This window comes from Pseudoflavonifractor phocaeensis (genome assembly GCF_021531375.1).
Classification (GTDB): Bacteria; Bacillota; Clostridia; order Oscillospirales; family Oscillospiraceae; genus Lawsonibacter; species Lawsonibacter phocaeensis_B.
Map to the genome: position 1 here is coordinate 229426 of NZ_JADYTU010000001.1, position 48725 is coordinate 278150.

Consider the following 48725-nt stretch of genomic DNA (forward strand, 5'->3'; position numbering starts at 1 on the left):
TTCCATCTTGACCAAAAATTGAGTCAGGCTTTGGAAGCGCTCACCCTCTCGGCGGTACGGGTTGAAAAACCGGCCGGCCAGAACGCCATTTGTGTAGGAGTCAACACAGACGATCGTGGTCCGATATTCGTTGCCCCGTATTCTGTTTTCCATGCGAGGGTCGCCCCCTTTCGTTCTTTTACGATAATAGAAGTATATCATACGAAAGTTACAAAACCGGTTACATATCACAAAATCACATTCAGAACTCTGAAAAAATATGCCCAAAATGTAGGAGTAAAATTTAGGTAAAATTTACAATGGAGAGCGGGGGCGGCAATGTGTACTCCCTGTGATGCTGTGCGAAACATATAAAAGGCCGGAAGTTTCCATCCATATAAGGAGGAACACTTCCGGCTGAGTGGTTCAAGACAGGTCAGCGCAGCCCAAGGCGGCGGCGCAGCTGCTCCGGGTGGTCCGCGTGGTCCAGAGCCGTTTCCAGGGTGATCTGGCCGCCCCGGTAAAGGGATAGAATGGACTGATCCATGGTCAGCATATCCTCGCCCCCACCGGCGGAGATGGCGTTGTCGATCTGATAGGTTTTGCTGTCCCGGATCATGCTGCGGATGGCGCTGTTCATGTGCATGATCTCGTAGGCGGGGACCAGACAGCCGTGCAGGTCGGGGATCAGCTGCTGGGATACCACAGTATGGAGGACTGTGCTCAGCTGGATCCGAATCTGGTTCTGCTGGGCGGGAGGGAAGGTGTCGATGATACGGTCGATGGTGTTGACGGCGCCTCTTGTGTGGAGGGTGGCGATGATCAGGTGGCCGGTCTCAGCGGCGGTCATGGCCGTGCGGATGGTCTCGTGGTCCCGCATTTCCCCAAGCAGGATGACGTCGGGGGCCTGCCGCAGGCAGGCCCGGAGACCGGACAGGTAGTCGGCCGTGTCGATGGCGATCTCCCGCTGGCTGATAATACTTTTCTGGTCCCGGTGCAGAAACTCGATGGGGTCCTCCAGGGTGATGATGTGGCAGTTGCGGGTCTTGTTGATCTGGTCGATGATACAGGCCTGGGTGGTGGATTTGCCGCTTCCGGCGGTTCCGGTGACCAGCACCAGACCGTGGGCCACGCCGGCCAGACGAATGACCTGCTCCGGGATATGAAGGGCGTGCCAGTCGGGGATATCAAAGGACACCACCCGGACTACGGCGGCCAGAGAGCCGCGCTGGCGGTAAGCGTTCACCCGGAAACGGGCCAGACCGGGCACGGCAAAGGAGAAGTCGTCGTCTCCCCGGCGGCGGTAGTCCTCCATAGGCCGGTCAGCCAGGGCGTAGAGATCGGAGATCAGCTGGCTGGTCTGAGGGGGGAGGACCTTTTCCGGGCTGATGGGACAGATGCGGCCGTCCAGCTTTTCGCTGACCGGACCGCCCGCCACGATAAAGAGGTCGGACGCGCCGTCCGTCACCGCGCGCTTCAGATAATCCATCAATGCTGCCATGAAAGCGCCTCCTTTTTCAGGTGTAGCGGAACTCAACCGCCGTCCCACAGGTTCAAGCTGTCGTCGGGATGCCAGGGAGCGGTGGATACCGCCTGCCAGCGCAGGACGGTATAGGCATCGCCGTCCAGCCGAACCTCCACCAAAAGGGTCTGGGTGTCGGAGATGGGACAGGAGTAGGCAAAGACGTCGCCCTGGCGGGCCACGCCGGGGGGCTGCCGGCCCTGGCGCAGCTGGGCCAGAATGGCCTCGGCCTGACAGTCCGCTTGGTAGTAGTCGTACACGGCCTGGGCGGCGGCGGAGCTCAGCCGGTCGTTCGCTAAGGCGGTGGACAGGGACAGCAGGGCGAAGACGGTCAGAGCGAGCACGGCGAAGATGACCAGCAGCGAGGTTCCGCCCACCACAGGGGGAGAAAAGCGTTCTCTGTCAGCCATGGCCGTCCGCCTCCCCCTGCCACGCCACGGTCAGCTCCGCCAGAGCGGAGGCCTCCGGATCACGCTCCGGCATGACCCGGACACGGGCATGACACAGTCCTGTTACCTCCGAGGGCTCCCCCTGGGCCTCCAGCCGGTAGACGGCCCGTTCCTGGTCCGTCACGGACCAGGTTTCATCGTAGAATATATACCACAGGCCCTGGGAGACCTGACCGCCCAGCCTCCGGGCGGCTTCCTCCTGGGCGTGGGCCGTGTCTCCTCCGGCGTGTTTCAGGGTCTCGGCGGCGTTCTGGACCTCCAGCAGGGCCCGGTCCCGGGCCTCGTTTTGCCGGGAGAGCTGGTCAGACCAGACGAAGGCACGCAGACACAGGGCGGCGGCCAGGGCAAAGACCAGCACCATGACAGCCTGCTCCATGAGGGCCAGGGGAGCCTTGCTTCTCATGGAGCCGCCCCCTCTCCGCTCCGAAGGGCCAGCGTCAAGCGGACAGGGTCCTCGCCCGGGATCAGAAGCTCGCAGGACAGCAGACCGTCCTCCAGTTTCAAAGACATGCCCCGGCTGGGAAGCAGCTTCTCGCCGACGTCCGGGGAGAACGCCTCGCCTGCGGCGGAAAACAGCTCCCGGAGCCAGCCGTCATAACAGTAGATCCAGGTCACATAGTCCTCTCCTCCGATGTGTTCCGTGAGCACGAGGGCGTCCCCTGCCTGACGGGAGAAGGTCAGACAGACGGCTCCGCCCCCCTCGGCCTGGCGGACCTTGGCCGCCAGATACTGGGCGCAGGTGCGCCGGTCATAGGCGGCTTGGTCCCGCTCCGTGACCCGGCGGTAGGCGTCGGCGCCGAAGAGCAGGACAAACAGCACGCAGACCGCGAAAAGGCTGAACAGGAGCAGAACGCTCAGACCGCCGATGATATGGTTGTCTTTTCCATCATGGTTCATTGGCACGCTCCAAAACCGTGATGTCGGGCATCAGGTTTGATCCGAAGATGTTGTAAAATACCGTGTAGTGTTCCCGGTCGATTTGGAGACCGTAGCGCACCTCCAGATAGGCCAGATCGGGGGGGTAGATCCCCTCGGCGGTGTAGCAGGCCACGGCGGCCCGGCGGATGGAGTCTTCCAGCCGCTGCCGCTCCTCCCCGCTCCGGTTGTTGTCCAGATCGGCCAGGCCGGCCAGGAAGCAGAACAGGACCAGGAGAACGGCGGCGGGAAACAGAAGGGACCGGAGGACGGCGGCGGGAAACAGAAGGGACCGGAGGACGGCGGTCCCGCGGCGCGAATGCTGTCCCATAGGCGTCACCCAATGGAAGACATGATGTGCATGAGGGGCAGCATCACAGACAGAAGGATCACACCCACCAGGGCGGAGGTGATGATGACCAGCGTGGGCTCGATTCGGCCCACGGCCTCCTCCAGGGAGGCCTCGCTCTCCTCGGACAGCCGACGGGCAATCTGGGACATGGCGGAGTCACCGGAGCCGCTCCGCAGGCCCAGTTCCAACAGGCGGCATTCCCCTTTGGGCAGCAGGTCCGCGTCCGTCATGGCCTGGGTCAGCGGGGCCCCCTGTTCCAGCCGGGCCAGGCAGTGGGCGCAGCGCTGCCGGGCGGCGGGCACATCGTCCAGCAGGGCGGCGGACAGGGAGATCGCTTCCTCCAGGGGCAGGCCGCTGCTCAGCCCCATAGACAGAGATCGGGCGAAGCGGGCGGTGTTCAGCTTCCGGGAGACACCCCGGTCCCCCCGTCCCTTCCGCCACCAGCCCAGAGCGCGCTGACGGAAGGCAGGGGAGGCGGCAAAGAGGACCAGCAGGCCCAAAACCAGAGCCAGCAGAACGAACAGCGCAGGCATGGCCCGGTCCAGCACCCGGCCCAGCGCCAGCAGCCCTCCGGCCAGACCGGAGAGCCGGCTGCCCAGATTGGCATAGACATCGTTGAAAACGGGGAGCACCCGGGTCAGCAGCACCACCAGCACTGCCAGCATGATGAGCAGGAGGACGGCGGGATACAGGAGAATGGAGCGCAGCCGGCGGTCCAGACGGGCACGGTTTTCATAGTACGCCGCCAGAGAGGAAAGGGCCTCTTCGGTGCGGCCGGAGCGCTCTCCTACGGTGAGCAGGCCGCAGACATAGTCCGGGAAACATCCGGCGTCCCGGACGGCCTCCGCCAGGGAGCTGCCCTGGTCGGTCTGCCGGGCCATGCCGTCCAGTATGGCGCGGAGGGAGGAGGGGACGTCCTCGTCCGACAACAGGGACAGGCCGTCTCCCAGGGGGATGCCTGCGTGAAGCAGGAGGGACAGGGCCTGGCACAGGCCGCTGAGTTGGTCGTTGGACAAGCTGTGTGTTTTCATAAAACCCCCACATAATGGTATGTTACCACGGAATGGTATGAAGAGGAGCGGGAGAAGGGGGACAGCGGAAATACAAGCTCCGCGCGAGGGGCGCTCAATAAAAGTATTTTGGAGCGTAGTTGGACCCGTCTCCAATGTAAGCCATAATGGATTGGCTCTGTTTTCCAGAGGAGGCAAAGGTGGGATCCATCCGTTTCCAGGAGGCGCCGTCGAAATAGATCACGCCGTCCACCCAGCCGGTCTCCTGGGACCAGACGCTGATCCAGGCGTGATAGGTGGAACCGGCGTAGCCGACCACCAGCTTACAGGGCACGCCCTGGCTGCGGAGCATCCCGGTCATCAGCGCGGCGTAGTCAAAGCAGATCCCGGACTTTTTGTCCAGTACCGTGTCCAGAACGGGGAGGTAGCCGCTTTGGACAGTGGCGGCCAGCTGCTTGTCATAGGTCAGGCTGTTCACCACAAAGTTGTACACAGCCTCTACCTTTTTCAGTGGCTCGGTGATGTCCCTGGTCAACTCTTCGGCCTTGGCCACGGTGTTGACGGCGGGGGCGTAGTCCACATACTGGTTGGGGCGGAGGAAGGGAGCGAACTCGTCGGTCAGAGTGACCGTATGGGACTGGGACAGGACGCAGGCGTACTTGGTGCCTTCGATGTTCTCATAGACAACGAACTGATAGGTCCCGTTTCCGTCGGAGAGGGGGAAAGTGGCCCACTGTCCCACCGTGAGATTGTAGGTATAGGTGGTGGTGGGGCCCTTGACCTGGGCCTTCAGCCGCTTGTCGGTGGAGGCGGTGTACTGGACCATCACATAGCCGTCCTGGGTGTTGGAGTAGTCGATGACAGCTTTGTTGTTCCGCTTTTCCAGCGTGCCGGGAGCGGAGGAGGTCAACATAGTGGGAAGAGCGGCGGGGGCGTCGGACAGGGCTATCATCTCATCCTCCAGATCCGCCTGTTCAATCGTGACGGTGTCTATATAGGAGACGTCGGTGGAGGAGGGGCCCTCTGTCTGGTAGGAGGGAGCGGGACCGCACCCGGCCAAAAGAAGGAAGGCCAGAATAAAAGCAGCGCTCCGTAAGATCAGTCGCAGCATATCGATACACCTCATTTGGAAGAAAAGCTAAAAACTAAAATGATGTTTCATCATCAGTATAACATATCACGGGAGAAAAAGAAAAGATTTTTTAATGTAACGCAAAAATAGATAATATTTGTAACTTTTGAAAAGGTGTAATTGCAATTTTAGAAAATTTGTGCTATTATCATATAAGCACAACTATAATTCTCTGCCTGAACGCCGGGACGACCCGGGAGAGAAAGGAAGAGGTGTGTATTATGGAGGAGAAACGGCTGCGTGTGCGTATGCTGGGCAGTTTTTCCATCGAACTGGATGACGCCAAAATGGACGACAGCGGAAACCGCTCCCGTAAAGTGTGGCTGCTGTTGGCCTATATGATCTATTACCGCAGCCGTGCGGTTTCCCAGGAGGAGCTGACCGACCTGCTCTGGGGAGACGAGGAGAACAGCTCCAATCCGCTGAATGCCCTGAAGACCATGTTCCACCGGGCCAGGACGATGCTGAACCAGCTGGGCAGCAACGCGGGGCACGAGCTGATCGTCCGCCGGGACGGCAGCTATGCCTGGAATACGGAGATCCCCATCTGGTTTGATGTGGAGACCTTTGACCAGCTGTGCCAGGCGGGAGCGGCGGCCCAGGATGAGGACCAGCGGCTGGAGCAGTATCTCCAGGCCATCGAATTGTACGGCGGAGACTTTCTGAACAAGCTGTCCTCTGAGCCTTGGGTGGTGCCCATCGCCGCCTATTTCCATAATTTGTACATCCAGGCGACCCAGGAGAGCCTGATCCTGCTGGAGAATCGGGAACGCAGGGAGGAGGCCATTGGCATCTGCCGCCGGGCGCTGGAGGTCGAACCTTATAACGAGGATCTGTACCGCCATCTGATCCGGGACCTGCTGGATACGGGGGAGCAGCGGGAGGCTATCGCCGCCTACGAAGAGATGAGCGAGCTACTGTTCTCCAACTTCGGCGTCATGCCCTCAGAGGAGATCCGGGCCATGTACCGGGAGGCAGTGCGTACCGTCAATGACCGGGCGGTGCCCATCGGCGTGGTCCGGGAGCAGCTGCGGGAGCAGGAACCCCCCGCCGGCGCGCTGGTCTGTGACTATGATTTCTTTAAGGTGCTCTACCATGCGGAGGCGCGGATGATCGCCCGGAGCGGGGACGCGGTCCATATCGGGCTGCTTTCCGTTCTGGGGGAGGGTGGAAAGGAGTTGCCCAAGCGCAGCCTGGACCGGGCGATGGAGAATTTGCAGGAGCAGATCCGGCTCAATCTGCGCCGGGGCGACATTGCCTCCCGGTGCAGCGTGTCCCAGTTTATCCTGATGCTGCCCCAGGCCAACTACGAAAACAGCTGCATGGTCTGTGAGCGGGTCATCAAGGCCTTTTACCGCCAGTACCCCCACTCCCCGGCGGAGCTGCACTATTCCGTTCAGCCCCTGGAGCCCAATACATGACCGTGACATATAACAAGGCCGGCGAAAAAGTTTTTTCGCCGGCCTTTTTGTGTACTTGACCTTTGCACTTAGTCCATAAGCCACAGAGCCCCCTCGTGGGCGCCGCCCACGCCGTCCCGGTAGGCTTTCAGAATACCGGGGGCGGGGTGGTCCGGGCGGCGGATGTGACGCTTGCGTTCCTCCAACTCCTGGTCGGACAGTTCTACCTGGAGCAGCTTGTGCTCCAGATCAATGGTGATGATGTCTCCGTCCCGGAGGCAGGCGATGGGCCCGCCCTCCCAGGCCTCAGGGGCGATATGTCCCACGCAGGGCCCCCGGGAGGCACCGGAGAACCGGCCGTCGGTGATCATGGCCACCGAGGTGTGCAGTCCCATGCCCATGAGCATGGCGGCAGGAATGGACATCTCCCGCATTCCGGGACCGCCCTTGGGGCCCTCGTAACGGATGACCAGGACGCAGCCGGGCTCCACCTTGGAGTGGAGGAGGTGGTCCATCAGGTCCTCTTCCGAGTCAAAGACCACCGCCGGTCCACGGTGATAGAACATTTTGGGGTCCACGCCGCTTTTCTTGACCACGGCGCCCTGGGGAGCCAGATTGCCGTACAGGATGGTGAAACAGCCGTCGGGATGGAGGGGGTCCTCCTCGGAGTGGATGACCGCCGGGTCCACCGGCCGGGAGACGGAATCCAGCAGTTGCCCCAGAGTGCCGCCGAAGGCCATGGGCACGTCCAGATTCAGATGCCGCCGGATGGCGTTCAGCGTGCCGGGAACTCCGCCGGCCCGGTGGTAGTCGGTGAGATTATAGGGGGAGGAGGGCTTGAATTTCGCAATGACGGGCGTCTGCTCCTGAATGGCGTCAAATTCCTTCAGATCCATGGGGACGCCGGCTGCCCGGGCGATAGCCATGACGTGCATGACAAAGTTGGTGGACCCGCCGGTGGCGGAGACGTGGAGGATTCCGTTGCGGAGGGAGTCCCGGGTCAGGAAGGTCCGGGCGGTGATCCCCGCCCGGGTCAGCGCGACGATCCGTTCTCCCACGTCACGGGCCTGGCGTACCTTGGCGGAGGAGCAGGAGAGCATGGTGGTGGACCCCATGGGGCACAGGCCCAGCACCTCGGCAAAGACGCCCATGGTGTTGGCGGTACCGTACATGGAGCAGGTGCCGCAGGAGAAGCAGATGTTCTCCTTATAGTCGGCAAAGGCCTCATCGGTGATCTTCCCCGCGTTCCGGGCGCCGATGGACTCCTTCAGGTCCGGGGTGACCAGTGCCCGGTCTCCGGCGTCGTAGGGGACCATGGAGCCGGCGGTCAGGAACAGGGAGGGAACGTTGATGGAAGCCGCCGCCATGAGCATGGCGGGGACGATCTTGTCGCAGGAGCACAGAAAGACCAGCCCGTCGAAGGCGTGGGCCTTGGCCATGGCCTCCACCGAGGCGGCGATCAGGTCCCGCTGGGGCAGAATGTACTGCATCCCGATGAGCTGAGCCATGCCGTCGCAGGGGGCGGGGACGGTGAACTCCGCCGGTGCGCCTCCCGCGGCCCATACCCCTTCCTTCACATGATTGACCAGTTCCTTAAAGGGCTTGTGGCCGGGGTTGACGTCATTCCAGGAGTTGACGATGCCGATGACCGGCTTTTTCAGATCCTTGTCCCGGTAGCCGGCGGCCCCCATCAGCCCCACATAGTAGGCGTCGGCCATGCTGTCCCGTTTCTCTTTCATATTGCCTCACTCCAAATTCAGTGGTTGGCCAGCCGGTAGATGGTCAGGATGTCCTCGTAGCCCAGTACCCGGAAGGAGCCGATGGTCCGGGTCCCGAAGAAGGTGCAGCGGTGGGCCAGCTCCCGGAGCTTCTCCTCCGGCAGTATGCCGCAGCCTAGCTCAGAGAAGCAGGTGGGCATATTTAAGGAGCGGAAGTAGGCGGCTGTGGTCTCGATGGCCTCCAGGGCCAGGGCCTCGTCGTCCTTCCCGGCGGGGTCCAGACCCCACACCTGAACGCCGAACTGGGCAAACCGGGCGGGATTGGTCTGATAGCAGAACCGGGCCCAGCTGTCCCATACGGTGGCCAAAGTGGCGCCGTGGGCAGCGTCAAACATGGCGCTGAGCTCGTGGCCCAGCTGGTGGGGAGCGAAGTCCTGGATACCGCCCAGTCCAGTGAGGCCGTTGTGGGACAGAGAGCCGGCCCACATCAGCTCGCTCATGGCCTGGTAGTCGCCGGGATGGTCCAAAGCACGCCGGCCGTTCCGAATGACGCAGCGCAGCAGGCCCTGGGCGATCTCGTCGGTGAGTTCGTTGGAGGTCACCGGGTTGAAGTAGCGGTCCATGGTGTGCATCATGATGTCCACCACGCCGCAGGAGATCTGGTAGGGAGGGAGCGTGAAGGTGAGTTCCGGGTTCAGGATGGCGAAGCGGGGACGGTGGGGTTCAAAGGTCAGGCCGCGCTTGACGTGGTTCTCCTCGTTGGTGAGCACGGCGGAGCTGCTGCTCTCGCTGCCGGCGGCGGGAATGGTGAGAACAACGCCGATGGGGAGGTTTTGGGTCACTGTCACCTTGCGGGTCCAGATGTCCCAGAGGTCGTACTCGACGTTGGCGGCGCCCAGGGAGATGGCTTTGGCGGCGTCGATCACGCTGCCGCCGCCCACGGCCAGCAGAAAGTCGGCGCCAAAGGCCACCGCCTTCTCCACGCCGGCCCGGGCGAAGCCCAGGCGGGGATTGGGCGTGACGCCGCCCAGAGTCTCATAGGTCAGTCCGGCCTCCTCCAGCGACGCTTTGATCCGGTCCAGCAGACCGCTTTTGACGGCGCTCTGTCCGCCGTAGACCACCAGTACGCGGGAGCCGCCGTACTCCGCGACCCGCCGGCCGGTCTGGTCCTCGGTCCCGGTGCCGAAAATGATCTTGGTGGGGGAGTGGAATTCAAATGCCTGCATATGAGCAAACCTCCTCTGACGTGGTATGGTTATCATCATGGTAACACACGGGGACGGAGAGCGTCAACGAGGGGATGGGAAAACGGAGCGTCCCGGGTCAGAACGCCTCGTTCTGCACGGCTCGAAAGCAGGTGTGTGCAGACGGAACTTCCGGCTCCGGAAGGGACTGCGGCCAGCTTGACAAACCGTCGATTTGAGGGCGGCTATCGTTCAGAAAAAAACAACAATGGATGAAAGCCGGGTGTCCGTAAAACAGTTTCAGTCCCGGCAGTAATGTCTGCCGGGACTGTTCTTGCATATATTGTAGCCGTATGATATGATTAAACAGACTGATAAACTGGAATTTGTGGAGTAGGAGAAGAAAATATGATAAATAAGATTCCTGAATTGAAAAGATTAGAATTGAATAAAGAAAATGTGATGAAAGTGTTGTTTGACTGCAAGGTAACTGAGAATTCAAAAAGAACTACACACCCTATTTCATTTTACTCTGATGAATCATCTCGCAAAGCACCAAAAATGAGTTTTGATGCAGAAAAATTAATTAATAATCTTTGGATTATACAATATTTATTAGGTCAATTACAAGGTGTTCATAAAAGAAAAGATCCACTAACTCCTGGAGAAGGAATTATAAACTACAAGGGTGAAAAATGGACAGATGATTTTAGAGCATTATATGCACTATATTATTTAGGATGTGCATCAGCGTCATTTCCAGATTTCGTAGATGGAAAAAATAGTGCAGAAACAGATAATATTTCAGCGTTTTATGCACTAATGTTAAAACCAACATATGCACCATCAGATCCAAACTTTAAACTAGAAGATGCTAAATGGGCATTAGAAGATTTAGGTGTAAAATTACCAGATGATTTATCACAGTTCGACTGATTTGGAATATAGAAAATTCCAATTTATAGGGCTGTCGAAAAACCCTTTAGGAACTAAAGGGCGCACTTCTATACACCTTTCGGTGTACTGTGCGATCTGCGATTTTGCGCAGCACCAAAGCCTCCCTTTACACAAGGTAGCCCTGGGCGCTGCCGCGCCAGTGCATAACATAAAAACCGACCTATGATCGTAACCATAGGTCGGTTTAACTGTTTTACGAACCCCGCCCAAAGGAACGGGAGTTGTTTGATTTGCCGCTTGACAACCTTTTCGCAAATGCTATAATACAGAAACTACCCGATAGGGCGAAACAATGATTCATACCGGATTGCATATCTACGGTGAGGAAGTAAGGTGTGTTGAAATGGAATCGTATACTTATCTGCTGCTGCTGGCTCTGATCCTGTTGTCCACCAAGGTCCTTGGCCTGGCTACGGAGAAGATCCACATGCCCCAGGTGGTGGGCGCCCTGCTGGCGGGTATCATCCTGGGACCCAGCTGCTTCGGCGTGCTGCAAAGCACCGATTTCTTGGTGAAGACGGCGGAGATCGGTGTTATCATGCTCATGTTTACCGCCGGTATCGACACCGACATGAAGGAACTGAAGAAAACCGGACCCCAGGCCTTCGTCATCGCGGTCATGGGCGTGTCGGTGCCCCTGCTGCTGTGTGGCGGACTGTACTTTGTCTTCTTTGGCGGTGAGTTCACCCTGATGAACGTGCTGAAGGCGGCCTTCGTGGGCTCCGTTTTCTCCGCCACCTCGGTGTCCATTACGGTTGAGACCCTGAACGAGATGGGCAAGCTGAAGACCCGGACGGGGACCACCCTGCTCAGCGCCGCTCTGATTGACGACATTCTGGGCATCGTCGTCCTGTCCGTCCTCAGCGGCCTCAGCTCCGGCGGCTCCAATCCTATCGTGGTGCTGTGCCGGATCGCCCTGTTTTTCCTGTTCACCCTGGTGGTGGGACTGGTGGTGCGCCGGGTCTTCGGTTGGATCTCCGAGGAGCACTGGCACAGCCGCCGGGTGGCTATCTGGGCGCTGGCCTTCTGTCTTATCATGGCCTACTGCGCCGAGGCCCTCTTCGGTGTGGCCGATATCACCGGCGCCTACTTTGCCGGCCTGATCCTGTGTAACGTGACCAAGTCCCGAAAGTTCGTGGCCAAGAAGTTCACCGTCGCCGCCTACATGGTGTTTACTCCCGTGTTCTTTGCCAGCGTGGGCATGAAGACCGACCTGACCACCATGAATTCGGAGATTCTGATCTTCGCTCTGCTGCTGGTGGTGGCGGCAGTACTGTCCAAAATCATAGGCTGCGGGCTGGGCGGAAAGCTGTGCCGCATGACCAACCACCAGTCACTGGTGATCGGGATCGGCATGGTGGCACGCAGCGAGGTTGCCTTGATGGTGGCCCAGAAGGGCATCAACGCCGGTATGATCGACCCGGTGATCCTGCCCGCCATCGTTCTCAGCGTCATCGCCTCCGCGCTGCTTACCCCCATCCTGCTGAAGCTGGCCATCAGCAAGGGCCCGGAGCTGGCGTAAGCTGCCGCCGTATCACATCTGAAATAACAAAGACCGTCCGAATTTTTCGGACGGTCTTTGTTTATCCATTCAGTTTTGCCGCCTGATCCTCCAGCCAGGCGGAAATCTGTTCCAGGCCCTCCTCGGAGAGGGGGAAGGAGGCGGTGGCGAGGACCTCGCTGAGGGCTTTGGTCAAAGGCCCCTTCCACACCTCCGCGTCGAGGGTGGTGTAGGCCTCCCCATGGGGGTCCTCCTCCGGGGGCTCATGCTTCACGGGCTGGATGAAAAAACGGGTCAGCCCCTTGCTTCCGTACCAGCTGTTGCCATTTTCCCAAAACAGCATGGTGGGAATGAAAATATCGTTCAAGATCGGTCGCTCCTTGTCTTGTTGTCGAACTCCATCGGATCAGGGGTCGTGCTCCGCCCAGTCCAGACTGCGGCCCACGGCCTTGTGCCACCCCCGGAGCAGCCGCTGACGGGTCGCCTCCTCCATCTGGGGACGGTACTGCTGGTCCAGGGAACGCAGGGCCTGGATCTCCTGCCGGTCCTTCCAAAGCCCCACCGCCAGCCCGGCCAGATAGGCGGCGCCCAGAGCGGTGGTCTCCCGGATGGCGGGGCGGCGGACCGGCTTGTTCAGAATATCCGACTGGAACTGCATGAGGAAGCGGTCCCGGCTGGCCCCGCCGTCGGCGTTGAGGGAGGACAGGGAGATACCCGTGTCTTTCTCCATGGCTTCCACCAGGTCGCAGACCTGATAGGCGATGGACTCCTGGGCCGCCCGGATGATGTGCTCCCGCTTGGTGCCCCGGGTGAGTCCCACCAGAGCGCCCCGGGCGTACATGTCCCAGTGGGGCGCGCCCAGGCCGGTAAAGGCGGGGACCAGATAGACCCCTCCGGTGTCTGGGACCTTGGAGGCGTAGTACTCCGCGTCCCGGGCCTCGGTGATCAAGCGCAGCTCGTCCCGCACCCACTGGATCACGGCTCCCCCCACAAAGACGGAGCCCTCCAGCGCGTACTGTACCTTCCCATCCAGACCGATGGCGATGGTGGACAGCAGGCCGTTCCGGCTGCGGTACAGCCGGTCACCGGTGTTCATCAGCAGGAAACAGCCGGTGCCGTATGTATTTTTAGCCTCACCCGGCGCAAAGCAGGTCTGGCCGAACAGGGCGGCCTGCTGGTCCCCGGCGATGCCGGCGATGGGCACCTCCACTCCTTGGAGGTTGACGGTGCCGTAAACGGCGCTGGAATCACGGACCTGGGGCAGCATGGACATGGGGATGCCCAGCGTCTGGCAGATCCGCCTGTCCCAGCACAGGTTCCGAATGTCATAGAGCATGGTGCGGCTGGCGTTGGTATAGTCCGTGACGTGGGCGGCGCCGCCGGTCAGCTTCCATACCAGCCAACTGTCCACGGTTCCAAACAGCAGCTCCCCGTCCTCCGCCTTTTCCCGGGCTCCCTCCACGTTGTCCAGGATCCATTTCAGCTTGGTGGCGGAGAAGTAGGCGTCCACAAGCAGGCCGGTGTGCTCCTGAATATATTGGGTCAACTCCCGGTCCTGTTTCAGCTCCTCGCACAAAGGGGCGGTGCGGCGGCACTGCCAGACGATGGCGTTGCAGATGGGCCGTCCGGTGGTTTTGTCCCAGACGATGGTGGTCTCCCGCTGGTTGGTGATGCCGATGGCGGCGATCTCCTCCGGGGATACGCCGGACTGGGCCAGCGCCTCGGTGAGGACGGAATACTGGCTGGACCAGATCTCCATGGGGTCGTGCTCCACCCAGCCTGGTTTGGGATAGTGCTGAATGAATTCCCGCTGAGCCACGCCCATGATGTTCTGTTCCCGGTCAAAGATGATGCACCGGCTGCTGGTGGTGCCCTGATCCAGGGCGATGACGTATTGTTTCACAGGCGGTCCCTCCCTTTCTATAAGGGTATTATGCCAGAAAGGGGGAACGGTGTAAAGAAGGAACCGGACTTAAAGGAAAAGCCGGACCGGTAAATCTACCAAGGGGCCGCCGCTGTTACCGGGTATGTCATTCTTCCCGGATGACCAACTCCAGGCCGGGAGCCTCGTCCGCCGCCTCCTGTATCGTGCTCAGCAGGGCCCGGCCATAACCGCCCAGCTCCTCCAATGCCTGGACATTGACCACCTCCAGCCGGGCGGGACCCAGCCATCCGGTGAGCAGGTCGTACAGGGCGTCCAAATTACGGCCATACCATTCGGGGAAGTTCAAGGCCTGGGCCAGATAGTCGTGAGCCGTCTCCCGGTCGGTCATTCGGGCGCAGTCCAGCAGGATGGGCTCCATCACCAGACCACCTCCCCGTTTTCCACCCAGACCTCGGTGAAGGTCTCGTAGTGGTCCTCAGTGTGGAAGTACAGCCCGTCGTTGGAGAATACCAGCCGCTCGGCACCCCGGCTGTCGGCCCCGTCGGTGTTCAGGTCGCATTCCGTGTAACTGCGGCCCTCCTCCTTGGGAAGAATACCCTCCCGGTTGCCGAAGCGGTCGCCGCCGATGGCGGCCCCCTCCAGGTACCGCTCCACGCTGCCGCCGGACCAGCCCAGGGCCTGGGCCTCCTTCTTGGTGATGTAGTTGTCGGGGAGCGTCCCGTAATATTCCAGATAGAGGACCACATTCTCCAAATCGTAGTAGTACTCTCCCTCCTGGGGGAGGGTGCTCTGGGTGAGAATGGCGGTGGGGCCGTCGGCGCTGCCGATGACGGTATAGGAGGAGTCATTGGAAGCCTCGGGCAGGATCAGGGACTGGTCCGGGGAACTGCCGTCGGCAACGATGATGCTGGTGGGGCCATCGGCGCCGCCGATGACGCCCACATCTCCGCAGCCCGTCAGGCTGAACAGCAGGAGCAGAGACAGAAGCAGGGAGGTCAGTCGTTTCATCAAAAATCACTCATTTCTGTTTGGTGAGTCAAAAGACGTAATTGGAAAAACCGTAATAGGGAGTGCCGTCAGAGTCGTCCGGCCAGCTGATTTCCTCCCCGAAGCACTCGAAATAGGGAATACTGGGGGCGACGCCCTGGCGGCCGTACTGGTCGGTATAAATGGCGGCGAAGTGGAGGATGTCCCCCTGTTCCAGGTCCATGTCCATGGCGTCAAAGCGGAAAAATTGCTCCCCGCTCACGTCCCAGTTCTTTGGCTGTTCACAAGGCTCCAGCCAGGTGACCAGCCGGAAGTTTTTGAACAGCCCTACCTTCAGGCCCCGCACCTCCACGGTGCCGAATTTGGTGTCCAGCTCCTGGTCCCGCAGCCAGCCGTAGTCCTCGGGGAGGTGGAACAGCCCGTCCTCGCCCCGCTCCTCGTGGAGAAAACAGCTTTCCAGGCCGGAAAGGTCTATTTGAGGCATACTGTCCTGGTACAGCCCGCTGTAATTGTCCAGCAGCTGGGTCTGCCGGGTGTCCCCGTTGACAAAGACGGCGGACAGGGTGATGGAGTCGGTGAGTTCACAGGTGACCTCTCCGGTAAACTCCCGGCCCGGGCCCTCTTCGGCGGGAAACTCCGCCAGGCCATCGCCGCTGTCGGCCAGGAACACCACCTCCATCCCCGCCACATAGGTCTTGGGGACCACCCGCAGGGAGAAGGTGACGGTGTTTTGGGACAGGTCCCAGCCGGTCATTTCTGTGCCGTAGTCGGCGGTCAGGTCGTTCTGGGATTTTAAGATCTCCTCCACCCGGTTGGTGATGGTGTTGATCTGGCGGTCCACTGAATAGGTGATGTTGTTGATGGAGTTGGACAGGTTGTTGTACTGGTTGTCCATCCGGTCCAGACGGTCCATCAGCCGCAAGCCAATATAAAGGACGGCCAGAGCGGCCAGCACATAGGGCCAGAGTCTGCGCTTTTTGGGCTTGGGCTGGGCGGCCAGGTAGCGGTCCGCGATCTCCTCCACCATGCGCAGCTGGGCATCGGACAGCTCGCCGGAGGCGGTTTCCGGGGAGGGGGTCTCTGGCTGTTCCTCCTCCACCCCCAGCAGCCAGCCCACGGAGACGTGGAACAGGCGGCTCAGGGCCACCAGCTTGTCAATGTCGGGCAGGGACGTATCCGATTCCCATTTATAAATGGACTGCCGGGATACCCCCAGGGCTTCCCCCAGGCTCTCCTGAGACAGCTCCAGTTCCTTTCGTTTGGCCGCGATGCGCTGACCAGTCGTCATAGTGATCGACCTCCTTTGCCCAAAGGGTATCAGCGGCGGCGGGAAAGGACCACCGCCCGGTGGTTCGAATTTTGCTAACCTGTGGTTTACATGGACCGGGACCCCTTGGGCCACAAGGAATTCAGCGTTTCGCGAAGAATGCTCTGATCTCGTCTGCCCCGGCCTGGACCGAGCCCTGGACAAACTCGGGCTTGCCGCCGCCCCGGCCGTTGAGGGCCTGGTTCATCTCTTTTACGAAGGTCCGCAGGTCGCCCCCGGCCTGGCCCACGGCGTACTTGTAGCCCTGGCCCTCCTGGCCGGAGAAGCAGGCGCACCGTCCGCCGCAGGTGTGGAGCACTTGGTTGCACAGCCGGCGCAGGCCGTCGGGGGAGAGGTCCTCTTCAAAGAGCAGCACGTCCCCGGTCCCGGTGTACTCCTCCGCCAGAGACGCGAAGCGGTGATCCTCCATGGTGAGGATGCGGGACTTCAGGGCGGTGTTCTCCTCCAGCAGCCGCTGCACCGCCGCCCCGGTCTCAAAGGCCTTGGCGGACAGAAGGTTGGAGACCTGGTGGTTCTGGTCCATGATATTGTTGACATAACGCAGCGCGCGGCCGCCGCACACCAGCTCGATACGCACGCCCTCCCGGAACTTCTGCACCGACAGCAGCTTGACAAAGCCTACCTGTCCGGAGGAGTTCACATGGGTGCCGCAGCAGGCGCAGGTGTCCGCTCCGGGGAAGGAGACGATGCGCACCCGGCCGGACAGCTCCTTTTTGCTCCGGTACTCCAGGACGGCCAGCTCCTCCGGGGTGGGGAAGGTGATGGAGATGGGATGGTCCTCCCAGATGTAGCGGTTGGCATCAGCCTCCAGCTCACGGAGCTGGTCCTCGTCCAGCAAAACATTTAAGTCGATGGTGATGACGTCGGCCCCCATGTGGAAGCCCACGTTGTCACAGCCCCATTTGGAATGGGCGATGCCGGAGACGATGTGCTCTCCGGAGTGGTGCTGCATCAGATCGAACCGCCGGTCCCAGTCGATGGTCCCGGCCACATGGGTCCCCACTTCCAGGGGACGGTCGCAGGTGTGGACCACACGGCCCTCCCGCTCATGGACCTCCAGCACCCGGACGCTGCCCAGAGTCCCGGTGTCATAGGGCTGACCGCCCCCCTCGGGGTAAAAGGCGGTCTGGTCCAGGATCACGTCATAGCCCTTCTTTCCCTGGACGCAGGACTCCACCACAGCGGAGAATTGGGTCAGATAGGGATTTTCCTCATATAATTTTTCCATGAAACGACACCTCTAGCGATGTGATTTGACAGTATGTAACAGCATACCATATTTCCTTGGAAAAGGAAAGAGGACCGCTGAGCGGTCCTCTGATGTATGTCAGCCGAAGTCGTAGCGGCCCTCCCCGCTGATGCCATGGGATTCTAGCGCGCATACGATTTCTTCGATGGAGAGAGAGCACGCTGCGTCCCTCAAAGAAGGACGGCAAGAATTTAACCGATGCCGCCCTGGACCGAAGCGCCCAGGATCAGCACGATCAGGGTGACGCCACAGAACAGGTACTTGGCCATGGGGTAGAACCAAGAACCCAGAGGCTTGGACCGGGCCAGGTTGACCTGCTCCAGCACATAGTCCTTGCCGCACACCCAGAAGAACATAATTCCAGCCAGAAGCGCGCCGATGGGGCAGATGTAGATGGAGCAAACATCCATCCAGTCAGAGACGATGGGGGCGATGGCCAGTCCCACGCCAATGCCGATGGCGCCGATGATGGCCACGGCCACGGGCCGCTTCAGGTGAAACAGCTCCTGGAGGGTGGCGGTGGGGGCCTCGAACAGGTTGATGAGGGAGGTGAGGGCGGCAAAGGTGACGGCCACGAAGAACACGATGAGGATAACGCCGCCCCCGGGGATGCCCTTGAGCACGTTGGGCAGGAAAATGAACATCAGACCCGGGCCGCTCTTGTCCAGTTGCTGTCCGGCCACCGCCATGGCGGGGATGATGACCAGAGCGGCCAGAATGGCGGCGCAGGTGTCGAACAGAGCCACCATCTTAGCGTCGGCAGGCACGTCGGAATCGTTGCTCAGATAGGAGCCGTAGATCAGGGTGCCGTTGCCCGCAATGGACAAGGAGAAGAAGGCTTGGCCCAGGGCGAAGACCCACACCATGGGGTCCAGCAGCCCTTCGGGCTTCAGCACGAAGATGTATTGGTATCCCGCGGCGGAGCCGGGAAGGGTGACCAGATAGACAGCCAGTCCCACGAACAGAAGGAAGAACAGGGGAGTCATGATCTTGTTGGCTTTTTCAATGCCTTTGCCCACGCCGAACGCCATGATAACGATGGTCACAGCCATGCCGGCCACCTGCCAGCCCGTATTTCCGGAGGCAGTGGCGCCAAACTGGGCGCTGAAGGCGTCCAGACCGTCCAGAGCGGACAAAGAGCCGGTAATGGCTCCGGCGGTGTACTTGAAGATCCACCCGGTCACCACGGAATAGCCGATGGCCATAGCCAGAGAACCCAATACCGGGATCAGACCCAGCAGCTTGCCCGGCTTTTCGGTGCCGAAGCGCAGCTGGGTGGCTGTGCCGAAGGCATGGATGGGGCCGGAGCGGGTAGCACGGCCAAAGGCCATCTCTCCAATCACGCCGGTGGAGCCGATGATGACCACGAAGATCAAATAGGGGATCAGGAAGGTGGCCCCGCCGTACTTGGAGACCCGGGCCGGGAACAGCCAGATGTTGCCCATGCCCACCGCCGAACCAATGCAGGCCAGAATGAAACCCCATTTGGAGCCCCAGGAATCTCGTTTGGTACTGTGTGTCATATGTCACACTCCTTTGTGTGATGCGGCAGACGCCGTGCGGCGAAATCAAAAGCGGTTTCGCCAATAAATATCATCTTACCACAGGAATGGAAAAATGCAAAGAACTTTCGATTTACACTCGTCCTGCGCCTACGGAGAGGTCTGTGTCAAGTTTCAAAAAGCAAGTCCAGGCCGCCTGAGATCCTGCCTTAGCGGAAAGAAACTCAAGGCTCCTGGGGAGCGGGGGGGTAAGACACGTCCCGCCGGGTGCGGTCGGGACCGGCGATGGGGCGAAATTCCGGCTCTGGGTCCAGATGTTCCTTTGTGCCCACGCAGCGGTTGATGGGGGTGCCCATGCTGTGGAATTTTTCTTCGTAATCGGTCATGACGCCCTGGACGCCGTCCTTGTGGAGGTCTCGGGTCACCTCAGAGAGGGTATAGCCTGCTTTTGGGAACTGGAACAGGGAGTATTCAAACAGGTCCCTGTTGTCTGTCTTAAAGTGGATCTGGCCGCCATCCTTCAGGATACCACGGTAGAGGAGCAGAAAATTTTCGTGGGTAAGGCGCCGCCGGGCGTGGTGATTGGAGGGCCAGGGGTCACAGAAATTGATATAGAGCAGGTCCACCTCACCGGGGGCAAAATACTGGCGTAGGAGGGCAGCATCGCCGTCAATAAAAAAGACATTGTTCAGTCCTTTGTCCCGGCAGCGCTCCATGGCTACAATCATGGCGTCTGGGACACGCTCAATGGCAATGTAGAGGGACTGAGGATTCTGCTCCGCCGTCTCCGCGGTAAAGCGGCCCTTGCCGCATCCAAGCTCCAGACGCAGTTCCTGGGCGTCTGGCTTTAAATCATGCCAGCGGCCACGGTGATCTGCGGGAGAAGTAATCAAAAATTGACTGCATTTTTCCATTCTAAGTGAGAGATTGGGCTTTTTTCTCATCCTCATGGGAGTCACCTCATCAATTCCTATTGAACTTCATATTAACACAGAAAAGGAATGCTTGCAATCCTTTCAAAAATATACTATACTCAATCTATTGTTGTATGGTTGGCAGTACACTTGCTTGGGAGAATACGCCCAGCCGGATAAAAAACTGAATAACCGGGTGTAGCGCAGTTGGTAGCGCACGTGATTTGGGAGCGTTTCCCCGTCTATCCACGATGGAAACAGCCAAAGCCCGGAAGTCCTTGAAACACAGGCGTTTTCGGGATTTAGCTTGGTCGGAAACCCGGGCCAAAAATCCGCTTTGACCACATAAATGACCACAGACAGGAAAAGACTTTGAATCGTACGAGTTTCGTGCTATAATCATGACAACCAAATATCCGAGTGTAGCCCAGTTGGTAGGGCGCCACATTTGGGACATGGTGGGCCATCGTTAAAACCCGGAATATAAATCATCTGAAACCCTTGCGCCACAAGGGTTTGCGGGTTGGGATAATCTTCCAAATCCCTCCTTGGAGGGGTTTGACCACTTATTTGACCACAATTGAAAACCCTTTACGAAACCGTCCCCAAATGATATAATATGATGGGGTTTTATACTGTATCCGGGTGTAGCGCAACTGGCAGCGCGCTAGCTTTGGGAGCTAGATGCTGGGAGTTCGAGTCTCCCCACTCGGACCATTGAAAAACGGCTGTTTTCGCAAGAAAACGCCGTTTTTCTTAACTTTTTTAGGTACTTTTGAGAGCCTCGTTCATAATTGACCACAATTTTTTGTTTTCCCTTTTTCGCTGTTTTAAGAACATTATCACGCAGAATATGCGCTTTCACTTGCAATCAATACCGTTATCTCAACATTTACTCCGATTTTGCTTGACCACAACAGAAAACGCGGCTAATCACCCTGATTTTTGATAAAAAGGCAACCCTCAAGTTCCATGACTTAGGGTTGCCTTTTACTATTTGCCTGCAGTTTTGGAGGACTTCTTCTGGTCTCTCTTCAGCTCAGCAAGCTCTATCTTGCTCTCTCGGATTAACTGCGCCAACTTGATTTCACATTCCTCTCGTGTGGTAGCGTACACATTCCGAGAAATCCTGCTTCCATCGATCCACTTAGGAGACCAACGACCCTCATACAGATGGTCATTTATTTCTGATATACACCCCATGCCGGGCTTTCTACGAGGAGCATTTGTTACTGGAACAAACATCTCTTCCCGTTGAGTTTCACGCCGGGTGTTCTCCAGAGTTGGATACGGTTCCTGAACTTTGCCAATTCCTCGATCAATACTGTACGCAGCTTCTTTCTGCATATCGGTGGTGATATGTGCGTAGATGTCAAGCGTAACGTCTGAAGACATGTGCCCAAGAACAGCGGATAAGGACTTAACATCCATCCCCTGTTCCAGTGCGAGTGTCGCAAACCCTTGAGTTCAGCGTCCAAACTGGCGTCCCACACAAGCCCCCCATCTTCGAAGGCGGGAAAACCTTGAGAATTCAAGCGTTTCGCGTTCCTTCGGCGTCTTTTTTTGCCCGGCCAGTTCCCTTAATCTTCTATAGTTCTTTCGTCAACTCGTTTTGGCCAACTCACCTCAATCCAAACGCACACCACTCGCTTCCCTTATTCTACTGACGAGCTGATTACTCGATATTTACCAGAATATAAGTGCCTTCGGGCACATCCGCCAGATGCAGAATGCACGACGGTACCTTCGGGTGCCAGAGCGCAAATGCAGATGGGAAAATGGTCTAAGCGGCCTCGGACTTCTGCCGTATCCATGACATTCGGCCTAAATAAATAGCTGAGCAGCAGGCCTCAGCCTGCTGCTCGCAAACGATCATATTCAGTTTTGGCCTTGCGGAAACCAGGATCTCATCCATGGGCACATCAAGCAAAGCACTCAGAGCGTACAGGTTATCTACCGTGGGCAGGCTTGTGCCATGCTGCCACTTGTAGATTGCGCGAGGTTCTTCAAACCCGAAATAGGCTTGGAGATCTCGGACGGTCAGGCCGCGTTCCTTACGAAGCCGCACGATGTTTTCACCGGTTGCGACGGGATCGATGACCGGGAAAATCGTATGTTGCATTGCAATCGCCTCCATTATCGTAGTTCCTCAGTAGTGAGTAGTACTACAAAATAACCGAAGAAGGTCGAAAAAGCAAGCCTGAATTTGGAATTGTAATGAGAATGTCACAATAGGAGATGTATCGTGGAATTAAGAGATTACTGTTGGACGATTGAGAAGTTCTCCTTCTTCCGACTTTATTATGCCATCATCGATTGCGATGAGTACCTGGCAGACAACCTGTTTATCAAGCACCAGGTAACAGTTCGATTTGGACCGGAGTATCAGCAAGCAGACAATCATTACCGGGTTATCTTCTGCAACATCCGCAAGCGCGATGAGCAGGCGTTCCTACAGGCAATGGAGGAACTGCCCAATAAGATGATTCTTTGCGGGTATCCCGATTACCCAGCCTTTTGTATGGAACTGAGAAGGTCCATGGACAAAGCTAAGGAGGAGAGAATGCACCATGAAACAGATCGTTCCCCTGAAGAAGCAGAGCAAGCGTGCGCAAAAAGCGTATCATGATAAACAGCGCGGATCCTGGTATGGCATCTCGCCTGTAACGCGGATGGTACCCAAAGGTAAAGCCTATGACCGAAATCGAATTAAGCGAGACTATCGAGCACTTACTGATTAACTCGAAGCAGTCAGTTGCAACAAAACAAAGTGACACCGCATATCGACGAGAAATGCGTATCCGGAAGAACGACAAACGGATGCGTGAAATCTCGCGGCATTACATACCTCGAGGCCCCTTCGTCAATTGGGGATTTGAAGGAAGCACGCTCTATCATTCCGGCTACTATATAAAATATCCCAGAAATAGCAAGGAAAAGAAGCTTTTGAAGCGGCTTACAAACAAGCGATGTCGCCGTGCAGCAGAGCTACCTCGCAAAGGTTTGCAGCACCGTCGTCTGCTTGATTACTGGTGGGTTTTAGATTAGGAGGTGTGTTTGTGAGTTATTTCGTCATGGAGCTGACCTGTGCAGGGATCCCCGAAGAGGAACTGAAAGCAGAGTCGTTCAGCAAGGAGCAGGAAGGCATTCTTGCTCATTTAGATGCATCAATCCAGGAAAGAATCCGAAGAGGCATACCATACACGGTTGTAGATATGGACAGCGGACAAACCATCTGCAAGTTCAACATCAGGAATGTGAAACCGACTGATTTTGATATCAGGATGTTGGCCCGCACACTGAGCGAGGCAGCTCAAAAATTCTATGAGAATCCTGAGAATGTAAGAGCATGTGAACAATGGAAAAGCGAACAGGACAAGAAAAAAGGTGAGGCACCACGAAATTGATCGTGGTGCCTTTTCTGCTTAGCGTGTTGTCCGTATTATCGGACACCTGCTGTTTTATCATAGAGATACAATCGAGGCAGAAAGGAGTTTTCTTATGTTCGTATTGATGGATATTGAGTGGATTGAAAACCGGTACCATCATATCAACCCAACGCAAATTGCTGCCATGAGAGTGGACGAGCAATGGAATTGCCAGGATCAATTCTACTCCCGCATCTATCCCCGCGATAATTCATTCCACAACTGGAAGCACATGGCATACATCGGAGGAACTCCTTCTGACTTCCTGTACGCGCATGGAATCTATCGTGTGCTAACGGACCTGCAGAGCTGGCTATGCGAGGATGATGTCATCTGCTTTTGGTATGTGGACTCCAAGAATATTCTGAAATCCATTTACAACCTCGTGCTCAAGATCAAGGTCCCTCAGCGGATTGTGGTGTTGGGCGATTATCTGTTTCCGTTCCTTGCTGAGCGCAAGATGAAAATTGGTAATGCCTATGCACTCTGCAATGAGTATGGCTTACAGGCAACCGGCCCGAAGCATTATTCCGAGAATGACGTCATTGCCATGCAGAAGGCACTTGGCTATATCCAGTATCCTGCATCGCTCCTCTATGGTGAGCCACCTCGCGATACACAGGCAACCAGTAACGCAGACAAAGCATCTGAAGTGCCATCTATCCCTGATGCAATGTGCCCTTACCAATTGGAAGTAGATACCGGGATATTCCACAAGGCAGATTGCAGCGCAATTCCAAGCAACGCAGTTCTGACTGGCCATCCGGATCTGAAGTATTTTTTTCGCAAAAAACTGCAGGCTTGCCCGTATTGCATGAAAGAAGATGTCCGTAAAGGAATCCGTGAGCGCAATCAGGATATTATCAATCGCACACAATACCAGTTCATCTTTGCGGAACATTCCGATGTGTTCCATCGGTGCGGATGTCCTGCAATTCTCAGCACGACAGATGTAATCAAAGGATCTGGCTATTACGATACTGTCGCAAAAACAGGTCGTCGCCCCTGTAAGCTATGCAATCCCACTTCTGGCACATGGCTGAATATGGCAGAAAAGAAAAAGGCCAAGCGCGCAGCTAAGGCATCTATCGCAAAAACGGTTGTTCCCGATAGATCTATGAATTCGCGAGAGCAGCGTGCATATGTGCGATACACTGAAGCGCGTACCGAGCGATTCACTGCAGCAAAGGACAACTTCAAGTCTGAAACCGAGAAAAACGATTTCTATACCCTGACACAGCCGCGTTTTGCCTTTTTTTGCAGTGCCGGCTACCAGACCTTCCATAGGCGCAACTGCCAGAAGCTCCATGGTCTAAGCAACATCACTGGTTTCTCCAGATACAAGGATGCCATTCGTTCAGGCCATACCCCCTGTAAGTTCTGCAAGCCAACTGCGAAACTCGACATCGAGTGTTCCATTCCCATTACCAACAAGAGAAGAAAGGGTGAATCGATAAGCGACCTTGAAACCCTATGTGCTGAGCAGGGTTATGCCTATGAAATTGCCGATCAGTACTTCTGTTTCACCACTGCTATGGGCAAGTGGAAAATCGACTTCAGCTCCAACCCCTACATCGTGTACCACATCAATCGTGTTCGCACGCCAAATAATGAACACGACTATCATCGGCAACCGAGACTGTTCCTGTCGCTGCTAGATACATTTGAGTACATCCTGCGACATGACAAAAAGCTGGAGGAAAGAACGTCGAGTCTAGCTGAACATATGCGAAACCAATAAGAAATATCCTGATCTTGGCCCTCATTGGCGTATTCTCATTCTTCGTGGTAACATCATGGCTGCCAGACAGGAGCTTCATCAAGGAGTCCATTGAAAGCGTCGAGGAGAGCAGCAATACCGTGATGAAGTTTTCGGCGGCCACACTATCCACATCTCTGGCTATCTCCGCACTGCCGGACGACTTTGCAACGCCCCTGGCCGACAGCTTGGCGGACATGAATATCTATTTTATCGCAATCCTGGTCATGCTGCATTTTGAACAGCTACTGATTCGGTACGGAGTAAAGCTAGCCTTTGCAATCGCGATCCCAGTAGCCTGTGGTATTGGGATTCTATCGATCCTGCTCAAAAAGGAACTTCTGAAAGGCATTGCAGCCAGAGTGGCTGTGCTGGGCCTGGCGGTGGCTCTTGTGGTTCCGTGCAGCACGCATATTACCAACTATGTCGCTGCGGATCTCACAGCATATGTGGAGAACACGATTGCAGATACGGAAGACGGCGCTGACAAGCTCAACGAAGCTATGGATGGCGGAGCTGAGGAACAGACAATATTTGAAAAGCTCTCCGATCTGTTCCAAACGGCTATCAACGATATGTGCAATCTGATGGCCCACTTTCAAAACACCATTCGTAAGTGCATGAATTCCATCGCAATACTGATCCTCACAAATTGTCTGATGCCTCTGGTGAATTTCTTTATTCTCAAATGGATCCTGAAGGAAACCTTCCATATTGCAATCCCGATGCCGCAGATGCGCAGAAAGCGTCATTCCGACTCGGATTCCGGATCCAGCTCCAACACGTCTGGCTCTGAACTTCTGGTTGTAGGAGAGTGATAATATGAAGATAGTGGAATTCCTGAAGTATAAGCAGAAACGCACAAACCTCATCATCTGGTTCCTTATAGCGGCAATCGGCATTGTTGTGATCTGGGGCTTCAAGCACGGCTCAAATCCTTTACATATGAATGTATCAGATAACATCCAGCAGATTGATTTGGATACGATCTACCTCAAAGGCAGCGGCGTTGAGGTAAATTTCTCCGAAGTCATTCTCTCCGATCATAATGAGATGAGGAAACTCATCGTCAGCACACAGCAAGGGACTGTCTCCACAGAACTGACTGATCGTCTCATCAAGCAGCTGGACTTCGATTTCCTGAAGAAAACACAAACCGTGTCCTATACCGGGACGGGCTACTTCGTTGTCGATCTGGACAACCTGACATCGGCGAACGTCATCGAGGATAAGGAAAAGAAGACCATTACGATCCTTATTGATCACGCGTATTTACAGGCTATTGAGATTGACCCGAATAGCATCATCATTGATGAAGTGAAGGAAGGCCTGCTGGCACGTGGAGATATTGAGCTGACTGTGCGAGATTACAATGTCATTGCAAAGGAGCTTCGCACCAGGCTTGAGGAGAAATTCAATACGGCTGCAAACGGTCAGGAAGCAGACGATCTTGCGCTCAAAATGGTAAAGGAAGTCTATGAACCGATCGTCAAGGCCATAGACCGTAGATATGATGTGAGCGTACAATTCAAATAGCATTCTCAAGTAGTGTTGATGAACCTGGAAATGCGTGGTGCATAGTCTTACCATAAGCACCACGCATTTTTTACTGCTGTCCGTTCTTTGGGACAGGTAATCGGGTATTATTGAAGTAACAACGGAAGTAACAACAATGGGATGGAGGAAAAATCGCATGTCTGGACACGATGACTTCTTGGATGATTATATCGCGTACAAACTGTGTTGTGGGGATGATGACGATGATTCATCTGATGGCTGCTACATTGCCACAGCAGTCTACGGAACCTATGATTGTCCGGAACTTTGGGTACTGCGCCGCTTTAGAGACTACGGCCTTCGCAAAAGTAGAATTGGCAGGGCTTTCGTTCGACTCTACTACGCCATATCGCCACAACTTGTTCGAAGGTTCCGGAACGCAGAAAGGGTAAGGCGTGCCAGCAAATCCGTTCTGGACCTTCTGGTTAGACATCTGAAAAAGCATGGTTTTGAAGAGGCTCCATATTACGGTAGATGAGGGGGATCATGGATGGCGAGAAGACGACGCAGTGATGAGGATGTAGCGCTTGGCTGCATGGTTTACACACTCCTGATCATCTTTTTAATGCCCATTGCCGGTATTTACTTCCTTTGCAAACCCAGCCCAAACGCGAAAGTCGGTGGGGCAGTATTACTTATCGTTGGTCTCTTTCTATGGGCTTTTATCGCGTTCAACTCCTAACGATAATGAATCACCCCGCTTTCCAATTGGATAGCGGGGCGAAAACAAGTGCTATTGAACGGATAGCACTTTCTTTTTCAGTAGTATTTTTCAATCCCACCAAAACCTCTGATCTTCTTGTTTTGGCGCGTCTTATCGATAAAACTTTTCAGACGTTTTTGAAATTCATCTGGGCGCTTTCTTGCTGCATCAACATAGGCAACTCGGATGCGCTTGTAGGGATCACTGAATTTCTGATAGTTCTCCCATACCGATTCATCTTTTTGAAGTTCTTCCAAAATGTCTTTGGGAAAAACGAAAGGAGCATTGATGATTGGAAGGACACTTTCACGGATTGTTGGATGAATCAATCCTTTTGATTCCAGCCATATCAGTCTTTCAATATTCGGCTGTGAGTATGGACTTCCTTTTTTTCGGGGTGTGAAGCGCTGGGCGCGGTGAAGTTCATCGGTATGCTTAATGGTGCTGTCGATCCAGCCAAAGCAAAGGGCCTCTTCTACGGCATCATTGTAGCTCATGCTTTCTTCGCCGGATTCTTTCATTGGAAATACAAACCATACCTCATCATCGGTCTCAAAATGATCTTCGAGATACCTTCGCCATTCATGTCGATCAGCCGAGTAAAACAGTTTCAAAAAACCACCACCTAACGAAAACTGCCCGCCCTTTCGCAGAGCGGGCACTCCTTTAGAATTCATGAACTTCAGGAGCCGCATTAAAGGAACTGAAGGTGGCCACGGCGTTCTTCAGATACAGAACCTGGGTGTTGTTGTCGTCTTCATCGTACATTGTCCGCAGGTTGGTATAGTCATCCAACATGGATTTCTTGGCTTCCACGCGGTCATCCTCCACCAGCTCGGCGGCAACGCGGAGCCACACACCATCCTTGAAAGCACAGATCTCACACTTGGGGTTAGCGGCGATGTGTCTGGACACCGGCTTGGATTTGCCAGTCTGGATATATAGCTTACCCCCAAAGATATGGGCGGTGCCAAACGGGCGAACACGAGGCTGATCGCCCTCTACAGTGGCCAGATAGTAAGTACCGGCAGACTTCAGAAATTCACATACTTTTTGCATATTGGATCCCTCCTTCGTTTCTTGACTTATTTTTCTGATGCTTATATCATACAGAAATAAGCATCTCATGTAAAGGCAAAAAAGGAGGATAGCAATGGTCCGTGAAATATGCAAAGACGAGGCTTTTCTCGCCCAAAAGGCGGAACCCGCCACAACAGACGATCTCGGCGTGGCGCAGGATTTGCTGGATACATTGGTTGCCCATAAGGATGGCTGCGTGGGCATGGCAGCGAATATGATCGGCGTCAACAAACGCATCATCGCATTTGACAACGAGGGTGAATACATGGTCATGTTCAATCCCGTCATCGTCAGGCAGTCCGGGGCGTATGAGGCCGAAGAGGGCTGCCTGTCCCTCACCGGCACACGGAAGGCAAAGCGGTTTCAGACCATTAAGGTGCAATGGCAAAACGAGAAGTTTCAGACACGGCTCAAGACCTTTACCGGCTGGACGGCCGAGATCATCCAGCATGAGATCGACCATTGCGAAGGGATCATCATATGAAGAAAAGAACAAAAATTATCTTGTCCCTGTGTCTGGCGGTCCTTCTCGTCATTGGGATCGGCGGCTACGCCTATGTGTCCGATTACTACCACGCCGATGAAATAGCCTTGGAAGCTATGGCCTATCAGACGGACAGTGTGCAGGTGGAGCAGGACGGGGATGTGATTTGGTTCGTCCCCGAGGATCCGACCGCAGGGCTGATCTTTTATCCCGGCGGTAAAGTGGAGCATACGGCCTATGCGCCCTTGATGCGCGCCTGTGCAGAGCAAGGCATTCTCTGCGCGCTGGTGCGGATGCCCGGCAATCTGGCTGTTCTGGACACCAACGCTGCGGACGGACTCCAAGAAGAATATCCGGAGGTCACCACCTGGTACATAGCCGGGCACTCTCTGGGCGGCGCTATGGCAGCGAACTACGCCGCAGCACACTCGGAGAATTTTGCCGGCCTCATCCTGCTGGCCGCCTATTCCACAAAGGATCTCACCCAGACAACCCTGCGGGTACTCTCTGTCTATGGCTCGGAGGACGGGGTGATGAACCGAGAATCCTATGAAAAGAATCGCGCAAATCTCCCTGCAGATACCACAGAAGTTGTTCTGGACGGCGGCTGTCACGCCCAGTTTGGCAGCTATGGCCCGCAGGATGGCGACGGTGTCCCCACCATTTCGGGCGAGGAACAGATTCGACAGACCGCAGAAGCGATTGCGGTATTCGTCAGTCAGTAAGGAGGTCCAACATGGTACTCTATTTCACCGGTACCGGGAACAGCCGGTACGTTGCACAGCGCATCGCAGAAACCCTGGGCGACGAACTTCTCAGCATGAACGACCGCATCAAGACGGGCGAACCTTCGCTGGTCACATCTGATGAGCGCCTGATTATCGTCACACCCACTTATGCGTGGCGCATTCCGCGCATTGTGCGGGATTGGCTGGCAGAAACGGACTTTCCCTGTGGGGCACAGGCTTGGTTCGTCATGACCTGCGGCAGTGAGATTGGCAATGCCGCGGGATATAACCGCGCGCTCTGCCAGGAGAAACAGCTCACCTATATGGGCACGGCGCAGATCATCATGCCTGAAAATTACATTGCCATGTTCAACGCGCCGCAGGCGGAAGAAGCGCGGCAGATCGTTGCCAGGGCGGAGCCGGACATTGACCGTGTGATCTCCGCCATCGCGGCCAATCAAGCGTTCCCGCCGCCTCGCAATAACCTCTACGACCGCTTTATGAGCGGCCCAGTGAATCCGATCTTCTATTCTTGCTTCGTCAAAGCAAATGCCTTTATGGCCAGCGATGCCTGCACTGGCTGCGGTCAGTGTGCCGGGCTCTGCCCGACGAACAACATCACGATTCAAAACGGCAAGCCTGTCTGGGGTGGCGACTGCACCCACTGCATGGCGTGCATCTGCCGCTGCGGCGCGGAAGCCATCGAGTACGGCAAAAAGAGCCTGGGCAAACCCAGGTATCATTTTGAGGCGCTTTAAAAGGTGAAAAAGTCCGGAGAGCAAGCTGCTTGCTCTCCGGCTTTCTCGTTCTATTCATCCATGCTGTGTGCATGTTCATAAGCCCGCCGGATATCCTCCGGCATGTCCTCTGGCCGCAAGGGGGAAAGACGGTCTTCGTTTCCGTCCCGGATCGCCTGTTCATAATACCAGCACTTGAAGCGCAGCATGTCTAGGACCCGGTTCATCCGCTCGATCTCCGCCTCCACCGCCGCCTTCTGATGGAGGAACAGCTCCCGCCGCTGTGGATAGGTTTCGCTGCCCTGTACGCACCACTCCATGAACTGTTTGATGTCCTTGATCTCCAGGCCGGACTTTTTCAGGCACTCGATCACCCGGAGGGCTTCCAGCTCTTTTTCTCCGAATTTTCGGATGCCGGAATCTCTTTGGATCGTGGGGAACAGCCCTTCCTTGTCATAATACCGCAATGTGGATATGGGCAGATCAAACATCTCGGAAACCTGGCCGATGGTATACATGGAACTCCCTCCAAAAAACTTTCAAAATAATGCTTGACCTAAAGTCAGGTTTAGGTATTATCATAAGTTTATCAGCTAATCAATCATAATGCAAGAGAGAAAAAGGAGCTTATTTATGAGCAAACATGTTTTGATTATTTCTTCCAGTCCCCGCAAGGGCGGCAATTCCGAAACACTGGCCGCATCCCTCGCAAAAGGCGCCGGGGAAGCCGGTCACAAGGTAGAAATCATTTATCTTCGAGAGAAGAATTACGGCTTCTGCAAAGGCTGTCTGGCTTGTCTAAAGCTTGGTCATTGTGTGATCGACGATGACGCGATGGAGATCGCCGCCAGGATGCACGATGCGGATGTGCTGGTATTTGCCACGCCTGTTTACTATTACAGCGTCAGCGGTCAGCTCAAGACCATGCTGGACCGTGCCAACCCGCTCTTTGACTCCGACTACGCCTTCACCAAGGCATATCTTCTGGCAGCTGCGGCTGAAGATGGGGAAGAAACGGTGGAAGGAACTGTCAAAGCCGTACAGGGCTGGGTGGACTGCTTTGAACGGTGTGAGCTGGCAGGCACCGTCTTTGCCGGTGGTGTCAACGGCGTAGGCGACATTGCTGGACATCCGGCGCTGGAGAAAGCCTATCAGATGGGTAAGGAGGTCTGAGTATGGAGCAGCTGAATTTGTCACAGGAATGGGATAAGACATTTCCCAAAAGCGATAAAGTAGACCATTGTAAGGTCACCTTTCATAACCGCTATGGCATTACGCTGGCGGCGGATATGTATATTCCGAAAAATGCAGGGGGAAAGCTCCCAGCCATTGCGGTGAGCGGACCCTTTGGCGCTGTCAAGGAGCAGTCCTCCGGACTGTACGCACAGGCCATGGCCGAGCGGGGCTTCCTGACCATTGCCTTCGACCCGTCCTTTACGGGGGAGAGCGGCGGCAGCCCCCGGTATGTGGCGTCCCCGGACATCAACACGGAGGACTTCTCCGCAGCGGTGGATTATCTTTTCGTTCAGGACAATGTGGACCCGGAGCGCATCGGGATCATCGGTATCTGCGGCTGGGGCGGCATGGCCATCAATGCCGCCGCCATGGACACCCGCATCAAAGCGACGGTGGCATCCACCATGTACGATATGACCCGTGTGAACGCCAACGGATATTTTGACAGTGAGGATACCGCCGAGGCCCGCTTTGCGAAGAAAAAAGCCATGAACGCCCAGCGCACAGCCGACTATAAAAACGGCAGTTACGCCCTGGCCGGAGGTGTGGTCGATCCGCTGCCGGAGGACGCTCCCCAGTTTGTCAAGGATTACTACGCCTACTACAAAACAGAGCGCGGCTATCATCCCCGTTCCCTCAACTCCAACAGCGGCTGGAATGTGACGTCCTCGCTGTCCTTTATGAATATGCCGATTTTGCAGTATGCCGGGGAGATTCGCTCTGCCGTTCTGCTGGTGCATGGGGAAAAGGCTCATTCCCGCTATTTCAGTGAGGGCGCTTACGAAAAGCTGACCGGCGACAACAAGGAACTGCTCATCATTCCGGGAGCCAGCCATGTTGACCTCTATGACCGGACGGATGTGATCCCCTTTGAAAAGCTGAGAAGCTTCTTTGAGGAACATCTGAAATGAAGAAGCGCGTCTTGCTCAGCCTGTTTTTGTCCATGGGAGTTCTGCTCACCGCCTGCTCCGGTCAGGTATCTGACGCAAACACAGCTGCGGAACCGCCCGAAACTGCACCGGAGTCGGAAAAGACAGCGGAGGGAGAAGAAACCACGGAACAGCCGGAAACCTTGGTGCTGAGCATCAACGGGACTGTTCTGGATGTGCAATGGGAAGAAAACGAAACAGTTTCCGAACTGCTCGCCTATGTTCAAAATGAGAATATCATGGTGAACACAACGCGCTACGGCGGCTTTGAACAAGTGGGCAGTCTGCCCCAGCGCTTTTCCAGAAACGATGCTCAGATGATAACCGGGCCGGGAGATATTGTGCTGTATTCCGGCAACCAGCTCGTCCTGTTTTTTGGGTCCAATTCATGGAGCTATACCAAACTGGGCCATATCAAGGGGATGTCCGCAGAGGAACTCTCAGAGGTGTTGGGAGCAGATTCCGCAATCGTTGAACTCAAAGCAGGATAAGCTTGGTGCTTAAATTTCCCCCTATTTCTTTGTTTATTGCCCCGCAAACTTTGCGCTGCGCCTCTCGCAGAAAACACTTGCATAACCCTGTCCTCAGAGTTACAATCCAACCAACCTGAAACGCGAAACGCTTCCCGTCCTGGGCCGGTGAAAGATCACCGGTTTGGGGCGGGAAGCGTTTTTGACCACATAAATGACCACAGACAGCGCCGGAACACCCGGAAAACGCAGGTTCAAAGAGGCCTAAAGAGTAATTAAAATCAAGCGGAAATGACTAAAAACCATTAGAAACGACCGGAAAAAGTCTTTTCGGATTGTTTGGGATTAAGAAGCCGGGCGTTCGAGTCGCTCCACTCGGATAGCCCCCTCTGAAATCAACGATTTCAGAGGGGGCTATTAGTTCTCATGTGATATGATCGATACAATAGAATATCCCTTTTTCAAGGAACTCTTCTGTTATCAGAAAAGATTCACCTATATGATTCAATGTCAACAACAAGCGATAGAGATCCACTTCACCTGCAACATTACGGTATGGATATATGCTGCCGTGTTATAAAACTCTACTTGTCTATGATCCGGGATTTCGATGATAACAGCATTGTGACTTACAAGACCGGTACGTAGCAGACAGTGAATCTGGTGTTGGACACGATCCGACTGGCTATGAAGCAAGAGAAAAAGAAAGTCGCTGCGGAGTTGCAGCTTCACAGCGGCCAAGGGTTTCCATACACCTCTCAAGCATATTTTAACCTAACACAAGAATATGGCATAGCACCGTCCATGTCAAAATGCGGAAATTGTGATGATAACGCTATGGCTGAAAACTTTTTTCAATCCTCAAAACAGAGTATATCTACCGAAACAAACCCAAGTCATTTGAAGAGTCCGGAACGCTCATTGACAACTGTATCTATTTCTATAACTACCAACGCATCCAGATAAAAACTGGAGTGGCGCCGCTGACGCTGCGCCACTCCACTTAAAACTCAATATTCCTACCAGGTGGATCTTTTTTGTACTGTCCGTACACTCTGGACCTGTTCATTCAACGGCCCCGGAGATTTTCTTATGTTGCCGAGATTCAGGCCAGGCGGCGGCCGCCCACAAAACCGGAGGTGTAATAGGCGTCGCTCATGTTGCTGACGATGACGCCCACCCGAGCGGTGGAGGCGTGAACGAACTGGTTGCCGCCGATGTAAATGCCAACGTGGGAGGCGCGTTTGCTGCCGGTGCCCGCCTTCTTGAAGAAGACCAGATCGCCGGGCTGGAGCTCGCTCATGGAGACGGCGGTGCCGTTATCCAGCTGATTGGAGGCGGTGCGGTTAATGGAGTAGCCGAACTGGCTGTAAACGTACCGGGTAAAACCGGAGCAGTCAAAGCCCTTGGGGCTGCTGCCGCCGTAGACATAGGGATAACCCACATACTGCAGGGCGAAATCAGCGATCTCCTGCCCCTTGCTGGAGCGGGCGGCTTCGGCGGCGTCCACGATGGCTACATAGTCGGCGCTCACATAACCGGACTCGATCTGATACCAGCCGTTGACCTCGCCCAGGATGGTCACGACCTTGCCAGCCTTGAGACTGCCGACCTTCTCATAGTCGGTGCCGGCGCCGGAGCGGATGTTCAGAGATCCGGTGGTCACCTTGCCGTAGCGGGGCTCCGCTGCGGCGGGGGCGGGGGCTTCGGCTGCGGCAGCTGCCTGCGCGGCGTCCTCGGCGGCTGCGGCGGGATCCACCGCGGCTACGGCGGAGACGGCGCTTTCGGTGCCGTCCACCACCAGATAGTCACTGGAGACATAGCCGGTGATGTTGTCGCAGACGATCTGATACCAGCCGTTTTCGGCGGTGGACAGGACCTCGACCTGGGTGCCGTGGTCGAGGCGGGCCAGAACTTTGCTTTCGGTGCTGGCCTCGGAGCGGACCCGCAGGGGGCTGTCGCCGGAATCCACGGTGCCGGTGACGGCCAGAGCGGGGACGATGAGGGTGCTGACGAGCAAAAGGCCCGCGGTGAACCGAACGGCGGCGATCTTTTTAAACAGCATGGCTGGTTTCCTCCCTGAATAATTTTGTCTCTGGTTTCTTGTGTGTTACTTGGAACTCAGAGCCCGTTCCAGCCAAACGCAGGCCAGATCCATGGCGGAGTACAGGCTGTCCTTTTCGCTCTTTCTCACCACACGGTCGCGGCTCTTCAGATCGGGGTCCGTCAGCTGGAGCTGAACGGCTACCTTGTCCGCCACGTCCAGGCCGTCCACCTTTTTAGAGGAGAGGACCTGCAGCATGATGATATATTTTTCGGCCATGGTGCCGTAGTAGATCAGATTGTCTTTCCGACGCAGGGGATGCCCTTTATAGGAAAGAGGAATGTTTTCGGTGGCCATGAAATTCCTCCTTGTCAATGAACTTGTAACCGAATTGTAACATATTTGTTACCGTTTGTCAAATCCTTTGCCGTAGTTTTTCCGGGAACAGGGTAGGGGAAGAGAAAATTTTCTGAACAATATGCAGGAAATGGGAAAAATTGGACCAGAGACGGGAAAAAGAGCGGGGAGGGCGCCCGTGCTTCCCGAAAGAAGGTATGAGGAAAGGCAGGACTCCTCCTCCGCCTCCGGTTTGAAGGCGGAGGAGAACATGGTTTATATTCGCCCCGAAGAAAATAAAAAACGGAACCATAAAAGGATAAAAAAAGAGAGCCGGGCCTTGACAGGCCTGCCCCTGCATGGTACAATAAAATGCTCCTATGTCCTTGAGAGGAATGAGCCTGGTTCCACATACTCTGTGGCTAGTTTACCATGGCTGGAAGGGAAAGGCAAGGGATGAAGGGACGAATCAAACAACGCGACCGGGTGTGCGGATTCGACGGATACGAGGGAAATTGTGCAAAGTGCCGAAGGTTTTCCTGTTCCAACGTCACATTCGGAGATGAAAACCGTGAGAACCAACCGTTGAACGAGAAGAAAGCGAGTTGATTTTTTAGAATGGTCAAGGAAAGCATGGAAGAACTCCAGAAGCGGGTCAACGAGAGAGCCAAGGACGTCCACTACGGCAAGACGGTTCGTAAGAGCTTTGCCCGGTATCAGGAGATCCTGGAGATGCCCAATCTGCTGGAGGTCCAGAAGACCTCTTACCAGTGGTTCCTGGACACCGGCCTGCGCGAGGTGTTCAAGGATGTGGGCGCCATCACCGACTATGCCGGCAACCTGGAGCTGTCCTTCATCGACTACTCCATGGACGAAAAGCCCAAGTACGACGTGGAGGAGTGCAAGGCCCGGGACGCCACCTACGCCGCCCCCATCAAGGTTAAGGTTCACCTTCGCAACACCCAGAACAACCAGATCAATGAGCAGGAGATCTTCATGGGGGACTTCCCCATCATGACCAACTCCGGCACCTTTGTCATCAACGGCGCCGAACGTGTCATCGTCTCCCAGATCGTCCGTTCTCCCGGCATGTACTATACCCGTACCGCGGACAAGGCGGACAATCTGACCTTCGCCACCACCGTCATCCCCTACCGGGGCGCCTGGCTGGAGTATGAGACCGACCTGAGCGACATTTTCTATGTCCGCATCGACAAGAACCGCAAGCTGCCCATCACCTGCCTGATCCGTGCCCTGGGTCCCCGGACCGACGCCGAGATCATCGAGCTGTTCGGCGAGGACGAGCGGATCCTGGCCACTCTGGAGAAGGACGCCTGCAAGAACTATGAGGACGCCCTGCTGGAGATTTACCGCAAGCTGCGTCCCGGCGAGCCCCCCACGCTGGACTCCGCCGAATCCCTCCTCAACGCCACCTTCTTCGACCCCCGGCGCTACGATCTGTCCGCCGTGGGCCGCTACAAGTTCAACAAGAAGATGGCTCTGTGGAGCCGCCTGTCCGGCCAGAAGCTGGCCCAGCCCGTCGCCGATCCCCGTACCGGCGAGATCATCGCCGAAGCCGGCGAGGTGCTGAGCCGTGAGCGGGCCCACGAGCTGGACGACCGGGGCGTGAACGAGGCCCTGCTGGACATGGACGGCAAGGTCATCAAGGTCTTCTCTAACAACATGGTCCATATGAAGAACTTTGTGGACTTCGATCCCGCCGAGGCGGGCGTGGACGAGATGGTCTACTTCCCCGCTCTGTGCCAGCTGCTGGACCAGTACAGCGGCGAGGAGCTGAAGGAGGCCGTGGCCGAGCATCTGGACGACCTGATCCCCAAGCACATCACCGTGCCTGACATCATGGCCTCCATCAACTATCTGAACTGCCTGGCCCATAACGTGGGTACCCCCGACGACATCGACCATCTGGGCAACCGCCGCCTGCGCTGCGTGGGCGAGCTGATCCAGAACCAGTTCCGCATCGGCTTCAGCCGGATGGAGCGCGTCATCCGGGAGCGTATGACCACCCAGGACCTGGATGTGGTCACCCCCCAGTCCCTCATCAATATCCGCCCCGTCACCGCCGCCATCAAGGAGTTCTTCGGGTCCAGCCCCCTGTCCCAGTTCATGGACCAGACCAACCCCCTGGCTGAGCTAACCCACAAGCGCCGTCTGTCCGCTCTGGGTCCCGGCGGTCTGTCCCGTGACCGGGCTTCCTTCGACGTCCGAGACGTCCACTACAGCCACTATGGCCGTCTGTGTCCCATCGAGACTCCCGAAGGTCCCAACATCGGCCTGATCTCCTACCTGGCCTCCTATGCCCGCATCAACCGGTACGGCTTCATCGAGGCTCCCTACCGCAAGGTGGACAAGGAGCTTGGCAGAGTGACCGATGAGATCGAATATATGACCGCCGACGTGGAGGACGAGTTCACCATCGGCCAGGCCACCGAGCCTCTGGACGAGAACGGCTGCTTCATCAACGAGCGTATCACCTGCCGCCACCGCAACGAGACCGTCTCCGTGGACCGCCGCCAGGTGGACTATGTGGACGTGTCCCCCAAGATGATGGTGTCCGTGGCTACCGCCATGATCCCCTTCCTCCAGAACGACGACGCCAACCGCGCTCTGATGGGCGCCAACATGCAGCGTCAGGCCGTGCCTCTGCTCCGTCCCGAGGCCCCCATCGTGGCCACCGGCCAGGAGCACAAGAACTGCATCGACTCCGAGGTGGCCATCCTGGCCGAGGGTCCCGGCACCGTCACCAGAGTGTCCGCCCGTTATATCACCGTTGCCTATGACAACGGCGAGACCAAGGAATACCGCCTGACCAAGTACCTGCGCTCCAACCATACCACCTGTATCAACCAGCGGCCCATCGTGGACGCCGGCCAGCGGGTGGACTACCACGACGTCCTGGCCGACGGCCCCTCCACCGACCACGGCGAGATCGCCCTGGGCCGGAACATCCTCATGGGCTTTATGACCTGGGAAGGCTACAACTACGAGGACGCCGTGCTGCTCAACGAGCGGATGGTAAAGGACGACGTGTTCACCTCCATCCATATCGAGGAGTATGAGACCGAGGCCCGGGACACCAAGCTGGGTCCCGAGACCATCACCCGCGACATCCCCAACGTGGGCGAGGACGCCCTGAAGGACCTGGACGAGCACGGCATCATCCGCGTGGGCGCCGAGATCCACGCCGGCGACTACCTGGTGGGTAAGGTCACCCCCAAGGGCGAGGCCGAGGCCACCGCGGAGGAGAAGCTGCTCCGGGCTATCTTCGGCGAGAAGGCCCGCGAGGTCCGCGACACCTCCCTGAAGGTGCCCCACGGCGAGTCCGGTATCGTGGTGGACGTGAAGATCTTTACCCGGGAGAACGGCGACGAACTGGGCCCCGGCGTCAATCAGGTGGTCCGCGTCTATATCGCCCAGAAGCGTAAGATCTCCGTGGGCGACAAGATGGCCGGCCGACACGGCAACAAGGGCGTCGTGTCCCGCATCCTGCCCCAGGAGGATATGCCCTTCCTGCCTGACGGCACCCCCCTGGACATCGTGCTGAACCCCCTGGGCGTGCCTTCCCGTATGAACATCGGTCAGGTGCTGGAGGTCCATCTGGGCTACGCCGCCAAGACCCTGGGCTGGAAGGTGGCCACCCCCATCTTCAACGGCGCCAACGAGGAAGACATCCAGGACTGCCTGAAGTTGGCCGGCCTGGCCCGCGAGGTGGGCCGGGACGAGCCCCTCATCGGCAAGCAGCTCTATCTGGCCGACGAGGAAGGTGACGGGATGCAGGCCCTGAGCGCTGAAGAGATGGCCGACACCGAGCAGGTGAACGCCTGGCAGAAGGCTGGCCGCCTGCGCCTGGTGGACGGCAAGAACTGGCTGTATGACGGCCGTACCGGCCGCCGTTTCGACAACCCCGTCACGGTGGGCTACGTCTACTTCCTGAAGCTGCACCATCTGGTGGACGATAAGATCCACGCCCGCGCTACCGGCCCCTATTCTCTGGTCACCCAGCAGCCTCTGGGCGGCAAGGCCCAGTTCGGCGGCCAGCGCTTCGGCGAGATGGAGGTGTGGGCTCTGGAGGCTTACGGCGCCGCCTATACCCTCCAGGAGATCCTGACCGTCAAGTCTGACGACGTGACCGGCCGTGTCAAGACCTACGAGGCCATTGTCAAGGGCCTGAACGTGCCTAAGCCCGGCGTGCCCGAGTCCTTCAAGGTGCTGATCAAGGAACTGCAGTCCCTGTGTCTGGACATGAAGGTGCTGGACGCCGAGGGCAACGAGATCGAGCTGAAGGACGACGACGAGGACAACTACCAGCCCGTCCGGGACGACTACTACGACCGGGACGACGACTTCGGCTATCAGAAGGACGCCGACTTCGCTTCCGCCGGCGGCTTCACCTTCAAGGGTGACAGCGACGACGACGACCTGACCCTGGAGGTCGGCGGCGACGAGGAGGAGGGCTCCGACGAGCTGTTCTCCGGCGAGGACTTTTGAGAACGGGAGGAGATTATAGAATATGAGTTACGCTGAGTTCGACGCTATCCAAATTGGCATCGCCTCCCCTGAGAAGATCCGCGAGTGGTCCTACGGCGAGGTAAAGCGCCCCGAAACCATCAACTACCGCACTCTGAAGCCCGAGAAGGACGGTCTGTTCTGCGAGAAGATCTTTGGCCCCACCAAGGACTGGGAGTGTAACTGCGGCAAGTATAAGAAGATCCGCTACAAGGGGAAGGTCTGTGACCGCTGCGGCGTGGAGATCACCAAGGCCAAGGTCCGCCGCGAGCGCATGGGCCACATCGAGCTGGCCGCCCCCGTGTCCCATATCTGGTACTTCAAGGGCATCCCCTCCCGGATGGGCCTGCTGCTGGACATCAGCCCCCGAATCCTGGAGAAGGTGCTGTACTTCGCCGCCTATATCGTCATTGACCCCGGCTTCTCCCCTCTGGCCAAGAACCAGATCCTGTCCGAGAAGGAATACCGGGACATGCGGGAGAAGTACGAGGATGACTTTGACGCCGGCATGGGCGCCGAGGCCGTGAAGAAGCTGCTGGCCACCGTGGGCCTCACCGACGAGGAGAGCCGCCGCAAGCTGGAGCTCATGGACCGCAAGGAACTGAGCGAGGAGGAGCAGGCGGAGCTGGAGAGCCTGAACGGCCTGGAGAAGCTGTCCGTCAGCCTCCGCGCCGAGCTGAAGGACGCCTCCGGCCAGAAGAAGGCCCGCATCGTCAAGCGTCTGGAAGTTGTGGACGCCTTCCGCATCTCCGGCAACAAGCCCGAGTGGATGATCATCGACGTGCTGCCCGTCATCCCCCCCGAGATCCGTCCCATGGTCCCCCTGGACGGCGGCCGGTACGCCTCCTCCGACCTGAACGACCTGTACCGCCGGGTCATCAACCGCAACAACCGTCTGAAGCGGCTGATCCAGCTCAACGCCCCCGACATTATCGTCCGCAACGAGAAGCGGATGCTCCAGGAGGCTGTGGACGCCCTGATCGACAACGGCCGCCGGGGCCGCGCCGTCACCGGCGCCAACAACCGGGCGCTGAAGTCCCTGTCCGATATGCTCAAGGGCAAGCAGGGCCGCTTCCGTCAGAACCTGCTGGGCAAGCGCGTGGACTACTCCGGCCGTTCCGTTATCGTGGTCGGCCCCTCTCTGAAGATCTATCAGTGCGGCCTGCCCAAGGAGATGGCCATCGAGCTGTTCCGCCCCTTCGTCATGAAGAAACTGGTGGACGACGGCCTGGCCAACAACATCAAGGCCGCCAAGAAGATGGTGGAAAAGGGCGAGGCCGCCGTGTGGGACGCCCTGGAGTTCGTCATCAAGGACCACCCTGTCATGCTGAACCGCGCCCCCACGCTGCACCGTCTGGGCATCCAGGCCTTTGAGCCTGTCCTGGTGGAGGGCCGCGCCATCAAGCTGCACCCCCTGGTGTGTACCGCCTTCAACGCCGACTTCGACGGCGACCAGATGGCCGTCCACGTCCCCCTGTCCGCCGAGGCTCAGACCGAGGCCCGGGTGCTGATGCTGTCCGCTAACAACCTGCTCCGTCCCCAGGACGGCGGCCCCGTCACCATCCCCACGCAGGATATGATCCTGGGCGCTTACTATCTGACCTTTGCCCGGGATGAGGAGGGCACCGGCCACTGCTTCGCCGATCAGGACGAGGCCATGCTGGCCTATGACGCTGGTGTGGTCACCCTCCACTCTCCCATCAAGGTGCGTCTGTACCGGGAGGTGGACGGCGAGATGCGCCACAAGCTGGTGGAGACCACTGTCGGCCGTCTGATCTACAACGAGGCCATTCCTCAGGACCTGGGCTTTGTGGACCGCACCGATCCCGAGACCATGTTCGACCCCGAGATCAACTTCGTGGTGGGCAAGAAGCAGCTGGGCAAGATCATCGACAAATGCATCACCAAGCACGGCTTCACCGTGTCTGCCGGCGTGCTGGACGCCATCAAGGACCTGGGCTATCACTACTCCACCCGGGGCTCCCTGACCGTGGCCATCGCCGATATGACCGTCCCCCCCGAGAAGTACGACCTGATCCGCGAGACCGAGAAGGAGATCGTCAAGATCGACCGGCAGTACCGCCGCGGTCTGATTACCAACGACGAGCGTTACCGCCTGTCCGTCTCCGCTTGGGAGAAGACCACCGCCGACGTGACCCAGGCCCTCCAGGCCTCCATGGACCGCTACAACCCCATCTTCATGATGGCCGATTCCGGCGCCCGTGGTTCTATGGCCCAGATCCGTCAGCTGGCCGGTATGCGCGGCCTGATGGCCGATACCGCCGGCCGTACCATCGAGATCCCCATCAAGGCCAACTTCCGTGAGGGCCTGTCTGTTCTGGAATACTTCATTTCCTCCAGAGGCGCCCGAAAGGGCATGGCCGATACCGCTCTGCGTACCGCCGACTCTGGTTACCTGACCCGCCGTCTGGTTGACGTGTCTCAGGAGGTCATCATCCGCGAGGACGACTGCGGCACCGTGGACGGCATCGAAGTGGCGGAGATCGAGGAGCACGGCCAGGTCATCGAGACCTTTGCCGAGCGCGTCCACGGCCGCTATCCTGCCGAGGACATCGTGGACCCCGAGAGCGGCGAGGTGCTGTTCACCCGGGATACCATGATGCGCAAGGACGACGCCGCCGTGCTGGAGGCCCATGGCATCCACTCTGTGAAGATCCGCTCCGTTCTGACCTGCCGTGCCCGCAGCGGTGTGTGTTCTAAGTGCTACGGTATCAACCTGGCCATCGGCGAGCCTGTGGGCGCCGGCGAGGCCGTGGGTATCATCGCCGCCCAGTCCATCGGTGAGCCTGGTACCCAGCTGACCATGCGTACCTTCCACACCGGCGGCGTCGCCGGCGGCGACATCACCCAGGGTCTGCCTCGAGTAGAGGAACTGTTCGAGGCCCGCAAGCCCAAGAAGATGGCCCAGTTGGCCGAGATCGGCGGCCGGGTCACCATCGAGGAGACCAAGCGCAACGTCATGTGCAATCTGACAATCACCGCCGACGACGGCGAGGTGGTCACCTACGCCCTGCCTTATTCCGCCGGTATCAAGGTCAAGCACGGCGACGTGGTCCCCAAGGGTCTGGAGCTGACCGAAGGCGCCCTGTCTCCCCACGAGGTGCTGCGGATCCGCGGCCTGTCCGCCTGCCACAACTATCTGATCCGTGAGGTTCAGAAGGTGTACCGTCAGCAGGGCGTTGACACCAACGATAAGCACATCGAGGTCATTGTCCGCCAGATGATGCGGAAGGTCCGTGTGGAGGACGCCGGGGACTCCGAACTGCTGTCCGGCGCCACCATCGACATCATCGAGTTCCTGGATGCCGAGGAGGCCGTCAAGGCCCGCATCGACGCCGGGGAGAAGAATGAGATGGGCGAGGACCTGCGCCTGCCCACCTGCACCCGTCTGCTCATGGGTATCACCAAGGCCTCTCTGGCCACCGAGTCCTTCCTGTCCGCCGCCTCCTTCCAGGAGACCACCAAGGTCCTCACCGAGGCCGCGATCAAGGGCAAGGTGGACCACCTGCTTGGCCTGAAGGAGAACGTGATCATCGGTAAACTGATTCCCGCCGGCTCCGGTCTGGCCCAGTACCGCAGGGAGGATGTGATCGACGACGAAGGCAACCTGGTCCGTGAGACCGGCGGCGCCGTCGTGGCCGACGCTCTGGAGGAACCCGAAGAGGACGGCGAAGACGGCGAAGACGGCCTGTTCTTCGAGACCGGCTCCATGGAGCTTGAGATCTACGCTGAGCCCAAGAGCGAGGAACCCACGGTCTGAGCTTCTGTCCTAGGGAAAATACGGAATAGAAAGTGGGAGCGCCCGTGAGGACGCTCCCGCTTTTTGGGTTCAAGAGATAAAATGGCATCAGCAAGAGACGAGGCGCGAATAAAAAAGCGGGAACCGCCTATCCTATCTCCATCTATGTGAAGGAGGTACTCTATGAACGCCCATGTCAACAGCAACTGTATCGGCTGCGGCCTTTGCCCCAGTATTTGTCCCGATGTCTTTATGATGACCGACGAGGGAGTAGCCGCGGCCCGGGACGAGATCGCCCCCGACCAGGAGGGGATGGTCCGGGAGGCCGCCGACAGCTGTCCTGTGAATGCGATCGAAGTGGATTGAGAGATCCAATGATACCGGGAACGGGGCCCCACGGTCCGTTCCCGGTATTTTATCGTATCAAAAAAGGCAGACCATGGTTGTTTTCCATGTGTCTGCCTTTCTTTGCTTCTTCCCGGGGCGGCGGTGATGATTTTAGCTTTTGGGCTTTGGCTTGCAGAGCAGGGCCACCAGGAAGCCAAAGAAGATGGCGGCGGTAATGCCGCCTGCCGCGGAGGTGACTCCGCCGGTAAAGGCGCCCAGGACCCCCTGCTCCGCTACAGCTTTTTTTACTCCCTTGGCCAGCAGATGGCCAAAGCCGGTGAGGGGCACCGTGGCCCCGGCGCCGCCCCAGTCCACCAGAGGCTGGTAGAGGCCCAGACCGCTGAGAATGACCCCGGCGGTGACGTAGCTCACCAGGATCTTGGCGGGGGTCAGAGGGGTTTTGTCGATCAAAAGCTGTCCGATGATGCAAAATATGCCGCCGCAGAGGAAGGCTTTGACATATTCCATAACGATGATCCCACCTTTTATGATTTGGTCGTCGAGATCGCAATGGCGTGGCAGATGCCGGGGATGGACTCTCCCTGGAAGGAGGCGGTAGGGGAGTGGAGGGCTCCGGTGGGGCAGAAGAGGATGTTGTTCCACCGGCCCGCCCGCATGCCGTTGAGCAGGTAGCCGGTGAGCACCGTGGCGCAGCAGCCGCAGCCCGATCCGCCGCAGTGGACGTCCTGCTCCTGGGCGTCGAAGATGAGCGTCCCGCAGTCCACATGGTTGGACAGCTGTATCCCGTCCTGCCTCAGCAGTTCCAGCAGCAGCTCGCTGCCCAGACTGCCCAGGTCTCCGGTGACGATCAGGTCGTAGAAGCTGGGGGAGCGGCCTGTGTCCTTGAAGTGGGCGGCCAGGGTGCTGGCCGCCGCCGGCGTCATGGCGGCCCCCATGTTGTTGGCGTCCTTGATGCCCTTGTCCACGATCTTGCCCACCGTCACATGGGTGACATAGGGCCCGGGACCCTCCCGGGCCAGAACGGCGGCTCCCGCGCCGGTCACCGTCCACTGGGCGGTGGGGGTGCGCTGGCTGCCGTACTCCAGGGGGGTGCGGTACTGCCGCTCGGCGGAACAGAAATGGGAGGACACCACCACGCCGGCCCACTCGCCAAAGCCGCCGTCCAGCGTCATGGAAGCCAGTGCCAGCCCCTCCCCCATGGTGGAGCAGGCCCCGTAGAGGCCGAAGAAGGGGACGCTCTGCTCCCGGGCGGCGTAGGAGGAGCCGATGCACTGGTTCAGCAGGTCCCCGGCAAAGAGCCAGTCCAGATTGGAAGCGGACTGGCCCGCCTTGTTCAGAGCCAGGTTCAGGGCCTGCTTCTGCATGGCGCTCTCCGATTTTTCCCAGGTGGATTCCCCAAAGGTGTCGTCGGGGGCGATATAGTCAAAGGAATCGGACAGGGGTCCCTCGCCTTCCTTTTTGCCCACCACGTTGGCGTGGCCGGCGATGGAAGGGGGATTGGACAGGGCGGCCGTCTGGCTGCCCAATTTTTTGGTGGTCATGGGTCACACCTCGCAAGCTGTAATGAGAATCGGAACTAGTTTGGTCCGGGACGGAGGAAAGTATGCCCGGGCACGTCCAATAAATTTTTGTTCCGCTCAATTCAATGCTTCCGTCGAAAAACTATCAGGCATAACCCGCTGTTCCTTCACATAGAATTGGGCGAAAGGAGTGGACAGGCATGGATCGGGAACAGAGTATCCGGGCATACGTCCAGGCGGCGGGCGCGCTGCCCCAGCGCCTGCGGCAGGAGGCGCTGATGCTGCCCCGGGAGGACCAGTGCCGGGCGGAGGAATTCCGGCTGCGGGCGGGGCGTCCCATGTCGGTGGTGCTGCCGGAGGGGGAGCAGGTCCTGGGCCGCGCTCCGGTGCACTTCCGGGAGCTGGAGCAGCTGGTGGAGATCGCCAGCCGGGCCTCTCTCCACGCGGTGCTGGACCAGGTGCGGCGGGGCTATCTGACCATGGCAGGGGGGCACCGGGTAGGCCTGTGCGGAACAGTTTCCCTGCGGGAAGGGGAGATCCACAGCCTGAGCCGGTACTCCTCCGCCGATGTGCGGATCGCCCGGCAGGTCAAGGGGGCGGCCGACCCGGTGCGGGACGCCCTGTGTCCCGGAGGGCGGCTGACCAGTACGCTGATCCTGGCGCCGCCGGGGATGGGAAAGACCACCCTCCTGCGGGACCTGATCCGCCAGGTGTCTGACGGCGTTGGATGCCGCCCCCTCCGGGTGTCTCTGGCGGATGAGCGGGGGGAGGTGGCCGCACTATACGGCGGCGTGCCGCAGCTGGAGGTGGGCGGCCGCACCGACGTGGTGGAGGGCTGTCCCAAGGCCCAGGGGCTGATGCTTTTGCTCCGGGCCATGAATCCCCAGGTGCTGGCGGCGGATGAGATCACCGCTCCGGAGGACGTGGCGGCCCTGCGGACAGCGGCGGGGTGCGGCGTCACCCTGCTGGCCACCGCCCACGGGGAGAGCCGGGCGGACCTGGAGCGGCGGAGCCTGTACCGCCCCCTGCTGGAGGAGCATATCGTGCAGAGGCTGGTCCGCATCCGGGGAACAGGCGGCCAGCGGATCTATACAGTGGAGGAGTTGGGAGCATGATGCGTCTGGTAGGGGCGGCGCTGGTGGCGGCGGGGACAGCGTGGCTGGGCTTTCGGGCGGCGGCGGCCCTGGGCTGCCGGGTCAGGGCGCTGGAGGATATGGCCCAGGGACTGGTCCTGCTGGAGCAGGAACTGGAATTGGACGGGCCTCCCCTCCCGGAGCTGATGGAACGGCTGGCCCGGAGCGGCCGGGGACCGGCCCAGGCGCTGTTCCGGGACTGCCGGCAGGCGCTGGACCGGCTGGAGGAGGAGCCCTTTCCCCAGGCGTGGCATCGGTTAGTCAGGGCCAGGGACGAGCTGGGCCGGGCGGGGCAGGAGACGCTGATGCCGCTGGGGGACACGCTGGGCCGGTGCGGCTGTGAGGATCAGCGGAAGGCGGCTGCCTGTGTCCGCCTCCGGCTGGCGGAGCTGGCCCGGCAGGCCGAGGAGGAGCGCCGGCGGCAGAGCAAGGTGTATCAGGTCCTGGGCCTGTCCGGCGGGGCCTTTCTGGTCATCCTGCTGTTGTAAACCGTCCGGAACGGCTGGGGCAAGCCAAGGACCGGCAGCACGAAAGAGGGGTTTGGAATGGATGTGGATTTGATTTTCAAAATCGCCGCCATTGGCATCGTGGTGGCGGTACTCAACCAGGTACTCAGCCGGGCAGGCCGGGATGAGCAGGCCATGATGACCACCCTGGCGGCGCTGGTAGTGGTGCTGATGATGGTGGTCCAGGAGATCGCGGACCTGTTCAACATGGTCAAGACCCTGTTTCACCTGTGATGGGGGAGATGGCAAAAATTGCCGCCGTAGGGCTGACGGCGGCGGTGCTGGGTACGGTGCTGCGGAGGAACACCCCGGAACTTGCCCTTCTGCTGGTCCTGTGCGCCGGGGTGTGGATCCTGGCTTCGGTGGCCGGAGGGCTGGGCGCGGTGGTGGAGCTGATGGAGGAGCTGGCGGGCCTGGCCGGCCTGTCAGAGGAGCTGCTGGAGCCGGTGGTCAAGACGGTGGCCCTGTCCATCCTGACCAGGCTGACGGCGGAGATCTGCCGCTGCGCCGGAGAGAGCGGTCTGGCCGCCTTTGTGGAGACGGCGGGAACGGTGCTGGCTCTGGTGGTGGCTCTGCCCCTGGTCAGGGCGGTGACGGTGCTGATGGCGGAGATGCTGACATGAGGCGGATATGGATCATGATAGTGCTGACGGTTTTGTGTACAGTGCCCTGCTTGGGGGCGGAGGCCCCGGAGGTGCCGGGGCTGGAGGAATTCTGGGAGCAGGCCGGGGAGTACGGCGTCACGGAGGGCCAGGGTCTGGACCGGGGTCTGTCCGACCTGTTGGCCGGCGCCCTGAACAGGCTGGGGGACCTGGCCGGGGGGTGCGCGGCCACGGGGCTGAAGCTGCTGGCGGTGGTGATGCTGTGCGCCCTGGCGGAGGGGGCCGAAATGAACGGGAAAAGAGCGGAGATCCAGGTGGTGGAGCTGGCGGGCGCGCTGGCCATTACGGCTCTGACTATGACGGATATGGACGCCATGATCGGACTGGGGCGGGATACCATGGGACGGATGGACGCCTTTGGAGAGGTCCTGCTTCCGGTGATGGCGGTGCTCACCGCGGCCACCGGAGGGGTGACGGGGGCTGCTGTCCGCCAAGGGGCCACGGTGCTTTTTTCCCAACTGCTCCTTACTGCCATGGACCGCCTGCTCGTCCCGCTGATCTACGCCTATGCGGCGGTCAGCTGTGCCTATGCGGCGGTGGGAAATCCGGGGCTGAAGAAGCTGGCCGGGCTGCTGAAGAGTACCGCCACCTTCCTGCTCACCGCCTTCCTCCTGGCCTTTGTGGGCTATCTCACCGCCAGCGGGGCGGTGGCGGGCAGCGTGGACGCCTCCGCTGTCAAGGCAGCCAGAATGGCCATCTCCCGGGCCATCCCCGTGGTGGGCGGCATCCTGGCCGACGCTTCCGAGACCGTTCTGGCGGGGGCGGGGGTTCTTCGCGGCACGGTGGGTGCGGCGG

General features: G+C 58.0%; 53 protein-coding genes and 1 tRNA gene (1 of these 54 running past the window's edge). 28 read left to right on the forward strand and 26 right to left on the reverse strand.

Annotation, left to right across the window (positions count from 1 at the left end; translation table 11 throughout):
* From I6E39_RS01075 to I6E39_RS01110, 8 genes are all read right to left on the reverse strand, one after another.
* On the reverse strand, window positions 1-153 hold the beginning of the coding sequence (locus I6E39_RS01075; protein WP_235379453.1) for a hypothetical protein. 270 nt of this gene lie to the left of the window's left edge; only the first 153 of its 423 coding nucleotides appear in the window; its start codon is at window positions 151-153; its stop codon lies off the left edge, out of view.
* A gap of 262 nt (window positions 154-415) precedes the next feature.
* Window positions 416-1480: a type IV pilus twitching motility protein PilT gene (locus I6E39_RS01080; RefSeq protein WP_235379454.1), complete on the reverse strand. Its 1065-nt coding sequence runs from the start codon at window positions 1478-1480 to the stop codon at window positions 416-418.
* Window positions 1481-1512: 32 nt separating this feature from the next.
* Window positions 1513-1911 carry a hypothetical protein gene (locus I6E39_RS01085; protein ID WP_235379455.1) on the reverse strand — a complete coding sequence of 133 codons (399 nt, stop codon included), beginning with the start codon at window positions 1909-1911 and terminating at the stop codon, window positions 1513-1515.
* The gene (locus I6E39_RS01090; protein ID WP_235379456.1) at window positions 1904-2353 is read right to left on the reverse strand and encodes a hypothetical protein; all 450 of its coding nucleotides are present in this window, start codon (window positions 2351-2353) and stop codon (window positions 1904-1906) included. The genes I6E39_RS01085 and I6E39_RS01090 overlap by 8 nt, the downstream gene beginning before the upstream one ends.
* Window positions 2350-2847 (reverse strand): DUF4860 domain-containing protein, encoded by a 498-nt coding sequence (locus tag I6E39_RS01095; protein ID WP_235379457.1) that lies wholly within the window; start codon window positions 2845-2847, stop codon window positions 2350-2352. Before I6E39_RS01095 ends, I6E39_RS01090 begins: the two co-directional genes overlap by 4 nt.
* Complete coding sequence (locus tag I6E39_RS01100; protein WP_235379458.1) at window positions 2837-3196, reverse strand: hypothetical protein; 360 nt, start codon at window positions 3194-3196, stop codon at window positions 2837-2839. Before I6E39_RS01100 ends, I6E39_RS01095 begins: the two co-directional genes overlap by 11 nt.
* 5 nt (window positions 3197-3201) lie before the next feature.
* Window positions 3202-4248 (reverse strand): type II secretion system F family protein, encoded by a 1047-nt coding sequence (locus tag I6E39_RS01105; RefSeq protein WP_235379459.1) that lies wholly within the window; start codon window positions 4246-4248, stop codon window positions 3202-3204.
* Window positions 4249-4342: 94 nt separating this feature from the next.
* Window positions 4343-5338: a transglutaminase-like domain-containing protein gene (locus I6E39_RS01110; RefSeq protein ID WP_235379460.1), complete on the reverse strand. Its 996-nt coding sequence runs from the start codon at window positions 5336-5338 to the stop codon at window positions 4343-4345.
* A 242-nt stretch (window positions 5339-5580) separates the two neighbouring features.
* Here I6E39_RS01110 and I6E39_RS01115 point away from each other — a divergent pair, with 242 nt between their 5' ends.
* Complete coding sequence (locus I6E39_RS01115; RefSeq protein ID WP_235379461.1) at window positions 5581-6780, forward strand: AfsR/SARP family transcriptional regulator; 1200 nt, start codon at window positions 5581-5583, stop codon at window positions 6778-6780.
* A 68-nt stretch (window positions 6781-6848) separates the two neighbouring features.
* On the opposite strand, the gene ilvD is transcribed toward I6E39_RS01115, so the two are convergent.
* Both ilvD and I6E39_RS01125 read right to left on the reverse strand, forming a co-directional pair.
* Entirely contained in the window at window positions 6849-8498 is a 1650-nt protein-coding gene (gene ilvD, locus I6E39_RS01120) for a dihydroxy-acid dehydratase (protein WP_235379462.1), read from the reverse strand.
* Between the two features lie 17 nt (window positions 8499-8515).
* Complete coding sequence (locus I6E39_RS01125; RefSeq protein WP_235379463.1) at window positions 8516-9703, reverse strand: iron-containing alcohol dehydrogenase; 1188 nt, start codon at window positions 9701-9703, stop codon at window positions 8516-8518.
* A gap of 366 nt (window positions 9704-10069) precedes the next feature.
* Between I6E39_RS01125 and I6E39_RS01130 the strand changes: the two genes are divergently transcribed.
* Entirely contained in the window at window positions 10070-10597 is a 528-nt protein-coding gene (locus I6E39_RS01130; RefSeq protein WP_235379464.1) for a hypothetical protein, read from the forward strand.
* Between the two features lie 364 nt (window positions 10598-10961).
* Window positions 10962-12140: a cation:proton antiporter gene (locus I6E39_RS01135; protein WP_235379465.1), complete on the forward strand. Its 1179-nt coding sequence runs from the start codon at window positions 10962-10964 to the stop codon at window positions 12138-12140.
* A gap of 61 nt (window positions 12141-12201) precedes the next feature.
* Here the strand turns inward: I6E39_RS01135 and I6E39_RS01140 are convergent, their stop codons facing one another.
* The 8 genes from I6E39_RS01140 to trmB all read right to left on the reverse strand — a co-directional run bounded on the left by I6E39_RS01140 (window position 12202) and on the right by trmB (window position 20019).
* The gene (locus I6E39_RS01140; protein ID WP_235379466.1) at window positions 12202-12486 is read right to left on the reverse strand and encodes a hypothetical protein; all 285 of its coding nucleotides are present in this window, start codon (window positions 12484-12486) and stop codon (window positions 12202-12204) included.
* Between the two features lie 39 nt (window positions 12487-12525).
* Window positions 12526-14022 carry a glycerol kinase GlpK gene (glpK, locus tag I6E39_RS01145; protein WP_235379467.1) on the reverse strand — a complete coding sequence of 499 codons (1497 nt, stop codon included), beginning with the start codon at window positions 14020-14022 and terminating at the stop codon, window positions 12526-12528.
* Window positions 14023-14149: 127 nt separating this feature from the next.
* Entirely contained in the window at window positions 14150-14422 is a 273-nt protein-coding gene (locus I6E39_RS01150; RefSeq protein WP_235379509.1) for a barstar family protein, read from the reverse strand.
* Window positions 14422-15012 (reverse strand): ribonuclease domain-containing protein, encoded by a 591-nt coding sequence (locus tag I6E39_RS01155; RefSeq protein ID WP_235379468.1) that lies wholly within the window; start codon window positions 15010-15012, stop codon window positions 14422-14424. Before I6E39_RS01155 ends, I6E39_RS01150 begins: the two co-directional genes overlap by 1 nt.
* Window positions 15013-15040: 28 nt before the next feature.
* Window positions 15041-16279, reverse strand: coding sequence for a helix-turn-helix domain-containing protein (locus tag I6E39_RS01160; protein ID WP_235379469.1), 1239 nt, complete (start codon window positions 16277-16279; stop codon window positions 15041-15043).
* A gap of 121 nt (window positions 16280-16400) precedes the next feature.
* Window positions 16401-17546, reverse strand: coding sequence for an alanyl-tRNA editing protein (locus tag I6E39_RS01165; RefSeq protein ID WP_235379470.1), 1146 nt, complete (start codon window positions 17544-17546; stop codon window positions 16401-16403).
* Between the two features lie 212 nt (window positions 17547-17758).
* Window positions 17759-19090, reverse strand: coding sequence for a sodium-dependent transporter (locus I6E39_RS01170; protein WP_235379471.1), 1332 nt, complete (start codon window positions 19088-19090; stop codon window positions 17759-17761).
* Window positions 19091-19293: 203 nt separating this feature from the next.
* Window positions 19294-20019 carry a tRNA (guanosine(46)-N7)-methyltransferase TrmB gene (trmB, locus tag I6E39_RS01175; RefSeq protein WP_235379472.1) on the reverse strand — a complete coding sequence of 242 codons (726 nt, stop codon included), beginning with the start codon at window positions 20017-20019 and terminating at the stop codon, window positions 19294-19296.
* A gap of 605 nt (window positions 20020-20624) precedes the next feature.
* On the opposite strand from trmB, the gene I6E39_RS01180 reads away from it, so the two are divergent.
* A tRNA-Pro gene (locus I6E39_RS01180) sits at window positions 20625-20700 on the forward strand.
* Between the two features lie 1066 nt (window positions 20701-21766).
* Here I6E39_RS01180 and I6E39_RS01185 read toward each other — a convergent pair.
* Complete coding sequence (locus I6E39_RS01185; RefSeq protein ID WP_338127101.1) at window positions 21767-22105, reverse strand: helix-turn-helix domain-containing protein; 339 nt, start codon at window positions 22103-22105, stop codon at window positions 21767-21769.
* Between the two features lie 123 nt (window positions 22106-22228).
* Here I6E39_RS01185 and I6E39_RS01190 point away from each other — a divergent pair, with 123 nt between their 5' ends.
* From I6E39_RS01190 to I6E39_RS01225, 8 genes are all read left to right on the forward strand, one after another.
* Complete coding sequence (locus I6E39_RS01190; protein WP_235379473.1) at window positions 22229-22612, forward strand: hypothetical protein; 384 nt, start codon at window positions 22229-22231, stop codon at window positions 22610-22612.
* 65 nt (window positions 22613-22677) lie between these two features.
* On the forward strand, window positions 22678-23031 hold the full coding sequence (locus I6E39_RS01195; RefSeq protein WP_235379474.1) for a hypothetical protein: 354 nt from the start codon (window positions 22678-22680) through the stop codon (window positions 23029-23031).
* Window positions 23032-23042: 11 nt separating this feature from the next.
* The gene (locus tag I6E39_RS01200; protein WP_235379475.1) at window positions 23043-23390 is read left to right on the forward strand and encodes a hypothetical protein; all 348 of its coding nucleotides are present in this window, start codon (window positions 23043-23045) and stop codon (window positions 23388-23390) included.
* A gap of 94 nt (window positions 23391-23484) precedes the next feature.
* Complete coding sequence (locus I6E39_RS01205) at window positions 23485-25152, forward strand: hypothetical protein (RefSeq protein WP_235379476.1); 1668 nt, start codon at window positions 23485-23487, stop codon at window positions 25150-25152.
* 119 nt (window positions 25153-25271) lie between these two features.
* Complete coding sequence (locus tag I6E39_RS01210) at window positions 25272-25988, forward strand: hypothetical protein (protein WP_235379477.1); 717 nt, start codon at window positions 25272-25274, stop codon at window positions 25986-25988.
* Between the two features lie 4 nt (window positions 25989-25992).
* Window positions 25993-26706 carry a DUF4230 domain-containing protein gene (locus I6E39_RS01215; protein WP_235379478.1) on the forward strand — a complete coding sequence of 238 codons (714 nt, stop codon included), beginning with the start codon at window positions 25993-25995 and terminating at the stop codon, window positions 26704-26706.
* A 157-nt stretch (window positions 26707-26863) separates the two neighbouring features.
* On the forward strand, window positions 26864-27205 hold the full coding sequence (locus I6E39_RS01220) for a CFI-box-CTERM domain-containing protein (RefSeq protein WP_235379479.1): 342 nt from the start codon (window positions 26864-26866) through the stop codon (window positions 27203-27205).
* Window positions 27206-27217: 12 nt separating this feature from the next.
* On the forward strand, window positions 27218-27409 hold the full coding sequence (locus I6E39_RS01225; protein WP_235379480.1) for a hypothetical protein: 192 nt from the start codon (window positions 27218-27220) through the stop codon (window positions 27407-27409).
* Window positions 27410-27486: 77 nt separating this feature from the next.
* Here the strand turns inward: I6E39_RS01225 and I6E39_RS01230 are convergent, their stop codons facing one another.
* Together I6E39_RS01230 and I6E39_RS01235 are read right to left on the reverse strand one after the other, a co-directional pair.
* A complete protein-coding gene (locus I6E39_RS01230) occupies window positions 27487-28044 on the reverse strand; it encodes a YdeI/OmpD-associated family protein (protein ID WP_235379481.1) in 558 nt (185 codons plus the stop codon).
* A gap of 52 nt (window positions 28045-28096) precedes the next feature.
* Window positions 28097-28489, reverse strand: coding sequence for a pyridoxamine 5'-phosphate oxidase family protein (locus tag I6E39_RS01235; RefSeq protein ID WP_235379482.1), 393 nt, complete (start codon window positions 28487-28489; stop codon window positions 28097-28099).
* Window positions 28490-28583: 94 nt separating this feature from the next.
* Here I6E39_RS01235 and I6E39_RS01240 point away from each other — a divergent pair, with 94 nt between their 5' ends.
* Genes I6E39_RS01240 through I6E39_RS01250 form a run of 3 tightly spaced genes read left to right on the forward strand, consistent with a single transcriptional unit; the run spans window position 28584 to window position 30480 of the window.
* Window positions 28584-28994: a peptide deformylase gene (locus tag I6E39_RS01240; RefSeq protein ID WP_235379483.1), complete on the forward strand. Its 411-nt coding sequence runs from the start codon at window positions 28584-28586 to the stop codon at window positions 28992-28994.
* Window positions 28991-29719 carry an alpha/beta hydrolase gene (locus tag I6E39_RS01245; RefSeq protein WP_235379484.1) on the forward strand — a complete coding sequence of 243 codons (729 nt, stop codon included), beginning with the start codon at window positions 28991-28993 and terminating at the stop codon, window positions 29717-29719. The genes I6E39_RS01240 and I6E39_RS01245 overlap by 4 nt, the downstream gene beginning before the upstream one ends.
* Window positions 29720-29730: 11 nt before the next feature.
* Window positions 29731-30480, forward strand: coding sequence for an EFR1 family ferrodoxin (locus I6E39_RS01250; protein WP_235379485.1), 750 nt, complete (start codon window positions 29731-29733; stop codon window positions 30478-30480).
* Between the two features lie 50 nt (window positions 30481-30530).
* Here I6E39_RS01250 and I6E39_RS01255 read toward each other — a convergent pair whose 3' ends face one another.
* Window positions 30531-30977, reverse strand: a complete 447-nt coding sequence (locus I6E39_RS01255) for a MerR family transcriptional regulator (protein WP_235379486.1) — start codon at window positions 30975-30977, stop codon at window positions 30531-30533.
* Between the two features lie 115 nt (window positions 30978-31092).
* Here I6E39_RS01255 and I6E39_RS01260 point away from each other — a divergent pair, with 115 nt between their 5' ends.
* The 4 genes from I6E39_RS01260 (at window position 31093) to I6E39_RS11170 (ending at window position 34101) form a co-directional block, all read left to right on the forward strand.
* Complete coding sequence (locus I6E39_RS01260) at window positions 31093-31632, forward strand: flavodoxin family protein (protein WP_235379487.1); 540 nt, start codon at window positions 31093-31095, stop codon at window positions 31630-31632.
* 2 nt (window positions 31633-31634) lie between these two features.
* Window positions 31635-32606 (forward strand): alpha/beta hydrolase, encoded by a 972-nt coding sequence (locus I6E39_RS01265; protein WP_420908166.1) that lies wholly within the window; start codon window positions 31635-31637, stop codon window positions 32604-32606.
* Window positions 32603-33115 carry a cyclophilin-like fold protein gene (locus I6E39_RS01270; protein WP_235379488.1) on the forward strand — a complete coding sequence of 171 codons (513 nt, stop codon included), beginning with the start codon at window positions 32603-32605 and terminating at the stop codon, window positions 33113-33115. The genes I6E39_RS01265 and I6E39_RS01270 overlap by 4 nt, the downstream gene beginning before the upstream one ends.
* An 836-nt stretch (window positions 33116-33951) precedes the next feature.
* Window positions 33952-34101, forward strand: coding sequence for an IS3 family transposase (locus I6E39_RS11170; protein ID WP_420908168.1), 150 nt, complete (start codon window positions 33952-33954; stop codon window positions 34099-34101).
* A 98-nt stretch (window positions 34102-34199) separates the two neighbouring features.
* Here the strand turns inward: I6E39_RS11170 and I6E39_RS01275 are convergent, their stop codons facing one another.
* Both I6E39_RS01275 and I6E39_RS01280 read right to left on the reverse strand, forming a co-directional pair.
* Entirely contained in the window at window positions 34200-35159 is a 960-nt protein-coding gene (locus I6E39_RS01275; RefSeq protein ID WP_235379489.1) for a C40 family peptidase, read from the reverse strand.
* A gap of 45 nt (window positions 35160-35204) precedes the next feature.
* Window positions 35205-35495 (reverse strand): hypothetical protein, encoded by a 291-nt coding sequence (locus tag I6E39_RS01280; RefSeq protein ID WP_235379490.1) that lies wholly within the window; start codon window positions 35493-35495, stop codon window positions 35205-35207.
* 178 nt (window positions 35496-35673) lie between these two features.
* Between I6E39_RS01280 and I6E39_RS01285 the strand changes: the two genes are divergently transcribed.
* The 4 genes from I6E39_RS01285 (at window position 35674) to I6E39_RS01300 (ending at window position 44127) form a co-directional block, all read left to right on the forward strand.
* Window positions 35674-35934 carry a hypothetical protein gene (locus tag I6E39_RS01285; protein WP_235379491.1) on the forward strand — a complete coding sequence of 87 codons (261 nt, stop codon included), beginning with the start codon at window positions 35674-35676 and terminating at the stop codon, window positions 35932-35934.
* 173 nt (window positions 35935-36107) lie between these two features.
* Window positions 36108-39983, forward strand: coding sequence for a DNA-directed RNA polymerase subunit beta (rpoB, locus tag I6E39_RS01290; protein WP_235379492.1), 3876 nt, complete (start codon window positions 36108-36110; stop codon window positions 39981-39983).
* 22 nt (window positions 39984-40005) lie between these two features.
* Window positions 40006-43782 carry a DNA-directed RNA polymerase subunit beta' gene (gene rpoC, locus I6E39_RS01295; RefSeq protein WP_235379493.1) on the forward strand — a complete coding sequence of 1259 codons (3777 nt, stop codon included), beginning with the start codon at window positions 40006-40008 and terminating at the stop codon, window positions 43780-43782.
* A 162-nt stretch (window positions 43783-43944) separates the two neighbouring features.
* Window positions 43945-44127, forward strand: a complete 183-nt coding sequence (locus I6E39_RS01300) for a ferredoxin (RefSeq protein WP_235379494.1) — start codon at window positions 43945-43947, stop codon at window positions 44125-44127.
* Between the two features lie 132 nt (window positions 44128-44259).
* Here the strand turns inward: I6E39_RS01300 and spoVAE are convergent, their stop codons facing one another.
* Window positions 44260-44616, reverse strand: a complete 357-nt coding sequence (gene spoVAE, locus I6E39_RS01305) for a stage V sporulation protein AE (protein WP_235379495.1) — start codon at window positions 44614-44616, stop codon at window positions 44260-44262.
* A 17-nt stretch (window positions 44617-44633) separates the two neighbouring features.
* Window positions 44634-45650: a stage V sporulation protein AD gene (gene spoVAD / locus I6E39_RS01310; RefSeq protein WP_235379496.1), complete on the reverse strand. Its 1017-nt coding sequence runs from the start codon at window positions 45648-45650 to the stop codon at window positions 44634-44636.
* 179 nt (window positions 45651-45829) lie between these two features.
* Between spoVAD and I6E39_RS01315 the strand changes: the two genes are divergently transcribed.
* The 5 genes from I6E39_RS01315 to I6E39_RS01335 form a co-directional block, all read left to right on the forward strand.
* Window positions 45830-46744, forward strand: a complete 915-nt coding sequence (locus tag I6E39_RS01315; protein WP_235379497.1) for a stage III sporulation protein AB — start codon at window positions 45830-45832, stop codon at window positions 46742-46744.
* Window positions 46741-47250 (forward strand): stage III sporulation protein AB, encoded by a 510-nt coding sequence (locus I6E39_RS01320; RefSeq protein WP_235379498.1) that lies wholly within the window; start codon window positions 46741-46743, stop codon window positions 47248-47250. Before I6E39_RS01315 ends, I6E39_RS01320 begins: the two co-directional genes overlap by 4 nt.
* Window positions 47251-47307: 57 nt before the next feature.
* Window positions 47308-47502 (forward strand): stage III sporulation protein AC, encoded by a 195-nt coding sequence (gene spoIIIAC / locus I6E39_RS01325; RefSeq protein ID WP_235379499.1) that lies wholly within the window; start codon window positions 47308-47310, stop codon window positions 47500-47502.
* Between the two features lie 8 nt (window positions 47503-47510).
* On the forward strand, window positions 47511-47891 hold the full coding sequence (locus I6E39_RS01330; RefSeq protein WP_235379500.1) for a stage III sporulation AC/AD family protein: 381 nt from the start codon (window positions 47511-47513) through the stop codon (window positions 47889-47891).
* A gap of 14 nt (window positions 47892-47905) precedes the next feature.
* Window positions 47906-48725, forward strand: an 820-nt coding sequence (locus I6E39_RS01335) for a stage III sporulation protein AE (protein WP_235379501.1), incomplete at its 3' end; no start/stop codon positions are given.

Bases quoted from the DNA above. Each gene is read 5' to 3' on its own strand.
- I6E39_RS01080 (WP_235379454.1), bottom strand. From the start codon at position 1,480: ATGGCAGCATTGATGGATTATCTGAAGCGCGCGGTGACGGACGGCGCG.
- I6E39_RS01085 (WP_235379455.1), bottom strand. From the start codon at position 1,911: ATGGCTGACAGAGAACGCTTTTCTCCCCCTGTGGTGGGCGGAACCTCG.
- I6E39_RS01090 (WP_235379456.1), bottom strand. From the start codon at position 2,353: ATGAGAAGCAAGGCTCCCCTGGCCCTCATGGAGCAGGCTGTCATGGTG.
- I6E39_RS01095 (WP_235379457.1), bottom strand. From the start codon at position 2,847: ATGAACCATGATGGAAAAGACAACCATATCATCGGCGGTCTGAGCGTT.
- I6E39_RS01100 (WP_235379458.1), bottom strand. From the start codon at position 3,196: ATGGGACAGCATTCGCGCCGCGGGACCGCCGTCCTCCGGTCCCTTCTG.
- I6E39_RS01105 (WP_235379459.1), bottom strand. From the start codon at position 4,248: ATGAAAACACACAGCTTGTCCAACGACCAACTCAGCGGCCTGTGCCAG.
- I6E39_RS01110 (WP_235379460.1), bottom strand. From the start codon at position 5,338: ATGCTGCGACTGATCTTACGGAGCGCTGCTTTTATTCTGGCCTTCCTT.
- I6E39_RS01115 (WP_235379461.1), top strand. From the start codon at position 5,581: ATGGAGGAGAAACGGCTGCGTGTGCGTATGCTGGGCAGTTTTTCCATC.
- ilvD (WP_235379462.1), bottom strand. From the start codon at position 8,498: ATGAAAGAGAAACGGGACAGCATGGCCGACGCCTACTATGTGGGGCTG.
- I6E39_RS01125 (WP_235379463.1), bottom strand. From the start codon at position 9,703: ATGCAGGCATTTGAATTCCACTCCCCCACCAAGATCATTTTCGGCACC.
- I6E39_RS01130 (WP_235379464.1), top strand. From the start codon at position 10,070: ATGATAAATAAGATTCCTGAATTGAAAAGATTAGAATTGAATAAAGAA.
- I6E39_RS01135 (WP_235379465.1), top strand. From the start codon at position 10,962: ATGGAATCGTATACTTATCTGCTGCTGCTGGCTCTGATCCTGTTGTCC.
- I6E39_RS01150 (WP_235379509.1), bottom strand. From the start codon at position 14,422: ATGGAGCCCATCCTGCTGGACTGCGCCCGAATGACCGACCGGGAGACG.
- I6E39_RS01155 (WP_235379468.1), bottom strand. From the start codon at position 15,012: ATGAAACGACTGACCTCCCTGCTTCTGTCTCTGCTCCTGCTGTTCAGC.
- I6E39_RS01160 (WP_235379469.1), bottom strand. From the start codon at position 16,279: ATGACGACTGGTCAGCGCATCGCGGCCAAACGAAAGGAACTGGAGCTG.
- I6E39_RS01165 (WP_235379470.1), bottom strand. From the start codon at position 17,546: ATGGAAAAATTATATGAGGAAAATCCCTATCTGACCCAATTCTCCGCT.
- I6E39_RS01170 (WP_235379471.1), bottom strand. From the start codon at position 19,090: ATGACACACAGTACCAAACGAGATTCCTGGGGCTCCAAATGGGGTTTC.
- trmB (WP_235379472.1), bottom strand. From the start codon at position 20,019: ATGAGGATGAGAAAAAAGCCCAATCTCTCACTTAGAATGGAAAAATGC.
- I6E39_RS01185 (WP_338127101.1), bottom strand. From the start codon at position 22,105: ATGCAACATACGATTTTCCCGGTCATCGATCCCGTCGCAACCGGTGAA.
- I6E39_RS01195 (WP_235379474.1), top strand. From the start codon at position 22,678: ATGACCGAAATCGAATTAAGCGAGACTATCGAGCACTTACTGATTAAC.
- I6E39_RS01205 (WP_235379476.1), top strand. From the start codon at position 23,485: ATGTTCGTATTGATGGATATTGAGTGGATTGAAAACCGGTACCATCAT.
- I6E39_RS01215 (WP_235379478.1), top strand. From the start codon at position 25,993: ATGAAGATAGTGGAATTCCTGAAGTATAAGCAGAAACGCACAAACCTC.
- I6E39_RS01220 (WP_235379479.1), top strand. From the start codon at position 26,864: ATGTCTGGACACGATGACTTCTTGGATGATTATATCGCGTACAAACTG.
- I6E39_RS01225 (WP_235379480.1), top strand. From the start codon at position 27,218: ATGGCGAGAAGACGACGCAGTGATGAGGATGTAGCGCTTGGCTGCATG.
- I6E39_RS01235 (WP_235379482.1), bottom strand. From the start codon at position 28,489: ATGCAAAAAGTATGTGAATTTCTGAAGTCTGCCGGTACTTACTATCTG.
- I6E39_RS01240 (WP_235379483.1), top strand. From the start codon at position 28,584: ATGGTCCGTGAAATATGCAAAGACGAGGCTTTTCTCGCCCAAAAGGCG.
- I6E39_RS01245 (WP_235379484.1), top strand. From the start codon at position 28,991: ATGAAGAAAAGAACAAAAATTATCTTGTCCCTGTGTCTGGCGGTCCTT.
- I6E39_RS01250 (WP_235379485.1), top strand. From the start codon at position 29,731: ATGGTACTCTATTTCACCGGTACCGGGAACAGCCGGTACGTTGCACAG.
- I6E39_RS01255 (WP_235379486.1), bottom strand. From the start codon at position 30,977: ATGTATACCATCGGCCAGGTTTCCGAGATGTTTGATCTGCCCATATCC.
- I6E39_RS01260 (WP_235379487.1), top strand. From the start codon at position 31,093: ATGAGCAAACATGTTTTGATTATTTCTTCCAGTCCCCGCAAGGGCGGC.
- I6E39_RS01265 (WP_420908166.1), top strand. From the start codon at position 31,635: ATGGAGCAGCTGAATTTGTCACAGGAATGGGATAAGACATTTCCCAAA.
- I6E39_RS01270 (WP_235379488.1), top strand. From the start codon at position 32,603: ATGAAGAAGCGCGTCTTGCTCAGCCTGTTTTTGTCCATGGGAGTTCTG.
- I6E39_RS01275 (WP_235379489.1), bottom strand. From the start codon at position 35,159: ATGCTGTTTAAAAAGATCGCCGCCGTTCGGTTCACCGCGGGCCTTTTG.
- I6E39_RS01280 (WP_235379490.1), bottom strand. From the start codon at position 35,495: ATGGCCACCGAAAACATTCCTCTTTCCTATAAAGGGCATCCCCTGCGT.
- rpoB (WP_235379492.1), top strand. From the start codon at position 36,108: ATGGAAGAACTCCAGAAGCGGGTCAACGAGAGAGCCAAGGACGTCCAC.
- rpoC (WP_235379493.1), top strand. From the start codon at position 40,006: ATGAGTTACGCTGAGTTCGACGCTATCCAAATTGGCATCGCCTCCCCT.
- I6E39_RS01300 (WP_235379494.1), top strand. From the start codon at position 43,945: ATGAACGCCCATGTCAACAGCAACTGTATCGGCTGCGGCCTTTGCCCC.
- spoVAE (WP_235379495.1), bottom strand. From the start codon at position 44,616: ATGGAATATGTCAAAGCCTTCCTCTGCGGCGGCATATTTTGCATCATC.
- spoVAD (WP_235379496.1), bottom strand. From the start codon at position 45,650: ATGACCACCAAAAAATTGGGCAGCCAGACGGCCGCCCTGTCCAATCCC.
- I6E39_RS01315 (WP_235379497.1), top strand. From the start codon at position 45,830: ATGGATCGGGAACAGAGTATCCGGGCATACGTCCAGGCGGCGGGCGCG.
- I6E39_RS01320 (WP_235379498.1), top strand. From the start codon at position 46,741: ATGATGCGTCTGGTAGGGGCGGCGCTGGTGGCGGCGGGGACAGCGTGG.
- spoIIIAC (WP_235379499.1), top strand. From the start codon at position 47,308: ATGGATGTGGATTTGATTTTCAAAATCGCCGCCATTGGCATCGTGGTG.
- I6E39_RS01330 (WP_235379500.1), top strand. From the start codon at position 47,511: ATGGCAAAAATTGCCGCCGTAGGGCTGACGGCGGCGGTGCTGGGTACG.